Raw genomic sequence first — 57,671 nt, 5'->3', positions numbered from 1 at the left:
CGTTCACCCGGAACGCGGCCCTCGAGTTCGGCGAACGCGGCATCCGCGTGAATTGTGTGATGCCCGGACTGGTCGAGACGCCGCTCACGGCCACGTTCCGAGGCATCCCGGCTGTGCACGACGCGTTCTCGAGGCGGATCGTGCTCGGTCGCCCGGGGCGCCCGGAGGAGATCGTGCAGCCGGCCCTCTTCCTCGCGAGCGACGACGCGTCGTACGTGACCGGGGCTTCCCTCATGGTCGACGGAGGCTGGGATGTCGCGAACTACCCCGACCTGCGCGGGCTCGTCGAGGTGCAGCGAGCCTAGGGTTCGAGAGCCGCTGCGCCGCGCGTGCCGAATTCCTCAGGCCGAGCTCTCGCCTTGCTTCGACGACCGCAGCATGGTCGAGGGTGAGCGGCTGCACGTCCTCGATCGTCACGTCCGGGGACGGCCCAGTCCGTGACTCCGCGCGTTTGCGCGGGGCGGCGACCTTGACTGTTCGCCACCGTTCGATTGGGCGCCTTCTTGAGGCTCGTCATACCTTCTTCCGCCGCCCAACAACTTCGTCGGGTGGACTAGTCGGGTGCGGCGATGACCGAGATCGGGGTCGGCTTCACAGGCGCCTGCGGGGCGAAGCCTGAGCGCTCCGCCACAGTCTCTTCCCGAAGCCGGGCCGAGCGCTCGAGCATGACGGGGCCGCAGTAGCGGCCCTGGCACTTGCCCATCCCAGCCCGGGAGACCCGTTTGACCGCGCCGGGCGTGGTCGCGAGCTCATCGGTCTGGTCAGCGATCTGCGAGAGCGCTACACGTTCACACCGGCACACGATCGTCGAGGGCTCGGCGAGCTGGTCGGTCAACACCGGGGCGGCGTACGCGAAGTTCGCCGCACGCTGGAACCGGAGATTGCGAGCCAGTCGCCGCTCAGCTTTGGAGATGGCGCTGCGCAGCCCCGACGGCGTCGAGCCGGTGAGCTCGGCGACGACCGCGGCACCCGCGAGCACACCGGCGGCCTGAGCGACCCTCGCCCCGCTCACGCGCGCTGAATCGCCGATCACCCGCACGCCCGCGACCGAGGTCTGGCCGGCCTCGTCCGCGTCGACCACGAGGCTCTTCAGCTGCTCGTCCCAGCGGTGCCGGCACCCGAGTAGCCGGGACAGCTCGTTCGACGGCAGGAACCCGTAGCCGAGGCATACGGCGTCGACGGCGAAGTCGCGCTCGGTTCCGGCCACCGCCCGGCCGTCGGCGTCGATCTTGGCGATTCGGACCGAACGCACTCCCGCGGGCCCACCCTCCGCGTGCACGACCGCGGACCCGGTGAGCACCGGGACCTTGGCGCGGAGCAGCGCCATCGTGTATCGCGCCGCGTCGAGGATGAGGCTGGGGGCGCTGACCGCCATCACCGGCCCGCGAAGCACGGATCGGAAGCTGACGGGGTGACCCAGCTCGACCAGCGCGACGACCTCGGCCCCCGCCGAGGCGAGTTCGGCCGCGACCTGCATGTTGAGCGGGCCGTTGCCCGCGACGAGCACGCGCTCGCCGGGGGAGACCTGGTAGGAGCGCGAGAGGGTCTGTGCCGCACCGGTGGTCATCACGCCGGGCAGGGTCCAGCCGGGGAAGGGCACGCCGCGCTCATAGGCGCCGGCCGCGAGCACGAGCCGCTTTGGGAAGATCTCCCAGCGCTCCTCAGCGTTCGCCGCGAACAGTCGATCGGCCGAGGCGGCGCCCCAAAGTCGGGCGCCGTGCAGGACCTGCACGCCCGCCTTCGTGGCGCGCGCGATGAGCGCCCGCCCGGAGCGGTACTGCGTATCGATCTGCGACTCGTCGACGGTGAACGCGGGGGACGGCTGCTTGTAGTACTGACCGCCGAGTTTGCCGCGTTCGTCGAGCACCACGACCGAGAGTCCTTGCTCGGCGGCGGTGGCCGCCGCGGCGAGCCCCGCGGGGCCACCGCCGATGACCAGCAGGTCGGGCGAGAGCGTGATCTCGGGCAGGGTGGCCGAGGGCTCGGCGTCCGCGAGGTTGAGCTTCGGGGCGGCGGGGCTGACGCGCATGCCCGGGACGACCGGCGTCACGCAGGCCAGCCGCTCACCGGCGCCCTCGACCTGCACGGCGCACTCGTGACACACCCCCATGCCGCAGAAGATGCCGCGCGAGTCATCCGGGCCCGCATCTCGGCAGGCCGGCTGGCCTGCGGCGATCAACGCCGAGGCGACGGTGTCGCCGCACTGCGCCTCGACGGGCTCACCGTCCCAGCTGAGCTGGACGGTCTCGGGGCTCTCACCGAAGCCCTTGGAACGAATACGCATGTCAGTCCTTCTGCTGCTTCCGCAGGTACGAGCGCCAGGTCGTGGCCCAGTGCGCGGGATCGTCGAGGCCCGAACCGTCGACCCGCGCGACCGCCTGGTTGTGCGGAGCCGTCCGAACCAGCTCGGGGTTCTCGTAGGCCTCGTCGATGACGTGCGCGAGCACATCTATCCAGGTGTCGATGTCTTCGAGCGACCAGCCTTCGCCGGCCTCCGGCGTGAACGGCTCGGGCACGATCCAGGGTTCGTGACTCATCCAGAACGCGTCGATGCCGAAATCGGTCATCCGGTTCTGGATGTCGGCGACGGTCACGCCGGTCTCGGCGGCGACCGTCTCCAGGCTGAACCGGGTCATCTCGAGGCGACGCATCTCCATCTGCGGGAACGCCTTGGTCACGCCGCGGACCTGCAGAAGTCGATGCTCCATATAGTTGTTCGCGAGGACCGACAGATCGGCGGCCTCACGCATGCCGTCGGCACCCATCGCGGTGATCCAGGCGTGGGCGGCGACGATGATCGGCACATTGCCGAGGTACTCGCGAACCCGGCCGATCCCGCCGTCCGGTTCGACGAGCGTGAAGGCATCGCCCGAGCGCTCGACCCGGGGCCCCGGCAGAAACGGCGCCAGCTCGGCGGAGCATCCGTACGCGCCGACCGCCGGTCCGCCGCCGCCCTTCGCGCCGCCGAACGTCTTGTGCAGCATGAACATGCATGCGTCGAATCCGAGCTCGGCGGCCCGGAGTCGGGTCATCACGCCGTTGAAGTTCGCGTGGTCGTAGAAGCAGAGACCGCCGGCCTCGTGGACGATCTCGACCCACTCCGTGATGTGCGGGTTGTAGATGCCCATGTCGTCGGGGTTGTTGACCATGAGCGCCGCGGTGCGGTCGCTCACGGCCGCGCGGAGCGCGTCGACGGACGGGTAGCCGTCGGCCTCAACCGGCAGGGTGATGATCTCGAACCCGGCCGCGTGCGCGGTCGACGGGCTCGACGGATGCGACTGGGTGGTCGTGATGATCTGCGTGCGCTGCGCGCCCTCGCCGCGAGCCGCGTGATACGCCCGGGTCACGCAGGCGTGGGTGAACGCCGCGGCGGCGCCGCCGCCCGGCTGGAAGGTGAACGCGGCCATTCCCGAGAGCGCGGTGAGCTGCTGCTCGAGTCCGTGGATGACGCCCAGCACGCCCTGCATGGTGGCCGGATCCTGCAGCGGGTGCACGTCCGCGATGTACGGCCGCGACACGAGGCGCTCGACGATGCGCGGGTTGTACTTCATCGTGCACGTGCCGAAGAGGCTGATCCCGATCATGCCGAGCGTCTCCTGCGAGAGCCGCAGGTAGTGGCGCTGTACCTCGGGCTCGGCGAGCTCGGGCAGCTCGGGAGCCGTGCTGCGGCGCAGTGCTGCCGGGACGAGGGCCGAGGCATCCGTGTCAGACCAGCTCGCGGGCGGTACGGTGCCGCGGCGGCCGGGGCCGCCGAGCTCGAATAGCACCGGTTCGTTCCATCGCGCCGCGTGGTAGGGGCGCACGGCTCCGCGGCTCATGCGGACACCGCCGTCCGCAGTGCGCCGACGAGGCGATCGATATCGTCCTCGGTATGCACTTCGGTGACGCAGAAGAGCGCACTCTGTCCGAGATCTGTGAAGTCGTCGCTGAGGTCCAATCCGCCGAAGATCCCTTCATCTCGCAGTCGGACATTGATGTCGGCCACGGTCGTGCCGGTCGCCGTGAAGTCGACGACGAACTCCTTGAAGAATCCGTCCGGGAACCGAACCGAGACGCCGTCGATCTCCGCGATCCGCCGAGCGGCGGCGTGCGCATTGCCGAGAACGGTGTGCCCGAGCTCGGTGAAGCCCTGCGGTCCCATGAGCGCCATGTAGACCGTGTTGCGGATAGCCGACAGATAGACCGAGTTGCCGGTCCAGTCATTGCCGTCCTCGCGCGAGCCGTACGACGACTGTTCGAAGAGTGTGAAGCCGAAGGCGCGCTCACCGGGCGTGGAGGTGCCGGTGAGGCTCACCTGCAGTGTGGGGAACTCGCGGGCGTAGCGCTCTTCGTCGCGGGTCGCGATGAATCCGCCGACGCCGCCGCCCGCGCTGATCGGGACACCCAGGGGCTGGGTCGTGCCCACGACGATGTCGGCGCCGTAGCTCGCGGGCGGGGCGATCACGCCGAGGCTGATCGGGTCCACGCCGACGATGAGCTCGGCGCCGACGCGGTGCGTGAGCTCGGCGATCCGGGGGGCATCGCTCTCGAAGACGCCGAGGTGGTTCGGGCAGTCCAGGTAGACCGCGGCGATGGTGTCCTCGAGGAGGTGCTCGAGCGCGCTGAGGTCGATCCGGCCGGTGGCCCGGTTGAACGGGAGTGTGACCAGTTCGATCGCGCGACCGGTTCCCGGGAGCCCGGCATAGGTCTGCATGACCTGTCGGCGCTCGGGATCGACTGTCTCGGCCACGAGCACGCGGGTTCGTCCGGTCAGACGAGCGGCCATTCGGACGGCGTTGCCGCCCGCCGAGCCCCAGCTGTAGACCGGCAGGCCGACGAAGTCCATCTCGAGGAGGGCGCCGAGCTGCGAGGTGAACTCGAACCAGGCCTGGAGTCGGCCGTGGTCGGACGACGGTGTGCCCCAGACCGAGGTCACGAACTCGTTGCGGCCGGCGATCTCGTCGCAGACGGCCGGGATGTGGTGCTGCCAGAGTCCGCCGCCGAGGAAGCTCAGCGCGGTGCGGGTGCTCTCATTCGCACGGAGCAGGTCGTCGAGCTGCCGCTCGAGCTCGGCCTCCGAACGCACACCGTCGGGCAGGTCGACGGCTGAACGCGCCCGATGTGCGTCGGGGATCTGCTCGAAGAGCTCTTCGACGTCGTCGATGCCGATGGCCGCGCGCATGTGGGCGCGGGCATCGCCCGTCGAGTTGGGCATATAGGGATGGGGATCGTACGTGCTCATACCGGCTCTCCTGTGTGGATGGGCTCGTCCTCGATCCGCAGCATGACGCTGCGGGCCGGGGCGGTGCGGACGGTGCGGTAGCCGCGGAGGGTGGGCGGGCGGGCGGCGGGGCCGAGGTCGACGTGCAGCACCGGGGGCTGCAGGGCGCTAACCTTGTCCGCCGCCGCCACGATGATGAGGTCGTCGGAGTGGATGTGCGCGAGCACCTGCGCGCTGAGCTGCTGATTGCCGCGGCCGAGCAGAAATCCTTGACCGCCGACGACGCCGAGCACGAGCACCGGGCGCGAATGGTGGCGAACGAGGTCGAGCAGCTGGGGCTCGGCCGCGTCGAGCGCGACGATGCGCCCGTCGATGACCGCGTCGACGCCGTTGCGGGTTCCCGCGAGGCCGAGCGCGTCGAGCACCGCTCCGGCCGAGCGGCCCGGGCCGATGAGATACAACCGGTCGGGTTGCATCTCCTCCGCGAGGCGAACGCCGAGTGCGGCGATGCCGGCGTCATCGGATGCGGCCGAGGCTTTGGGGTTCTGGATGCCCGAGATCCTGGGCACGAGGGTGCGCTCGATGGTACGCGGGCTCAGCTCGTCCGTCGGCACGTCGACGACCTCGGCCTCACGCTGCGGCCGCGGTGTCGGGCTCTGCAGGTATGCGGCCGCGATGCGGCCGGCGCGTTCGGGGTCGATCGCGAACACGCCCGAGTGCATCTTGACGCCACTCGGGACGCCAAGCACGACCGTCCGGTCACCGACCACTCGGGCGATGTCCGTCGCAGTGCCGTCGCCGCCGCCGAACAGCAGGAGGTCGACATCGGCTTCCACCGCGTCCAGAGCAGCCCGCCGGGTGTCGTCGGCGGTGGTGGCGTCCGCCGAAGTGGGCGCCGCCAACTCACCGGCGACCTCGAGTCCGGCCGACACGACCGCGTCCGCTCCCATGGAGCCCGGGGCGGTGAGGATCTCGATCGGTCCGGGGTGGCGCCGACCGAGGCTCTCCAACGCGCGGCGCATCCGGAGCTCGGCAGTCGGCTGTGCGCCGAGGGCGACGGCCGCGGTCATGGCCTCGCCGTCGGTGCCGTGCAGCGCGAGCGGTCCGCCCATGCCGGCCACCGGGTTGACGAGGATGCCGAGACGGGCGACCCCGTCTCTAGCCAACTTCGCCGTCTTCGCGGGCGACATCCGCGAGCCCCTGCCGCACGCCGGCGACCATGGCGTCGATCTCCTCCTCCGTCGTCGTGAACGGCGGCGAGAAGGAGACGGTGTCGGCCGCGGGCAGCGCGCGGGTGATCACGCTGTGCGCCAGGCTCCGCTTGGTGATCCGCGCCGCGATCCCGCGCGAGGTGTCGAACGGCGTCGGCGGTTCGGTGGATGCAGCGAACTCGACCGCAGCCATGAGTCCCCGGCCACGGATCTCGGCGACCCACGGGTGGCCCTCGAAGGCTTCGTGCAGGCGCATCTGCAGGTGCTGGCCGAGCGTGCCGGCGCGCGCCACGAGGCCGTCGCGCTCGAGGATGTCGAGGTTCGCGAGCGCGGCCGCCGCGGCGAGTGGGTGGGCCGAGTACGTATAGCCGTGGCCGAAGCCGCCGTACTTGCGCTCGCCGGACTTGATGACGTCCCAGACCTTGGGGCTGACGAGGCAGGCCGAGAGGGGCACATAGGCCGAGGTGATGCCCTTGGCCACGGTGATCAGGTCGGGCCGGATCCCGAGGGCGCCGCTGCCGAAGGGCTCGCCGAGCCGGCCGAACCCGGTGACGACCTCGTCGGCGATCAGCAGGACGTCATGCCGGTCGAGGACCTCCTGGATCGCCTGGAAGTAGCCGTCCGGCGGCACGATGACGCCGCCCGCGGCCTGGACCGGCTCGGCGATGAACGCGGCGACCGTGTCGGGCCCCTCGGCGATGATGAACTCGTCGAGCTCACGTGCAAGGGTGGCGACGAACTCGGCGTCGGTCATGCCGGCCTCGCGCTCCCAGAGCCGGTGCGGCGGGCGCACGTGGCGGATCATGGGCAGTGGCAGGTCGAAGCCGTCGTGCAGGTTCGTGAGGCCGGTGAGGCCGCCGCTCAGGACGGTCACGCCGTGGTAGCCGCGGGTGCGGGCGATGATCTTCTTCTTCTGCGGCAGGCCGCGCACGTTGTTGTAGTACCAGACGAGCTTCGCCTGCGTGTCGTTGGCGTCCGAGCCCGAGTTGCCGAAGAAGACCCGCGCGATCGGCACGGGAGCCATCGCGGCGACGCGCTCGGCGAGTCGGGCGGGAAGCTCGGTACCCATGCCCGAGAACGCGTGGTAATAGGGCAGGGTGCGTGCCTGGCGGTCCAGCGCTTCGGCCATTTCGGGGTGGGAGTAGCCCACGTTGACGCACCAGAGGCCGGCCATCGCGTCGAGGTAGGTCGCGCCGTCGGAGTCGACGAGGGTCGATCCCTTCCCGCTGACGATCGTGACCGCCGGCCCGGTTCGATCGAACGTGTCGAGCGCTGTGAACGGGTGGAACAGGTGCTTGCGGTCGATCTCGGCGATCGTCGGGGAATTGCTCATGTCACGGACACCTCGGTGTTTGCTACTGTCCAGGGGAAAGTGGTGCGTTATGTGAACTTCTGTTCGTTTAATGAACCTATCAAATCTGGTTCGGGAATTCAGCCCGGACCGTTCAGCAGAGGAGCCGTATGCGCCGTTTGGAAGACACCACGATCCTGGTTACGGGAGCGTCGAGGGGGATCGGCGCCGCGACGACCCGGATCCTCAGCGAGCGTGGCGCGTCGGTGATCGCCCAGTACAACTCCACGCCCGCGGGCGCCGAGGCAGCGACGGCGGATGCGCCGGAGCGGTTGCTGGTCCGCGCAGACTTCACCGACCCGGCCGCGCCCGACGCGCTCTGGGACGAAGCGGTCGCCTGGAAGGGGCGGATCGACGCGGTCGTCTGCAATGCGGCCATCCTGCCGTCGGTCGGCTTCGACGCGCCCGCCTCCGAGTGGGATGCCACCTGGGAGCTCGCGCTGCGGGTGAACACGCTCGCGCCGGCCGCGCTGCTGCGTCGAGCGGTTCAACACCATGTCGAACACGGCGGCGGGATCGTCGTGGGGCTGTCCAGCTGGGCCGCCCAGCGCGGATCGGCGAACCCGGCACTCGCGGCCTACTCAGCGTCAAAGGCGGCGTTCGCGGCGGCGCTCAAGACCGCGGCGACGGCGTACGCGGCCCAGGGGCTGCTCGCGTATCTCATCGCGCCGGGCGTGGTGGACACCGAGATGTCCGAGAGTGCGGCCGCGGCCGCGGGCGGCGCCGAGGCCGTCAGCGCCAAGCTCGCGATGCGCGAGTGGGTCCCGCCGCAGGACATCGCCGAGCTCGTCGCCGTGCTGTGCGAGGGCCGCATCCGGCACCTGACCGGCGCGACGCTCGACGTGAACGGCGCCAGTTACATCCGCTGAGCGGAGACCTCCGCTGGGCGGAGAACGCGAACGAGGCGGCGGGCCGGATCGGCCCGCCGCCTCGATCGTCCCGCTCCGCCGTCGGTCAGGCGTCCGCGGGGACGGCCGGCAGTTCGCCGCGCCGCCGCATCACCTCGAGGGCGATGAGTCCGCTCTCGCGCCGCAGCACGTTCTCATCCCAGTCCTCATCGGGAAGGATTCTCTGCATCTCGGCGACGATGTGCGCCACGGTCTCGGGCGACCAGGGGTCGGCCGCACCGCGGTCGCGTCCGATCCGGGCATACACCGAACCGATCGACTCCGCGTGCCGTGCGGTGCCGCCGCGCGTGTTGAGCTCGCTCGTGGCGAACGGTCCGGTGATGGACCAGCGTCGACCGAGCCCCTCCCGCACGATGAGGTCGATCTCGCTCGGGGAGACGACGCCGTCGCGAACGAGGAAGTAGGCCTCGCGCAGCAGAGCGCCCTGCAGCCGGTTGAAGACGAAGCCCTCGAGTTCGGCTCGGACGACGACCGGCTTCATCGCGACCGAGCGCAGGAGCTCGACCGTGGTCTCGATGGCCTCGGGGGTCGTCGCCGCTGACGGGACGACCTCCGCGACGTGCATGAGATAGGGCGGATTCGCCGGGTGCACCACGAGACAGCGTCTGCGGCCCGGCAGCCCCTCGGTGAAGCGCGAACTCGGGATGGTCGAGGTCGAGCTCGCCAGGACGGCGGCCGGCGGTGCGAGTCGGTCGAGCGTCGCGAAGAGGTCTCGCTTGACGTCGATCGACTCCGACACGTTCTCCTGGACGTATCCGACGCCCTCGAGCACGAGTTCGAGCTGATCGTGCAGTTCGGTCCGGGCGATGATCGCCGCGGGCGCCTCGTCGAGGAGACCGGCCTCGTCGAGCTTGCTCAGTCGAGCGCCCATCGCCTCCGGGAACCCGGCGAGCATGGCCGGATCCCGGTCGTACACGCGCACGGTACGCCCGGCACCAGCGAACACGATGGCCCAGCCGACGCCGATGGTGCCGGCCCCGATCAGCGCGATCGGGGCATCATCAGGCTCCGGGGCTGGCTCCGAGGTCTGGGGGATCACAGGCCGAGCTGCTTGGCGAGGGCGGTGACCTCGTCCATGATCGGGACGATTGCCGCCACGCGCTGCTCGCCCTCCTCGCCGAGCTGTGCGAACGACGTCAACGGCGGGCGTACCGTGCCGACCGGGTATCCGGCGCGGGCCGCCAGCTCCTTGGAGTATGCCTGGTGGCCGTACGTCGGGTGGCCCTCGGCGATGATGTGGTCGAGCTTCTCGATGAGTCGCTGGACGAAGCGCGCCTCGTCGATGCGACCCGCCGCCGCCAGCTCGGCGATGCCGGCCGAGGCGCGGGGGATGTAGTTGCCGTACGGGTTGACGTAGCCGATCGCGCCGAGCAGGTAGGAGTCGACGACGCGCTCGCCCGCGTACACGTTCATGAGGCCGTCGCTGGCCTCGATGACGTCGCGCACCCGGGCGATGTCCTGGCTCGACTCCTTGATGTACCGGACGTTGTCGAAGGCCTTGGCCATGCGTGCGACGAGGACCGCACTCATGTCGACGTTCGAGGTCACCGGGTTGTTGTAGAGCATGATCGGGACCTGGACGGCCTCGCTGATCGCCTGGAAGTGCCGGAAGATCTCGTCGTCGGTCGGCGTGTAGTAGAACGGCGGCAGGATCATGAGGCCGTCGGCGCCGAGCTCTTCGGCCTCGACGCTGCGTCGCACGGCTTCCTTGGTGCTCGCGGCCATCGAACCCGCGAGGACGGGGATGCGGCCGTCGATGTGGCGCACCGTGGTCTCGATGATCTCGCGGCGCTCGTCGTCGGAGACCGCCACGAACTCGCCCGTCGTCCCGAGCATGATGACGCCGGGCACGCCCTCGGCGAGCTGCCAGTCGAGGAAGCGCTTCAGCGCCGGGACATCGACCGCCGATCCGTCCGGCGTGAACGGGGTGACGGCCACGGTGTAGCTACCGCGAAACTGGAGCGCCATTTGTTCCTCTCTGCGCACGTTCGTGCGACTAATGAACACAAGTAAATCATATTCCCCGGAATCTGGGGTCGGGCCAGGAGATTGATGGACCCGAGTTTTCCGCGATGCGGACAGATGGGCGGGAGCCTGCGTGTGCTAATTTTCAGCAAACACGTAGAGGGGATGCGCAGTGGGCGACGAACAGGAAGGTCCGGCCGAGGGTAACGGGGGAAACCCGGACTTCGTCCAATCCCTGGAGCGGGGGCTCCGGGTGATCAAGGCCTTCGCCGGACGCCGCGACCGGCTGTCCATGGCCGAGGTCGCGAGAGCGACCAATCAGTCCCGAGCGGCGACGCGGCGATTCCTGCTCACGCTCGAATCGCTCGGCTACCTCGGTGTCGAGGACAAGCGGTACTACCTCCGGCCCCGTGTACTCGAGCTCGGGTACGCGTACCTCACGTCCTCGAGTGCCGTCGAGATCACTCAGGACTACCTCGAGGAGCTGAGCAAAGAACTGCGTGAGTCGTGCTCGGCCGTCGCCTATGACCGCGGCGAGGTCGTGTATGTCGCGCGAGCGGCGGCCGACCGCATCATGACGGTGAACATCCGGATCGGCCGCCGGCTCCCGGCGTTCGCGACCTCCACCGGGCGCGTGCTTCTCTCCGGCATGACCGATGAACAGCTCGACGACTTCTTCAGGACGTACCCGCGCGAACCCTTGACCAGCCGCACTGTGACGGACGAGACCGAGCTGCGCCGCATCATCGACGAGGTGCGCGAACAGGGCTGGGCGAGCATCGACGAAGAGTTCGAGCTCGGCGTGCGGTCTGTGGCCGCCCCCCTCCGCGACGCCGAAGGTCGCATGTGGGCGGCGGCCAACATCTCGGTGCCGGCGTCCCGGGCGAGCATCAAAGATCTCGAAACGCGCTTTCTGCCCCGCCTCCTCGAGACGACGGAGCAGATCGCGCGCGACGTCAACCGCTAAGCGGCGTCGAGTTGGTCGACGGCCGACCGGTCGCCGAGCAGCTCCCAGCGCTGCAGGGAATACGGCACGTTGCCGTTCTCCCAGACGTAGTCGTGGAACGCCCTCAGCGAGAAGTCCTCGCCCTGGCGGACCACCGCGTCGGTCAGGAGCGCGAGCAACTGCATCTTGCCGACGTGGTACGACATGGCGAGCCCGGGCACCGCGAGGTACATCGCTGACTCGTTGGTTGCCGTCTCATCGTCCATTGGCACGAGCCGGGTGAAGTGATCGACCGCCTGTTCGAGCGTGAACGCACCGGTTGCGAGATTCACATCGGCGACGACCCGGAGGCTGCGAAGGCGGTTGAAGTTGTGCACCACGGGCTCGGAGGCCGGGTGGTCCGCGAACAGTCCGGCGAGCAGCATGAGCTCCTCGTTGTAAAACGCGATGCCCTCGTTGGCCACCGAGTCGTAGTACCGGCGACGGATCGGGTTCGGGTTCGCCCAGGACAGCGCGAGCTGCTTGTAGTGCGCACCCTCGTGGATGATTCCGAGCCGCGGGTCCATGGCGTTCGCCACGTAGAAGTACGGCAGGTCCGCCGACGGCTCGGGGCAGTACGAGACGCCGTCCTGGTCCAGTCGGGCGTCCGACGTGAGGTCGTCGGTCACCGCGAGCGTCGCCAGCGGTGCAAGATATGCCGGCATCGGCGCGATGTGGTAGCGCTTGAGCGTCTCCGGCTGGCTGAGAATCCCCTCACGCTCGGAGAACTCACGCACCTGGAGCTCCTGGGCCGCCTGGCCGGCGACCTGTTCCTCGGCGGTCGAGTATGAGATGCTCCGGCCGGCATCGCGCCAGCGATTCGAGCTCACGAGCTCCGACATCACGGCGCGGCGGTAGTCCTGCTCGGCCGCGCGAACGAGCTCCTCGGGGGTCTCGGGAATCAGTGCGACGTTGCGCAGGAACCAGACGAACGCCTCTCGGCCGACGGGCGTGCTCTCCGCCATGAGCGGGATCGCGGCTTCCAAGCGAGCACCGAACGCGGCGAGCGCGGCGGCGGCCTGGGGGGCTGCGGCACGCAGCTCGGTCATGGTCTCTTCGCTCACCACGCCGTCGAGTCCCTCGACCGAGGCGAGGAACCGCGCATCGATGTCGTCGAGGAACCGCACGGCGACTCGTGCGAGCGCGGCGACGCCCGCGCGCTCCAGGTGAGACCACGCGAGGTTGAGGCGCTCAGGGATCGACCGGCACACGATGACGAGGCCGGCCTGGCGCTCCGCGGCGAAGGGCGGTAGCTGGACCAGCAGATCGAACCATGGCCCGAGCACCTGGCCGGTGAGGAAGACGGCGTTCTTCTCCCAGTTTCGGAGCGTGTCGGTCTCCCAGAGCACACGGTTGATGGCCGAGCCGATCAGCCGATGATCGACCTGCGCCGGGACGGGCAGGTCGGCGACGTCGAGCGCCGCCCAGCGACCGCGGAAGTCCTCGACGCGCACGCGCCGGTCCTCGATCGACTCGACGCTAAAGTCGGGCAGCCACTCGGGCGCGTGGTCGAGGCGGGGGATGTCGTCACTCGTCCAGAAGCTCGTCTCGATTCTCCACGTCCAGAATTCGTCGGCCAGGGTCCGCAGGGCGGCATCGGTCATCAGGATCTCTCGCTTTCCGTTAAGCTGAGGGTATCAGTTCGCACAGTTGTGCGTTCAGCGAACATCATCGGCAAACGCGCCCTCCTCGTCCACCGTCAGTGCGATGTACTTCGGCTCGAGGAAGTCCATCAAGGCCTCATGGCCGCCCTCGCGGCCGAGACCCGACGACTTGATCCCGCCGAACGGGGCGGACGGTTCGGCCATGATGCCGCGGTTGACGCCGACCATGCCGAACTCGAGTCGTTCCGCGAGCGTGACCGCGCGGGACATGTCACGCGTGAACACGTACGCAGCGAGCCCGTACGTCGTGTCGTTCGCCACTTCGAGCGCCTCGCGGGCTGAGCCGATACGGTAGATCGCCGCGACCGGTCCGAAGATCTCCTCGTTGCACCACTCGTGGTCGGCGCGGTCGAAGGCGAGCACGGTCGGCTCGAAGAAGTACCCCTCGCCGGCCGCTGCAGCCCCGCCGGTGAGGAGTTCGGCGTATCCCGACTCCTGGAAGTTCTGGACGAGCCCGGCGACCCGGTCGCGCTGCGCCGCCGAGATCATCGGACCGACCGCGTTTGAGGGGTCGAACCCGTCGCCCATCGACAGTGCGCGCGCCCCGGCGACGAACTTCGCGGTGAACTCGTCCGCGACGCCCTCGTGCACGATGATGCGGTTGGCGGCGACGCAGGCCTGGCCGGCATTGCGGAACTTGCACACCAGTGCCTGCTCGACCGCGAGATCGACGTCGGCATCGTCGAGCACGATGAACGGTCCGTCGCCGCCGAGTTCCATCGAGCTGTTGGTGATGTTCGCCGCGGCCTGGGCGAGCAAGATCGACCCGACCTGCGTCGATCCGGTGAAGCTCACCTTGCGCAGGCGCCGGTCGGCGAGGAGCGGGGCCGTCACCGCGGCGGAGTCGTTGCTGTGCACGAGGTTCACGACACCCGGCGGGAAACCCGCGTCCTCGAGCGTCTTCACGAAGAGCGCCGCAGTGAACGGCGTCTCCTTGGCCGACTTCAGCACGACGGTGCACCCGGCCGCGAGCGCGGCGCCGCCCTTCCGCGCGTTCATGAGCATCGGGAAGTTCCACGGCGTGATCAGCAGGGTTGGGCCGACGGGCTGGAGGGTGGTGATCACCCGGAATCCGCCGTTGCCCGCGGGCGCGTAACTCCCGTGCATGTGGGCGATCTGCTCGGCGAACCACTGGAAGAAGCCCAGCGAGAGTGCGAACTCACCCGCCGACTCGCTGCGTGGCTTCCCGCTCTCGAGCGTCATGACGTCGGCGAACGCCTCGGCCCGTTCAGTGAGCAGGCGGTGCGCCGAGTGGAAGAGGTCGGCCCGCGCGCGCGGCGACATGGCCGACCACGACTCACGTGCGGCGACCGCGGCATCGAGTGCGCGCATCGCATCTTCGGGTCGCGCATCGGCGACGGTGCCGAGGCTCGTTCCGGTCGCGGGGTTCACGACGTCGACGGCCGTCGCCGTCGGCTCCCATCGCCCGCCGATATAAAGGCCGGTGGGGATCTCGTGACCGCGCAGCGAGAGCGTCGGTGTGGTCGCAGTGGCGTGGGTCATCGGAAGCTCTGCTTTCTCGTATGGGGAGCCGGTCCCGGCCTCGGTCCATTATCCGCTTGACGCACGAGAGTGCGAGAAGCGAATATTCAGCAGAATAGACTCCCAGCGGGCCTCAGCACTGATCGCGGGTCCGCACGCACCCGCGCGACCTGGTTGGAGAAGCTGTGGCACAGAGGCATGCTGACGTCGTGATCGTCGGAGGCGGCATCACCGGATGTGCCACGGCGTACCATCTCGCCGGAGCAGACGCCGACGTGCTCCTCGTCGCCGCCGGCGACCTCAACATCGACGCATCCGGGCGCAATGCCGGGAGCCTGCACGGGCAGATCCAGCACCCGTCGTTCCGGGAGTTCGGTGAGGGGTGGGCGCGCAACTTCCTGCCGGCGCTCGCCATGCTCGATGAGTCGCTCGCGCTCTGGGACGGACTCTCCGATGAGCTCGGCATCGATCTCGAGGTCAGCCGCAACGGTGGTCTGCTCATCGGGGAGACCGACGAACAGATGGCCGCCATCGCGCGAAAGGTCGCCATCGAGCAGGAGGCCGGATACCCGTCGCGAATCCTCGATCGGGCCGAGCTCGCCGAGATCGCGCCGTGGGTCGCGCCGGACATGGCCGGCGCAGCGTTCATGCCGACCGAGGGCAAAGCCAATCCGCTGCTCGCCGCGCACGCCTTCGCGCGTGCGGCCGCGAAACGCGGCGCCCGATTCGCGCTCGGCACGCCCGTCAGCCGGCTGAGCCGGACCGATGACGGGTATGAGCTCCAGGTCGGGGCGGACGTGATCCGGGCGGGCTCGCTCGTGCTCGCCGCAGGCGACGGACTCCCGGAACTCGGCGCGCAGCTCGGGCTGGACATCCCCGTCACGGCCGAGCCCGTGCAGGTGAGCGTCACGCAGTCGGTGGAGCCCATCGTGAAGCACCTCGTCTACTACGCGGGCGACAAGCTCACGCTCAAGCAGTCGAAATCCGGTTCACTGCTGATCGGCGGCGGCTGGCCCGCACGGCAGAACGCCCAGGGCGAGTGGGTCGTGGACCCCGACTCCCTGCGATCCAATCTCCGCGTCGCGCTGCGCGTTGCGCCGGCCATCGGGTCGGCGCAGATCCTGCGCTCGTGGGCGGGCATCGGCAATGCGACACCTGACCTGGTTCCGCTCCTCGGCGGTTACCCCGGGCACGACCGGATGTTCGTGGGCATGTATCCGCACATGGGGTTCACCGCGGGGCCGCTCATGGGGCGCATCCTCGCCGATCTCGTGCTCGGAACCGCCTCGGACCGTGACCTGCGACCGTTCGACCCGACGCGCTTCGCGCAGCCGGCCTGATCCGGCGTGACGCGGCCGGCGCCGCGCGCCCGCCGAGCCGCAGCGTCAGGCATACGCGCGTCGGTGGGGCGGGGCGCACAACTCGCGGATGAAGGACTCGTCGACCTCGAGTTCGCGCGCGAATCGCAGCGGTGTGTGCGGGTCGCGGAGGAACTCGCGCCCGAGCAGCACGGCGTCGGCCTGGCCGGTCTCGACGATGGCCTGCGCCTGCCTGGCGTCGGTGATCAAGCCGACCGCCGCGGTCGGGATCCCGGTCCGAGCGCGGAGCTCACTGGCGAACTCGACCTGATACCCGGGACCGACGGGAATCGGCGCGAGCACATTGCCGCCGGTGGACACGTCGATGAGGTCGGCACCGGCCGCCCGGACCAAGTCGGCCGCGGCGATCGTCTGCTCGAGGTCCCAGCCCCCCGAGGGCACCCAATCGGTCGCCGAGAACCGGACGAGGACCGGGATCGCGACCCGCTCACGAACGCGCCGCACGACTTCGACCGTGAGGCGGACCCGGTGCTCGAACGATCCGCCCCACCGATCCTCGCGGTGGTTGGAGAGCGGTGAGAGGAACTGATGGAGCAGGTAGCCGTGCGCGGCGTGCACCTCGACCACGTCGAACCCGGCGCGCTCGGCGCGGACCGCGGCGTCGGCGAACTGTTCGATCACCTCGAGGATCTCTGATTCGGTAAGGGCACGGGGTGCCGCGAGGTCGCCGAACGCGATCGGTGAGGGTCCGACGGTCTCCCAGCCGCCGCCGGCGGCCGGGACGGTGCCGCGGCGTTCGGAGCCCCACAGCGGGAAGGTCGAGGCTTTCCGGCCGGCGTGCGCGAGCTGGATGCCCGCGACCGCGCCCTGCGCCCTGATGTGCCGGACGATTCGGGCCCACTCCTGTTCCTGACGGTCGTTCCAGAGACCGGTGTCGCGCGGGCTGATCCGGCCATCGGGCCTGATCGCGGTCGCTTCGGCGATCACGAGGCCTGCGCCGCCGGCGGCCATGCTGCCCAGGTGGGAGAGCTGCCAATCGCCCGGCACCCCGTCCTCGTCGAGCACGGAGTACTGGCACATGGGTGAGACCCAGATGCGGTTCCTCGCCGTGGTCGACCCGATGGTGATGGGGGAGAAGAGCGAGGGCGGCATGCGACACCTTTCGAATGGAGAGCCGGTCAAGTGTTCGCTGGGCGAACGAGTGTAGGGCGTGTCCATTAAGTATCGAGCATCCATCCGCAGAAATTCCTGCTTGCCGGCGGGGGCATGCCGGGCGCGCCCGGCAGAGTAAGGCTAGTATGGGCGCTGTGCGAATGTAAGTTCGTCAAGCGAACGAGGAGTGAGTGGTGATCGACAAGTCGGTGCCCAGTGCCGAAGCGGCGGTCGCCGACGTCGTCGACGGGGCAACGGTCATGGTCGGCGGGTTCGGGCGAGCCGGTCAGCCGATCGAGCTCATCGACGCGCTCGTCGAACGCGGTGCGAGCGGGCTCACGATCGTCAGCAACAACGCCGGCGGGGGCGAAGAAGGCCTGGCGCGCCTGGTCGCCGAGGGGCGCGTCGCCAAGGTGATCTGTTCCTTCCCGCGTCAGCACGACTCCTGGATCTTCGACCGTGCCTACCGGGCGGGTGAGCTCGAACTCGAACTGGTGCCGCAGGGCAATCTCGCCGAGCGGATCCGGGCCGCCGGTGCCGGCATCGGCGCGTTCTACACGCCGACCGGAGTCGGCACGAAGCTCGGCGAGGGGAAAGAGCGACGGACGATCGCCGGCCGCGACTACGTGCTCGAGTTCCCGATCCATGCCGACGTCGCGCTCGTCAGCGGATTCAAGGCGGATCGCTGGGGCAACGTGGTGTACCGGAAGACCGCGCGGAACTTCGGCCCAATCATGGCCACCGCAGCCCGAACCTCGATCGTGCAGGTCGACGAGGTCGTCGAGCTCGGAGGTCTCGACCCCGAGTCCGTCCACACCCCGGGGATCTTCGTGGACCGGATCGTGGCGGTCGGTTCCCGCCTGTGGTTGCACGATGGCGACTTCATCGGCGGAGTGGACGTCACAGGGCAGCCATCGGAGCCCCGTGAAGGAGAGGGTGCATGATGACCGCACGCATCAGCCGCGACGACCTCGCCCGGCGGATCGCCGCCGACATCCCGGAGGGCGCATACGTGAACCTGGGCATCGGAGCTCCGACGCTCGTCGCCGACCATCTCCCTCGCGGGGTCGAGATCGTCATGCACACCGAGAACGGCTTGCTCGGCATGGGTTCCGCTCCCGATCCGTCGGCGATCGACCCCGACCTCATCAATGCGGGCAAACAGCCGGTCACCGAGGTCGCCGGCGCCGCGTACTTCCATCACGCCGACTCCTTCGCGATGATGCGCGGCGGCCACATCGACTTCTGCGTGCTGGGTGCCTACCAGGTCTCGCAGACGGGTGACCTCGCGAACTGGTCGACGGGAGACCCCGATGCGATCCCCGCCGTCGGTGGCGCAATGGATCTCGCGATCGGCGCCAAGCAGGTCTATGTCATGACGGACCTGTTCACGAAGCAGGGTGAGTCGAAGCTCGTCGAGCGCTGCAGCTACCCCCTCACCGGGGTGGGCTGCGTGACCCGCGTGTACACCGACCATGCGGTCTTCGACCTGACATCCGCGGGGTTCCGCGTGCGCGAGTTCTTCGCGGGGAACACCGTCGCCGAGCTCGAGGCGCGGACCGGACTGGTCCTCACCGCACCCGGCGACGCGGCCGTCGCCGCGCCCGACGACGCGGCCGAGACGTCGGAGCCCCCTGCACGATTCGAGGTCGCCAGATGAGCGGAAGCTTCATCTTCGACGCCGTGCGCACGCCGTTCGGCCGGAGCGGCGGCGCGCTCGCCGGCGTACGCCCCGACGACCTGGCGGCAACCGTCATGGCGGCGACGGTCGAACGCAGCGGCGTCGACCCGGCGCGCATCGATGACGTCGTGTTCGGGGACGCCAACCAGGCCGGCGAGGACAACCGGAACGTCGCCAGGTTTGGTGCGCTTCTCGCAGGATTCCCGACGACCGTGACCGGGGTCACCGTGAACCGGCTCTGCGGATCCTCGATCGAAGCCGTGATCCAGGGCTCACGCGCGATCGAGAGCGGCGATGCCGACCTGATCCTCGCCGGCGGCGTGGAATCCATGAGCCGTGCGCCGTATGTCGTGGAGAAATCCGGCAAGCCGTGGCCTTCGGTCGGCAATCAGACGCTGTGGAACACAGCGATCGGCTGGCGGATGACGAATCCGGCGCTTCGCCCCGAGTGGACCATCTCGAACGGTGAATCCGCCGAGCGGCTCGCCGAGATGTACCACATCAGCCGCGAGGACCAGGATCGTTTCGCGTTGCGCAGTCACCGGCTCGCAGCCGAGGCCTGGGCCGCCGGCGTGTACGACCAGGAGATCGTTCAAGTCGACGGGCATCCGCTCGAGCGTGACGAGGGCATCCGCGATGGCACCACGCTGGAGAAGCTCGGCGCTCTCAGAGCGCTCTTCGCGCGCGAGGGCACGGTCACCGCCGGGAACTCCTCGTCCATCAACGACGGCGCATCCGCGGTCCTGCTCGGAACGGAGGGCGCACTCGACGCCGAGCCGCTCGCGCGGATCGCCGGACGCGCTGCATTCGGCAACAATCCGGATGTCTTCGGTGTGGCGCCGGTCGAAGCGGCGAACCGGGCGCTCCGGCAGGCGGGCCGCACCTGGCAGGAGGTCGACCTCGTCGAGCTGAACGAGGCGTTCGCGTCGCAGAGCCTCGCGTGCGTCCGGCTCTGGCCCGATCTCGACCCCGAGCAGATGAACGTGCACGGCGGCGCGATCGCTATCGGGCATCCGCTGGGGGCGTCCGGCGGCCGGATCATCGGCCATGCGGCGCACGAGCTGGTTCGCCGCGGCGGTGGGGTTGCGGTCGTCGCGCTCTGCATCGGCGTCGGACAGGGATTGGCCGTCGTCCTCGAGCGGCGGTGAGTGTGCGACCTTGCTGCCCGCGAGAAGCCGCCGAGATCGCACATTCGGCGCCGATGGACGCTCAGCGGGTGGGAAGCGCGGACACGGCCGCGGAGGTATCGAGCGCCACGACCGTGCGCGCCGGCAGCACGAGCGCCTCGGCCTCGGCGGGCAGCGCGGTCGCGGCGCCGTGCTCGGTCAGCACGCCCGAGTGCAGGAGCACCCGGCCGCGGAGCGCGGTCGCGGCGCCCGCCGGGCCGAGGTTCACCGCGATCGCGATCGCACCCCGGTGCACCACGACCGTGCGCGCCGCCTCGTCCACGTCGACGCGCGTGCCGCCGAGATACGGGTCGGTGAGCTCGGGCCGCGCCTTGCGCAGCGCGATCAGCGATCGGTACCACTCGAGCATGCGCGTGTGCGGCGAGCCGGCTGACGCGTCGCCCGCGTCGACGCCCGGGTACGGCTCGTTCCAGTCGAGCTTCGAACGCCGGAACGTCTCCGGGTCCTGCGGGTCGGGTACGACGGCGGGGTCCCATCCCATGCGCGCGAACTCGGCGATGCGGCCCTCGGCCGTCGCCGTCCCGAGCTCGGGCTCGGGATGCGACGTGAAGAACTGCCACGGCGTCGACGCGGACCACTCCTCGCCCATGAACAGCATGGGCGTGAACGGCGAGAGCAGCGTGAGCGCGGCGGCGATCGCGAGGCCGCCTTCGTCGACGGATGCCCCGAGCCGGTCGCCGATCGCCCGGTTGCCGATCTGGTCGTGGTCCTGGTCGAAGACGACGAGGCGCCAGGCGGGAGTGCGTTCGAGGTCGAGCGGCCGGCCGTGCTCGCGGCCGCGGAACGTCGACGTCGTGCGGGCGTGGAAGAACCCGCGCTCGAACACGGCGCGGAGCGCCGCGAGCGGCGCGAAGTCCTCGTAGTAGCCGGCCGTCTCGCCCGAGACCGCGACGTGCACCGCGTGGTGGAAGTCGTCGCTCCACTGCGCCGTGATGCCGTAGCCGTGCGCGTCGCGCGATCGGATCAGCTTCGGGTCGTTCAGGTCGCTCTCGGCGATGAGCGTGAGCGGGCGGCCGACGTGCGCGGAGAGCGCGTCGACGCGTTCGGCGAGCTCCTCGAGCAGGTGCACCGCGCGGTGGTCGACGAGCGCGTGCACCGCGTCGAGTCGCAGCCCGTCGACGTGGTGGTCGCGCAGCCACATGAGTGCGTTCTCGATGATGTACTCGCGCACCTCGTCCGAGTCCTCGCCGTCGAGGTTCATCGACGACCCCCACGTGTTCGCCCGGCCCTCGTGCAGGTACGGCCCGAACTCGGGCAGGTGATTGCCGCTCGGGCCGAGGTGGTTGTAGACCACGTCCTGGATCACCGCGAGCCCGCGCCCGTGGCATGCGTCGACGAAGCGCTGATACCCGGCCGGGCCGCCGTACGACTCCTGCACGGCGTACCAGAGCACGCCGTCGTAGCCCCAGTTCCACTCGCCGTTGAAGGCGTTCACCGGGAGCACCTCGACGAAGTCGACGCCGAGCTCGACGAGATGATCGAGTCGCTCGATCGCGGCGTCGAACGTTCCCTCGGGCGTGAACGTGCCGATGTGCAGCTCGTAGATCACGCCGCCGGCGAGCTGGCGGCCCGTCCACGCGCCGTCCTGCCAGTCGTAGGCCGCCGGGTCGAACACGCGGGAGAGTCCGTGCACGCCGTTGGGCTGCCATCGCGACCTCGGGTCGGGCCGCGGCGTGTCCGCGTCGTCGATGAGATAGCCGTAGTCGCGGCCCTCGGCGGACGTCGCCCACCAGCCTCCGGGCTCTTCGGCGAGCGGATGCCTCGCGCCGTCGAGCTGCAGCGTCATGCGCGTCGCCCGGGGTGCCCACACGCGGAACTCGGTCATGCCCGGTCTCCCTCTGAGCTCATGCCTTGCCCTCCACCTCGACGAGCAGCGCGACCGGGTACCGGTCGAGCACGTCCGCGAGCCGCAGCTCGCCGCCCTGATGATGCCGGCCCGTGAGCACGTCGATGACGGGCGCGCTGCCCACGTCGACGACGGTGTCGCCCCAGCCGCCGCGTGCGGCGAGCCCGATCGGCAGCCGGGTCGCGAGCGCGATCGCCCCACCGCGGTCGAAGGCCACGAGATGCCCGGCCGCGTCACCGGATGCCGCGAGCGGCATATAGTCGCTGAACAGGTCCGGGCGGTCACGGCGGAGGCGCAGCGCACGGCTCGTCACGAGCAACTTCGCCGCGCCGTCGGCATCGATGGGCGGCAGCGCGCCGGCATCGAGCTCGGCGAGCATGCGGCGCCGCAGCCCGAAGTCGACGGGGCGACGATTGTCGGGGTCGACGAGCGACTGTTCCCACAGCTCGCTGCCCTGGTAGACGTCGGGCACGCCGGGCGCGGTCAGCTGGATGAGCTTGGCCGAGAGCGAGTTCGACCAGCCGGGCCCCTCGAGCAGCGCGACGGCGCGCGCCACGAGCGCGCCGACGCGCTCGTCGTCGAACACCGCATCGACCGCGGCGTGCATGCGTGCCTCGAAGGCCCGGTCGGGCTCGGTCCAGGTCGTCGAGTTCCCGGCCTCGCGCGCCGCCTTCTCGGCGTAGGCGTGCAGGCGTTCGCGGCTCGCGGGCCAGGCGCCGACGACGGCCTGCCAGAGCAGGTGCTCGAAGGGCCCGTCGCCGAGCGGTGCGAGCTCGCGCAGCTCCCCGAGCATCGCCGTCCACTCGGCCGGGACCTCCGCGATGGCGTCGATGCGCGCCCGCACGTCCTCGCCGCGTTTGGTGTCGTGGGTCGACAGCGTGGTCATCGACCGTGGCATCCGCTCGAATCGCTCGCGCTGCCGCGCGTGGAACTCCGCCGTCGGGATCGCGAACTCGGACGGATCGCCGCCCACCTCGGTGAGGCTCGTGAGCCGCGTGTACCGGTAGAACGCGGTGTCCTCCACGCCCTTCGCCATGACCATGCCGCTGGTCTGCTGGAACCGGATCGCGGCCGGATGCGCCGGGTCGGAGAGGATCGGGAGCAGCCGCTCGACCACGGGGGCCAGCTCGGGCCGGTGTGCGATCGTGCGCTCGGCGGCCTCGTGCAGATGCTCGACCCCGAACGGCAGGTACGACCGGTAGACGGGGAACCACGCGAGCAGCTCGGCGACCGCGTCGGCGACCGCCCCGGGCGCGTCGGTGGCGTCGGTGGCGTCGGTGGCGTCGACGAGCATGCGGTCGAGCCGCAGGACCTCGGAGCGCAGGATGCCGTCGGCGATCGCGCGCTTGGTGCCGTGGATCATGGCCGCCCAGTCGGCCGTGCCGCCGCGCAGCTCCGCGTCGAGCTCGGTGAGCCGTCGCTCGCCCGCGGGGTCCACGAGCACGCGGTCGACGTCGGCGAGCGCGTCGTACCCGGTCGTGCCCTCGGTCGCCCATTCTGCGGGCATGCGCTCGTCGCCCTCGAGGATCTTCTCCACGAGCACGTATGCGCCGCGCGTCTCCTCGGCGAGCCGCGCGAGATAGCCGCCGGGGTCGAGCAGCCCGTCGGGGTGGTCGATCCTGAGTCCGTCGACGAGGCCGTCGCGCAGCCAGCGCAGGACTTCGACGTGGCTCTCGTCGAAGACCCACGGCAGCTCGACGCGGATCGCGGCGAGCGTGTTCACGGCGAAGAACCGCCGGTAGTTGAGGTCGTGGTCGGCGCGGCGCCAGTCGATCAGCTCATAGTGCTGGCGGTCGTGCACGGCGGCGGGGTCGTCGCCCGCGTGCGCGGTTCCGGATGCCACGGGGAAGCGGTGATCGAAATACCGCAGCTCGAACTCGCCGCCCCCCGAGCCGTCGGCTCCGGCCGCGTCGGACACCGGGACGAGGCGCAGCTCGGCGACGTCGTCGGCGCTGCCGAGCACGGGCAGCCGAAGCCGGCCCTCGCCGAACTCCCAGTCGATGTCGAACGCCTCGGCGTATCGCGAGGCGCGGCCGTTCGCGAGCACGTCCCACCACCAGGCCATCGCGGCCGGCGTGGCGACCCCGACATGGTTCGGCACGAGGTCGGCGAGCACCCCCATGCCGAGGTCGTGGGCGGCGCGCGAGGCCGCGTCGAGCCCGTCGCGACCGCCGCGAGCGGGGTCGACGCGCGAGTGGTCGACCACGTCGTAGCCGTGGTCGGAGCCGGGCTCGGCCTCGAGCAGCGGCGACAGGTAGAGCCAGTCGGCGCCGAGATCGTGCAGGTAGTCGGCGATCCCGGCGACCGCGTGCAGGTCGAACGACGCCCGCACCTGAATCCGGTACGTCGAGACGGGTGCGGCGCTCATTGGACCGGGTGCGTCGTCGTGCCGGTCGTGGGCTCGGTGTGCGGGGTGCGCTCGGCCAGCGACGCCGCGACCGAGTGGTCGGGCTCGACGTCTGGCTCACGATGCGCGCGAAGCACTATGAGCGAGCGGCCCTCGAGCTCGATCGTCTCGCCGGCGTTCTTCGGCCCGGAGTCGGCGGTGCGGCCGGCCGTGTCGATGATGACGTCCCACATCTGCTGCGTGCGCTTGGGCACGGTGAACGGGGTGGGCTCGGGCTCGGCGTTGAAGAAGAGCAGGAAGTCCACGTCGGTGATGGGCTCCCCGCGACTGTCCCGCTGCCGGATGCCGTCGCCGTTCAGGTAGATGCCGACCGCGCGTCCCAGCGGTGCATCCCAGTCCTTCGCCCGCATGGGGGTTCCGCCCGGCCGCAGCCAGACGATGTCCGGCAGCGGCTCGTCGACGTTCTCGGGGCTCTCGGCACCTTCCTCGACCTCGACCGGCCGACCGTCGAAGAACCGCGTCCGCCGGAAGCTCGGGTGATCGTGGCGGAGCTGAGCGACCGCCGCGGTGAACTCGATGAGCGGGCGGTCGGCGTCGTCCCAGTGCACCCAGCTCAGCTCGCTGTCCTGCGCGTAGGTGTTGTTGTTGCCCCGCTGGGTGCGGCCGAGCTCGTCGCCGTGCAGCAGCATCGGCACCCCCTGCGAGAGCAGCAGCGTCGCGATGAAGTTGCGCTGCTGCCGCGCACGCAGCTGCAGCACCTCGGGGTCGTCGGTCTCGCCCTCGACGCCCGAGTTCCAGGAGCGGTTGTGCGATTCGCCGTCGTGGTTGTCCTCGCCGTTGGCCTCGTTGTGCTTCTCGTTGTACGACACGAGGTCGCGGAGCGTGAAACCATCATGGGCGGTCACGAAGTTGATCGAGGCGACGGGCCAGCGGCCGTCGTTCTCGTAGAGGTCGGCCGAACCGGTGATCCGCGCGGCGAACTCGCCGAGGGTCGACGGCTCACCCCGCCAGAAATCGCGCACCACGTCGCGATACTTGCCGTTCCATTCCGTCCACTGCGGCGGGAAGTTCCCCACCTGGTAGCCGCCCGGGCCGATGTCCCACGGCTCGGCGATGAGCTTGACCTGGGACACCACCGGGTCCTGCTGCACGAGTTCGAAGAAGCTCGACAGCCGGTCGACGTCGTAGAACTCGCGCGCGAGCGTCGCGGCGAGGTCGAACCTGAACCCGTCCACGCGCATCTCGGTGACCCAGTAGCGCAGGCTGTCCATGATGAGCTGCAGCGAGTGCGGGCTGCGCACGTTGAGGGAGTTGCCGGTGCCCGTGTAGTCCGTGTAGTACCGCTTGTCGTTCTCCTCGAGCCGGTAGTACGCCTGATTGTCGATACCGCGGAACGCGATCGTCGGGCCGAGGTGGTTGCCCTCCGCGGTGTGGTTGTAGACGACGTCGAGGATGACCTCGATGCCGGCCTCGTGCATGGCGCGCACCATGCTCTTGAACTCCTGCACCTGCTGGCCGAGCTCACCGGTCGAGGCGTACTCGTTGTGCGGCGCGAAGAAGCCGATGGTGTTGTAGCCCCAGTAGTTGCGCAGGCCCTTCTCGAGCAGGGTCGAGTCCTGCACGAACTGGTGCACGGGCATGAGCTCGATCGCGGTCACGCCGAGCTTCCTGAGGTGGTCGATGATCGCCGGGTGGGCGAGGCCCGCGTAGGTGCCGCGCTGCTCCTCGGGGATGTCGGGGTGCAGCTCGGTGAGGCCCTTCACGTGCGCCTCGTAGATCACCGACGACGAGTACGGCGTGTTCGGGTGCCGGTCGCCCGCCCAGTCGAAGAACGGGTTGATCACCACCGAGTGCATGACGTGCGCGGCCGAGTCGTCGTCGTTGCGCGAGTCAGGATCGCCGAAGTCGTACCCGAACAGCGACTGGTCCCACTCGAAGGCGCCCGCCATCGCCTTGGCGTACGGGTCGAGCAGCACCTTGTTCGGGTTGTGACGCTGCCCCTTCGCCGGGTCGTACAGCCCGTGCACCCGGTAGCCGTACCGCTGCCCCGGCTGCACCTGCGGAAGGTACGCGTGCCACACGAACGCGTCCACATCCTGCAGCTCGACGCACGTCTCGGTGCCGTCCTCGGCGAACAGGCACAGCTCGACGCGCTCGGCCGACTCGCTGAAGATCGCGAAGTTCGTGCCGCTGCCGTCGAAGGTCGCGCCGAGGGGATACGCGGTGCCGGGCCAGGCTTCCATTGGGCTCCTTCAGGAACGCACGTGACGTGTGGGTGATGGAACTCATCATGCGTGGTCGGGATGACACGCCGGAGCGGGTTGCGTGAACTCCGGCGCCATGCCAAGGGCCGCAGGCCCGGCGCGGCTCGGCCAGCCGCGGCTCGGCCCGCCGCGGCTCAGCCGAGCGCGTCGCTGACGATCCGCTGCGCCTCGGCCTGCACCTCGGCGAGATGCTCGGGTCCGCGGAACGACTCGGCGTAGATCTTGTAGACGTCCTCGGTGCCGCTCGGCCGCGCCGCGAACCAGGCGTCCTCGGTCTGCACCTTCACGCCGCCGACGGCGGCGCCGTTGCCGGGCGCGTGCGAGAGCTTCGCGGTGATCGGCTCGCCCGCGAGCTCCGTCGCCGCGATCGCCTCCCCGTCGAGCTTGCCGAGGGTGGCCTTCTGCGCGGGGCTCGCCGGGGCATCCGTGCGCTCGTAGGCCGGGTCGCCGTAGCGCGCGACCAGCTCGCGGTAGAGCTCGGAGGGCGACTTGCCAGTGACCGCGCGGATCTCGGACGCGAGCAGGCACAGCAGGATGCCGTCCTTGTCCGTCGTCCAGACCGTGCCGTCGAACCGCAGGAACGACGCGCCCGCGCTCTCCTCGCCGCCGAAGCCGACCGACCCGTCGACGAGCCCGGGCACGAACCACTTGAACCCGACCGGCACCTCCCAGAGGTGACGGCCGAGGCCCTCGGCGACGCGGTCGATCATCGAGCTCGAGACGAGCGTCTTGCCGATCGCGGCGTCGGGCCGCCAGCCGTCGCGGTGCCCGAAGAGGTACTCGATCGCGACCGCGAGGTAGTGGTTGGGGTTCATCAGCCCGCCGTCGGGCGTGACGATCCCGTGCCGGTCGGCGTCGGCGTCGTTGCCCGTCAGGATGTCGAAGTCGCCCGCGTGCTCGAGCACCGACGCCATCGCGTTGGGGCTCGAGGGGTCCATGCGGATCTTGCCGTCCCAGTCGAGCGTCATGAACGACCAGGTCGGATCGACGCGCTCGTTGACCACGGTGAGGTCGAGACCGTACCGGTCGCGGATCGCGGCCCAGTAGTGCACCGACGCCCCGCCGAGCGGATCGGCCCCGATCTTCACGCCGGCCTCGCGGATGGCGTCGAAGTCGATGACGTTCGCGAGGTCGTCGACGTAGCGGCTGCGGAAGTCGTAGGTCTCCACTCCGCTCGGCTCGGCCTGGTTCACGCCGCGGAGCTCGTCGGCGATGAGCTCGTTGGCCCGGTTCGCGATCCAACCCGTCGCGTCCGAGTCGGCCGGGCCACCGTGCGGCGGGTTGTACTTGAAGCCGCCGTCCTGCGGCGGGTTGTGGCTCGGCGTGATCACGATGCCGTCGGCCTCGCCCTCGGCGCGACGCTCGGGGTCGGTGTTCCAGACCAGGATCGCGTGCGACAGCGCCGGCGTCGGCACGTAGTCGTCGAACTCGTCGACGAGCACGCGCACGCCGTTCGCGACGAGCACGTCGAGTGCCGTGGTCTGCGCGGGCGCCGAGAGCGCGTGCGTGTCGGAACCGATGAAGAGCGGGCCGGTGATGCCCTGCGACGCGCGGTACTCGCAGATCGCCTGCGTGATCGCGAGGATGTGGTGCTCGTTGAAGCTCGTCGTGAGCGACGAGCCGCGATGGCCCGACGTGCCGAACGCGACGCGCTGACCGGGCACCGACGGGTCGGGCTTCAGGTCGTAGTACGCCCGGACGAGCGCCTCCACGTCGATGAGGTCGGACTGGGTCGCCGGGGTTCCCGCTCGCTCGTGCATGAGGCCAGTCTGCCCGCCGTCCCGGCTCGCCTCCACCCCTTGCCATGCTCCGTCGGTCGAGTAGCGCCGACACCCGCCCCGTCGGTCGAGTAGCGCCGACACGAAGTGGCGACGCGTATCGAGACCCCGCCTCACCCGACCAGCGCGTGCAGCCCCGTCGCGACCGAGTAGATCGCGAGCCCCGCGAGCGCGCCGACCACGGTGCCGTTGATCCTGATGAACTGCAGGTCGCGGCCGACCTGGACCTCGATCTTCTCGGTCGCCTCGCGCGGATCCCAGCGCTCGACGGTCTCGCTGATGACGCCCGCGATGTCGTGCCGGTAGGTGCGCACGAGGTAGGCGGCGGCGTCCGTCATCCACGCGTCGGCCTTCGCCTGCAGCGCCGGATCGTCGGCGAGGCGTGCGCCCAGCTCGACGACGGCCTGGCTGAGACCGGTCCGCAGCGCGCTCGCCGGATCGCCGAGCGCGTCGTCGAGCGTCGCCTTCAAGGACGCCCAGGCCTCGGCGGCGAATTCGCGCACGCGCGGGCTCTCGAGCAGGTCGAGCTTGAGCGCCTCGACCCGCTGGATCATGGCCGGGTCGTGCTGCAGGCGGTCGGTCAGCTCGCGCAGGTACTGGTCGAGCGCGAGGCGAACCGGATGCTCCGGGTCGTCGCGCACGGCCCGGACGAAGCCGAGCGCCTCGCGGTGGGCGCGGTCGTCCACGAAACGGTCGACGAACCCCGGAAGCCACTTCGGCAGCCGGCCGGCCACGATGCGGCCGAGTACCTCGGGGTTCGACTCGAGCCACACCTCGGCCTGTTCCACGAACGCGTCGACGGCGTGCCGGTGCTGGCCGGCCGCGACGAGCTCCGACCCGAGCCGGCCGATCGTCGGCCCCCAGTCCGGCGCGAAGAGGTGGCGTCGCGCGAGCCGCTCGATGACCTCCTCGACATCCTCGTCGCCGAGCAGTGTCAGTGCCGCCCGGCCGGCGACGGCGGCCTCGTCGGTGAGCCGGTCGGCGTTCGCCGGCTCGCGCAGCCATTCGCCGAGCCGGCGTGCGACGCCCATCGAGCGCAGCTTGCCGAGCACCACATCGTCGGAGAGGAACTCGAGCTCGACGAACGCGCCGAGCGTCCGCCCGATCTCGTCCTTCCGGGTCGGGATGATGGCGGTGTGGGGGATCTTGAGGCCGAGCGGGTGCCTGAACAGCGCGGTCACGGCGAACCAGTCGGCGATGGCCCCGACCATGGCGCCCTCTGCGGCGGCGCGCACGTAGCCGAGCCACGCGAAGCGGTCCTGGAGCGCGAACGCGACCGCGAACACGACGGCCGCGAGCAGCAGCAGGCCGGTCGCGAGGCGTTTCATCCGCCGGAGCGCCGCGAGCCGCTCGGCGTCGGGAAGCCACGTACCCGCGGTGGGCTGCGTCCTGTCGAGCACGGTCATGCCGGACCTCCTTGCGCTGCTCCACGGTAACTCCGGCGCAGCGGGCGCTACGGTACCTCCACCATCGCTCGCGCTGGCTAGGCTTGCCAGCATGACGGATGCCGTGTCACGCCCCTCGGAGACCTACTCCTACCTCGGGCCGGCCGGCACCTTCACGGAGGCGGCGCTCAAGCAGGTCCCCGAGGCGGCGGGCAAGCCGTGGCGTTCGGTCAACAACGTCGGCGAGGCGCTCGCCGATGTCACGAGCGGGCGCAGCGTGGCCGCGATGATCGCCATCGAGAACTCGATCGAGGGCGGGGTCTCGGCGGCTCAGGATGCGCTCGCCACGGTGCCGGGCCTGCGTATCGTCGGCGAGGTCCTCGTGCCCGTGAACTTCGTACTCGTGGCGCGCCCCGGCACGACCCTCGCCGACGTGCGGGTCGTCAATGCGCACCCGGTCGCCTACGCCCAGTCGCGCGGATGGCTCGAGCGGAACCTGCCCGACCACGGGCACATCCCCGCGGCGAGCAATGTGCAGGCCGCGACCTCGCTCTTCGACGCGGACCGCGCCGCCGACGCGGCCGTCGCGCCGCCGGGCATCGTCGACCAGCTCGACGTCGACGTGCTCGCGACGGACATCGGCGACAACCCGAACGCGGTGACCCGGTTCGTTCTGGTGAGCCGTTCGCGTCGCATCCCCGAGCGCACCGGGGCCGACAAGACGAGCCTCATCGTCGAGCTGCCGGACGACGAGCCGGGCTCGCTGCTGGCCATGCTCGAACAGTTCTCGACGCGCGGCGTCAACATGTCCCTGCTGGAGTCGCGTCCCATCGGGGACGCGCTCGGCCGCTACCGGTTCGTCATCGACCTCGACGGACACGTCGAGGACGAGCGCGTGGCGGATGCCCTCCTCGGCCTTCGGCGGTTCAGCCCGCGCGTCATATTCCTGGGTTCGTATCCGAGCGCCGACCGGCGCGAGGTCGAGTACCACTCGAAGTACGACGACGAGATCTTCATCGAGGCACGCGACTGGCTGCGCGGCATCCTCACCGGCGAGCCCGACGAGACCGGCTCGTGATCGCTCAGAGCGGGGCGCGGACGATGAGCGCGTGCGGCTCGATGTGGAAGTTCGCCGCGACGATCGACCCGAACTCGTCGCCGTCGATCTCGAACTCCTGAGGCTCGCCCTCGATCGAGATCGCGACGCGCCGGCCGCGGCCGTACACCACCTCGCGCCGCCGGTTGCCGCCCGTGAGGTCGATGATCTGCCGGCCCATCGCCGACTTCCGGAGCACCCGGTTGTCGACCATGATCTTGCGCCAGACGAACAGCCAGCCGAGCGCGTTGCGGGGTTGCAGCACGATCACGTCGAGCTGCCCGTCGTCCAGCTCGGCGTCGGGGATGAGCTCGATGTTGCCGGGCAGGTACCCGAGGTTCGCCACGAGCAGGCTGCTCGCCTTCGGGCGGTGCAGCCGGCCGGAGTCGACGCGCCAGGTCGCCCGGAACGGGATCGACGCCGGCAGCGAACGGATCCCGGCATCGACGTAGGCGAGCCAGCCGACCCGCTTCTTCAGGTCGGGGTTGGTGTTCGCGATCATCGTGGCGTCGATGCCGATGCCGGCCATCACGAGCGAGGTGTGCGACTCCTGGCTGCCGTCGGGGCGCCGCACGTCGGCCACGAGCACGTCGACCTCCCGGTCGACGCCCGCGAACGCGAGCACGATCGCGTCGGCCTGGTCGTTCACGGGGATGTCGAGGTTGCGGGCGAACAGGTTGCCGGTGCCGAGCGGCACGAGCCCCATGGGGACGCCCGTGCCCTTGAGCCCCGCGGCGACCGAGCGGATCGTGCCGTCGCCGCCCGCGGCGACGACGAGGTCGACGCCCGCCTCGACCGCCTCGCGCGCCTGGCCGGTGCCCGGGTCTTCGACGGTCGTCTCGAGCCAGAGGCTTGGCGCGTAGTGCTGACGCTCCTCGGCCTGCGCGACCGCGGCGCGCAGCTCGTCGATGCCCTCTTTGCTGGGGTTCGCGATGATCGCCGCGCGCGGCTGATCCGTCACGGCCGGCGTCGCGCCCGTGGCATCCGTCATCTCACCCTCGTGGTCGCTCACGATCGCAACGGTACGGCATCGCGGCCCGCCGATCGCGGCCTTGCGGCCGCGGCTAGACTGACTCGGGTGATCGACCCCGTGCTGCTCCGCGAGAACCCCGACCTGGTCAAGCATTCACAAGAGCTGCGCGGCGAGTCCACCGCGCTCGTCGACGAGGCGGTCGAGGCGGATGCCTCGCGGCGCGCCGCCATCACCGCGTACGAATCGCTCAGGGCCGAGCAGAACGCGTTTGGCAAGCAGGTCGCCAAGGCGCCCAAAGACGAGAAGGCCGCGCTCGTCGCGCAGGCGCAGACGCTCGCCGCATCGGTGAAGGATGCGCATCAGCGCGCGAACGACGCCGAGACCGCGTTCACCGAGGCCGTGCAGCGACTCGGCAACGTCGTCATCGACGGGGTGCCGGCCGGAGGCGAAGACGACTACATAGTGCTGCGCGAGGTCGGTGAGATCCCCGCGTTCGGGTTCGAGCCGCGCGACCACCTCGAGATCGGCGAGCTGCTCGACGCGATCGACATGCAGCGCGGCGCGAAGGTGTCGGGCGCGCGCTTCCACTACCTCAAGGGCGTCGGCGCCCGGCTCGAGCTCGCGCTCATGAACCTCGCGCTCGACCGCGCGCTCGCCGAGGGCTTCACGCCGCTCATCACACCGACGCTCGTGCGGCCCGAGATCATGCAGGGCACCGGATTCCTCGGCGCGCACGCCGAAGAGATCTACTACCTGCCCGACGACGAGCTGTACCTCACCGGAACGAGCGAGGTCGCGCTCGCCGGGTACCACGCCGACGAGATCGTCGACGTGTCCAAGGGCCCGCTCCGCTACGCGGGCTGGTCGACCTGCTACCGCCGCGAGGCCGGCAGCCACGGGAAGGACACGCGCGGCATCATCCGCGTGCACCAGTTCAACAAGCTCGAGATGTTCAGCTACATCGACCCGGCCGACGCCGAGGCCGAGCACGAGCGCATGCTCGGCTGGCAGGAGGGCATGCTGCAGTCCCTCGGTCTCGCCTACCGCGTGATCGACACCGCGGCCGGCGACCTCGGCTCGAGCGCCGCACGCAAGTACGACGTCGAGGCGTGGGTGCCGACGCAGCAGGCCTACCGCGAGCTCACGTCGACGTCGAACTGCACGACGTTCCAGGCACGCCGGCTCGACATCCGGCACCGGGTCGAGGGCGGCAAGACGCAGCCGGTCGCGACGCTGAACGGCACGCTCGCGACGACGCGCTGGATCGTCGCGATCCTCGAGACGCACCAGCGGGAAGACGGATCGGTCGTGGTGCCCGAGGCACTCCGCCCCTACCTCGGCGGCCTCGAGGTGCTCGAGCCGGTCGCATGAGCGGAGGACGCGTGTCGAGACCCGACCCCTGGCTCGTCGCCCTCGACATCGACGGCACGGTCATGCACGAGGACGAGTCCATCGACCGTGCCGTCGTCGACGCCGTGGCATCCGTTCGCGATCGCGGCCATCTCGTGACGCTCGCCACCGGTCGCTCGTGGTCGACGACCGCGCCGGTGCTCGGGCAGTTGGGGCTCGACCCCGAGTTCGTCGTCTGTGCCAACGGCGCCATCACCATGGGGCGCGACGATTCCGAGCCGAGCGGGTACGCGCGCGTGCACGTCGAGACGTTCGACCCGACGCCCGTGCTCGAACGCATCCGCGGGTTCCTGCCGGCCGGCAAGTTCATGGTCGAGCTGCCCGACGGGTATCGCATGTACACCGAGGGCATGAGCGACTGGAACCTCGAGAACGCGCGCGAGGTGGCGTTCGAGGATCTGCTCGACCAGCGCGCGACGCGCGTCGTGGTCACGAGCCTCGAGCACGAGGTCGAGGAGTTCCTCGAGCTCGTGGACCGCATGGGCCTGCACCACGTCAGCTATGCGATCGGCTGGACCGCGTGGATGGACATCGCGCCCGAGGGCGTGAACAAGGCCACCGCGCTCGAGCGCGTGCGCGGCTGGCTCGATCAGCCGGCCGACCGCGTGATCGCCGTGGGCGACGGACGCAACGACATCGAGATGTTCACGTGGGCCGGCGCCACCGGGCGGGCCGTGGCGATGGGTCAGGCGCCAGACGAGGTGAAGGCCGCGGCGACCGAGGTGACCGGGAGCATCGATGAGGGCGGGCTCGCGGAGGTGCTGGGCACGCTGGGGTGATCGGGCGTCGGTTCGAGCACGTGGTCATGTGGCGATCAGGATGGCGATCGCGGTGAAGTCGGTCTGGGACTTCAGGGCGGGCATCATCGAGTTGAATGCCGTCATCTCCTCGTCCGTTCCCTTGAAGGCCGGCACGACCGCCTCTCGCGCGGCAGCGATCGACTTCTCGGCGTACGCGATGAGGCTGCGGTGCGCTTCGAGGAATTCCCGGAGTGCTGGGCCGGTAAGGTCGGTCGCTTTGGCGCCGAGCTGCACGACGGCGAACTCGTAGTCTCTCAGGACGGATTCGAATGCAAGTCCGCTGCCATTCAGATCTTCGTCGAAGGGCAGGTTCGGGTGAAACTTCCGGTAGTCCTCGTACACCGCGGTCCGGCGCCCGAAGTCGGTTGCGGTGGAACGTTTGGCGAGGTACGTCCGTAGCTTGAACGTCTTCAACGCCCGGTCGAGCGGATCCATCGCTTCGTCGGTGATGTCGTTCGTGACCTGCGCGATCGGTTCGGCCGGACGGGCCTTCGCGATGACCTTGGGTGCGGCAGCGGCGACCGCCGTGATGAAGCCGACGCCCATGAGGGCGTATTCGGCGTAGGTGAAGTCCTTTTGGGTGTCTTCGTCGACGAACTCGGTGATGTGGTCGTTGAGGTAGCCGAGCACCGCGAGGGTGTATCCGGCGACGTTGGCGAGCAGACCGACCGTGGCGGCCGACGAGACGAACGAGATCATCGCCGGCGCGAGACCCGTCAGGGAGACACCCCAGCCGGTGGCGAGCGTGAAGAGCACGCTCGCGCCGATGACGAGGCCGTTGATGAGGTCGGGCATGGCGTAGTGGCCCGAGGGGTCGATATGGGTGATGGGGTTGGCGTTGGCGAAGCCGTAGCGGTTCTGCAGGGGGAGGGTGTCGCGGGTGGTGAACTGCATGCTCGCGGGGGCGAAGGTGCGGGCGGCGAGGTGCTGCGTGCCGGTGGGGTTGGTGTATTCGCCGGCGTAGAGGAATGGGTAGCGGGATGCCTCGGGGGTGGTGGGTTCGGTATCGGAGGCGCTGATCGTGGTGGTGGTGCCGTAGTCGGTGTAGGTATAGCTGGTGGTCTGGGTGCCGGTTTCGGTGGTGAGTTCGGTGGTGTTGCCGTGACGGTCGTGGGTGGCGTAGGTGGTGGTGGGTCTCGATACGCGTGCTCCTTCGTCGCTCGCTACTCGACCAACGGAGCGGGACTCGCGGGTGAGGGCGGTGAGGTAGCTCGCAGACTGCGTCACACCGTCGGTGGTGTGGGTGTCGTTGAGGAGGGTGCCGTCGTCCCAGTAGAACCCGGTCGTGCGGGTGTCGGTCGTGAGGGTGGCACGGTCGCCGGTGGCCCAGTACCCGGTGGTGAGCACGTCCCCTTCCGGGGTGATCTCCTGCACGGGCTCGTTCAGGGCGTTGTACGCGTACCGGGTGCCGTCGGCGGCCAGGGTCACTCGCCCGTAGGTGTCGAACACGAACCCCTCAGCCACCGTCCTGGTCTGCCCGGCGTCGTTGGTGAACGTCAGCTCGATCCCGGTCGGCCGATCCATCCGACCCGGCGCGGCACCGTCCCGGTCGGGATACGTGAATGCCTGCCGCTGCAGCACCCGCTCACCCGAGGACGTGACCACCGACGTCTCCCGGCCCGTCATCAGCTGCGCCCCGTCGTACACCGACACCACCCGGGTCACCCCGTCAGTGACCACCGTCTCAAACCCCGTACCGGCACCACCCTGCGCGGATGCCCCGGCATCCGACACCGCGGGCCAGCCGGACGCCAGCCCAGCGGTCGCTTCCCACCGCCGCTCCAGGACCTGCTCACCGGTCACCGGGTCGGTCACCACGATACGGTCCACCGCCGCCGTCCCGTCCGCCTGGTGCTGCCACGTCAGGTTCGTCACCGCACCACTGGCCGCACCGACATTCCCCGCCAACCCCGACGGGGCATACCCGACCGTGGTGCGTGCCCCCGTGGCATCCGTCACCGCGGCCACCCGACCGCCCGACAACTCGACCGCCCCGACCGACCGCGGCTCGCCATCGCCGGCGCGGCCCGACACCACGACCCGGTCCGGATCCGACCACCCCAACTCCGTGACCACACCCGTCTCGGTCACCACCCGGGAAAGCCGGTGCCCGGGCTCCCACACCCAGTCCACCCGGCCGCCATGCGCGTCCAGCTTCGCGACCGCGTCACCGGACGCGTCGAAATACGACACCAGGCCGCCCAGCTCCCGCAACACGAACGCATACGCCCGCTCACCCAGCACCCCATCAGCCCGGGCCGGCAACACCCCCGCCGTCTGCGAGAACCGCACCTCATCACCCTCATACCCCGCCAACCCCGACGGCACCGAATCCGACACCTCGAACGCCCCCTGCACCCCACGAGCCGGCACCACCCGCACCCCACCCTCGGTGTCGACGAACCCGACCCCGGACACCGACTAGCGCGGACCGAACCCGAATCGGCCCGCCCCCGAACCGTGCGAATCCCAGCCCAATGTGACGCCGCCCAACGGCACCTCGAACGACCACGCCCCCGAACGCTCATCTACGGTGCCCTGCACCCCGGCACCCATCCCGAACGCCCCCACCACCGGCGAACCCGCCCCGGCACCCTCGGATGCACCCGCCCACGACGGCGACACCCCACCCACCACCAGCCCGGCACACACCACACCACCCAGCACCGCGGCGCACCACGAGCGCCGTATAGCTCCACTCACGCCCGACATCGCACGCTCCCTGCATAGTAAACCGCCGACTAGAATATCAGAACACTCGGGCCCGAGTTCCGAATATGACGCTGTCGATCTGATCGCCGTCGGTGGCGGGTCACGTCGCGAAGAGTCGGGCGACCTCAGGGAAGCCGGCGTGCTTGAGACCTGGAGATCTCTCGTTGAGCCGTCGCACCATGCTTCCGGCGGCTCCGGGCGAAGCGATCGCGAGCTTCTTCAGCCCGCCGATGATCTCAGACCGTGCCGAGCTGATCGCATGCTCGATGCCCAAGATCGTGTCCCGGTGTTCCGTGAGAAAGCTCGCGACCTCCTGATCCGACATGATCTGTGCTTCACGGCCGGAGACGCGCTGCGTATAGCTCGTCATGAGCGATCTGAGTCCGGCTTTCGCCTTGCCCACGGTCGATACGACGTTCGAGTCCGGGTTCAGCTTCCTGTGCGTCTTGTAGGCAGCCGTGCTGCGCATCTCGCGGAGGGCGCCCGACCGGCCGCCCATATAGGAGCGGACCAGATCTGACTTGACCAACTGGGGTGCGACGACCGGGAGCCCCGCTTCGCGGGCGGCCCAATTGGGGCCGGCTGGGTCGGAGGTGACTGAGACGACCTCTCCTCCTCGAACGTGACCCGTCGGAACCGAGGTATCGAGAGCAGTCGGCTGAGTGACGTGCTCGGCTGACGAGACTACGGGGCTGGGCTCCTGCTTCGTCGGCGGGCGGACTGAGGTCGAATTCGCCATGGACTTGCCGAACATCTTCGGTGCGGCGGCGCCGAGGGAGCCGAGCAGGCCGATGGCCATGAACGCGTACTCGGCGTGGGTCATGCGCTCGTCGTCGGCGGGTTCGAGGAACTTCTCTCCGTGATCGTTGACGAGCCGCATGACGGCGATCGTGGTCCCGCCGATGTTCGCACCCATTCCGACGAGTGCGGACCCCGCGGCGAACAGGCCCCAGCCGGTGAGCGGTGCGGCCATGCCCCAGGTTCCGGCCACGGTGATCGCCGTGAAGGCGACGGCCAGGCCGATGGTCAGGCCGTTGATGAAGTCGTGGATGGCGAATCGCCCTGAGGGGTCGACATTGGTGATCGGGTTGGCGTTGGCATACCCGTACCGGTTCTGCAGGAATTCGAGGTCGGGGCTCGTGAAGCTCATGGTGCCCGGGTTGTAGGTGCGCACCGCCAGATGCTGGGTGCCGGTGGGGTTGGTGTACTCGCCGGCGTAGAGGAACGGGTAGCGGGATGTCTCGGTGGGGGCGGGTTCGGTGTCGGAGGTGCTGAACGTGGTGGTGGTGCCGTAGTCGGTGTAGGTGTAGCGGGTCGACTGGATGCCGGTTTCGGTGGTGAGTTCGGTGGTGTTGCCGTGGCGGTCGTGGGTGGCGTAGGTCGTGGTGGGTCTCGCTACGGGTGCTCCTTCGTCGCTCGTGATCTCGATACGCTTCGCTACTCGATCAACGGGTTCGGTGAGGGTTCGGGATTCGCGGGTGAGGGCGGTGAGGTAGCTTGCGGTCTGGGTGGTGTCGGCGGTGGTGTGGGTGTCGTTGAGGAGGGTGCCGTCGTCCCAGTAGTACCCGGTGGTGTGGGTGGCGGTGGTGAGGGTGGCGCGGTCGCCGCTGGGCCAGTACCCGGTACGGAACACGTCTCCGGTAGGGGTGGTTTCCTGCACGGGCTGGTTCGCGGCGTTGTAGGCGTACCTGGTGCCGTCGGCGGCGAGGGTGAGGCGGCCGAGGTCATCGAACACGTAGCGCTCGGACAGCGTCCTGGCGGCGCCGGCCCGGTTGGCGAGCGTGAGGTCCATTCCGGTGGGCCGGTCGGCACGCACCGGCGCTCCGCCGTCGCGGTCCGGATAGCTGAATGCCTGGCGCTGTACGACGTGGTCACCCGACGGGGTGCCCAGAATCGTCTCCCGAGCGGTCATCCCTCGCGAGGGGTCATACGTGGACACCACGCGATTGGTGCCGTCGGCGACCGACGTACGGTACTCGCCGCCGGACGACGCGGGCCATCCTGAGGCGAGACCCTCGATCGGCTCCCAGCGGCGCTCGGTGACCGGTTCGCCGGTCGCCTGGTCGGTGACGACCACCCCGGCGGCGGCCGGGGTGCCGTCGGCCAGGGTCTGCCAGGACACGGCGGTGCCCGCGCCCGTGGCCGTGAGGACTCGGGACGCCAGCCCCGAGTCGGTGTAGCCGACCGAGGTGCGCGCGCCCGAGGCATCCGTGACCGCTGCGACCCGGCCCCCGTCCAACTCGACCGCGCTCGACGGCCGGACCGGCCCGTCGGGGCCGATGCGGGTCTCGATCGCGACGCGGCCAGCGTCAGACCAGTCCAGAGCCGTGACGACGCCGGTCCCGCTGACGATGCGGTCGAGCCGGTGCCCGTCGTGCCACGTCCAGTCCGTTCGGGTCCCGTTCGCGTCGAGCTTCGCGATCGGATCGCCCGCGGCGTCGAAGTACGACACCAGCCCGCCGAGCTCTCGCAGCACGAAGGCGTACGCCTGTTCGCCGACGAGACCATCGGCCCGGGCCGGCAACGTCCCCGGTGTCTGGGAGAACCGGATGTCGTGACCTTCGTAGCCCGCCAACCCGGATGGCACGGAGGCGCTCGCCTCGAAGCCGCCCAGGGTGCCACGTGACGGAACCACGCGCACGCCGCCCTGTCTCTCCACGAAGCCGACGCCGGCGATCGACCACCCGAACCCGAGCCCGAGCCGGTCGGTGCCAGCGCGGCGCGAGTCCCACTCCAACAGGACCTGGCCGGCGGACACCTGGAACGAGAACCCGCCGGATCGCTCGTCGACCACGCCGTGCACCCCTGCGCCCATCGGCAGGCTGCCGAGCGCCGGAGTGCCCGCGCCCGAGCTCTCACCGGCTGACGACGGCGACACCCCGCCGATCACGAGCCCCGCGCACAGCATCGCGCCCACGGTTCCCGTCCGCCACGAAGGCCCACCCGCTCCGAACATCCTCGCGCTCCATTCCTACGTGGCCGTACCGCGAGATCTCCCAGAAGAGGAGAAGTAGGTATACTAGAACATATAACGATCATTCGCTATGGAACCGGGTTCCAGGTTGATGGCCAGCGACTCGGCCGCTTCAGGGCACTCTCAGGCGTGCCTGCGAGGCTGGCGAGGATGTGCGTCCGCTAGAATCGGCCCATCTCCGCGCGATGACGTGCGTCGTGCCCCTGCGCGGCGCCCGGTTGCGCGGTGGGGAGGGCTGTCCGAGCGGCCGATGGAGCTGGTCTTGAAAACCAGTGGGCAGCAATGCCTCGTGGGTTCGAATCCCACGCCCTCCGCACTACAGAGCTTGTCCCGTCCCGTCGACCGTCCGAGAGGAGCCCGGTGAACCCCCAGGTCCCGCGTCCCACCTCCCGCCGCGCCGCAAAGACCCCGTCCGTGGCGCGCCACGGGCGCCTCCGCGCGCACAACGTCTGGAAGTCCATCGCGAAGGTCGTGGCATCCACCGTCGCCGTCGTGCTCGTCTCGGGCACCGCGGTCGCCGCGTATGCGGCGTGGGACCTCGCGAACACCGTGCAGCCGACCGTCAAGCTCGACAGCGAGAAGGTGCTCGAGGGCGTGCCCGACGTCGGCGCCATCGAGGGTGGCGTGAACCTGCTGATCATCGGCAGCGACAGCCGCGCCGGCCAGGGCACCGGCTTCGGCGACCCCGACGAAGAGACCGCCGTCCTGAACGACGTGACGATGCTCATGCACATCGCCGAAGACCACTCGCACGCCGAGGTCATCAGCTTCCCGCGCGACATGCTCGTCGACATCCCCGCGTGCAACGACCCCGACAACCCGGGCGAGATGCTGTACGAGCAGTACGACCAGAAGATCAACACGGTGCTGTCGTACGGCGGCATGGACTGCGTCGCGAAGACCGTCGAGAACCTCACCGGGGTCACGATCCCGTTCGCGGGCATCGTGCAGTTCCTCGGCGTCGCCGGGCTCTCCGAGGCCGTCGGCGGCGTCGACGTGTGCGTCGCCGAGCCCATCGAAGACGAGTACACGGGCATCTTCCTCGACCCGGGAACGCACACGCTCGCGGGCATCGACGCGCTCCAGTTCCTGCGCACCCGCCATGGCGTCGGTGACGGCTCCGACCTCGGGCGCATCTCGAACCAGCAGGTGTTCCTGTCGTCGCTCGCACGCAAGCTGCAGTCCGACGGCACGCTCGGCGACCCGGTCAAGCTGTACTCGATCGCGAAGGCCGCGCTGGCGAACATGCAGCTGTCGAGCAGCCTCGTCGATCCGACGAAGATGATCTCGATCGCCAAGGCGCTGAAAGACACCGACCTCGACAAGATCGCGTTCATCCAGTACCCCACCGCGTACACGGACGGCGGTGGCGCGGTCGTGCCGACCGCGGCGGCCGATCTCGTCAACGCGGCACTGCAGCAGGACCTCCCCGTCACGTTCGACCCCAACGCGCAGAACAACGACTTCGGCTCAGCGGCCGACCCGAACGCGGCCCCGCCCGAGACGCCCGTCGAAGAGGCGCCCGTCGAGGAAGCGCCCGTCGAAGAGGCACCCGTCGAGGGTGAGGCTCCGGCCGACCCCGCGGCGCCGGCACCGACGACCGAGGCGCTGCCCGGCAACGTCGCGGGTCAGACCGCGGCCGAGACCCGATGCTCCTCCGGCCGGACCCTCGCCGACCAGTAGCCGAATCGTCAATCCCGGCACCTCCGGGTTATGATGGCAGTCGCGTGCGCCAGCGCACGCAAGGAGACGTCGCATAGTCCGGTCGAGTGCACCACCCTGCTAAGGTGGAGTCCCCGTAAGGGGACCGCGGGTTCAAATCCCGCCGTCTCCGCGCTGTGATGTGTCGGGACATCGACGACAGATGTCTCGGGACATGCACGACAGAAAGCCCCTCCTTCGGGAGGGGCTTTCGTGGTTCTTGGGGCTGGGAGTCGCGGTCTGGGTTGATGGACGGCCACCCGTTCATCGGGATACGCGGGCGCCTCGTCGAATTGTCTCGATTCGGCCGGAGGATTACAGCGACTCGGGCCGGTACGAGATCGGCCCGGCACGAGGATGGGCTCCGGCCGCTGCGCCGTCGATGCTCTCCGATAGCACGGCCGTTTCGGGCCGAATCCCTCGTCGGCGTGGTCACGGACCTTGAGTCCGCGTTCGTCCGCAGGTCAATGATCGAGTAATCAGTACGACTGATTGATTATGCGTATTTTATTGACTGATGATGCAAAGTAGTGCATTCTTTCAAGTGTGAACGTCAGTCAGGAGCGCGAGTGAGCCACGTCAGTTCGGAGATCGAAAGTCAGCCCGAGAGCTGGGCGCGCGCGGCCGCTGCGGGTCGGTTCTCTCGGGAGCTCCCTCAGCGGGGCGAGCGCGTCGCCGTCATCGGCTGCGGCACATCCTGGTTCGTCGCTCAGTCCTACGCGTGGCTCCGTGAGCATGCCGGACACGGCGTGACGGATGCCTTCGCGGCGAGCGAGCACAGCATCGGGCTGCGCGACTACGACTCGATCCTGCTGATCAGTCGCTCAGGCGAGACCACGGAGATCACCGATCTGCTCGACCAGATCCGGCCGGGGACACGAGTGTGCGCACTGACGGCCGACCCGAACGCGTCACTCGCCCGCCGACTCGGGGACGCGCTCGTGCTGGACTGGGCCGATGAGAAGTCGGTCGTGCAGACCCGTTTCGCCACCTCCGCCCTCGTCGCGCTGCGCGCATCTCTGGGTGAAGACCTCGGTCCGGTGATCGACGCGGCGAAGGGAGCGATCACCGAGCCGCTCTCGTCGGCGCGGAGCGCGCGCCAGTTCACATTTTTGGGCCGTGGCTGGGCTGTGGGGATCGCGCACGAAGCGGCGCTCAAACTCCGCGAGGCGGCCCAGGTATGGACTGAGTCCTACCCGGCGTTCGAGTATCGCCACGGACCGATCAGCATCGCGCAGCCGGAGCGCGTGGTCTGGTCGTTCGGATCGACCCCTTCCGGGCTCCGTGACGATGTCGTCCACACGGGTGCGCTCTTCGTGGAGACGCTCAGCGACCCGCTGGTGGATCTGATCCGTGCCCAGCAGCTCGCCGTGGCGATCGCCTCCGATGAGGGCTTGGACCCGGATCATCCTCGGAACCTCAGCCGTGCGGTCACGCTGACCCAGCGTTGACGCAAGCGAAGGTGACACGGGCGTGACGACGCATGTGCTGGCAGGCGCGCGAATGGTGCTTCCGGATTCGGTCGTCGACGAAGGCTGGGTTGTCGTGGACGGCGGCCGGATCTCCGACATCGGATCGGGGACGCCTCCCCTCCCCGCGACGAATCTGGGTGGCGCTTGGTTGCTGCCCGGCTTCGTCGATCTCCATGCCCACGGCGGTGGCGGCGGCAGTTTCGCCGGCGGGGAGGACAGTGCGCGCGTCGCCGCAGACTTCCACCTGAGACACGGCACGACCAGCCTGCTCGCCAGCATCGGCACTGACGACGCGGCGCAGATGGCTGCGAGCTGTCGTGCGCTCGTCCCCCTCTGCGGCGATGGCACGATCCGCGGAATCCACCTCGAGGGCCCGTTCCTGTCGGTCGCGCGTCGCGGCGCGCATCGCACCGACCTTCTGCGGCTTCCCGACCTGACCGTGCTCGAGGAGCTTCTGACCGCGGGCGCGGGGAGTGTTCGCTCCGTGACCATCGCGCCCGAGCTCCCGGGTGCGCGTGACGCGATGGCGAGGCTGGACGCCGCCGGCGTCGTCGTTGCCTTCGGGCACACGGATGCGGACGCCGAAACCATGGTGTCCGCGCTGTCAGGCCGACGCGGCTACATCACCCATCTGTTCAACGGGATGACGCCGATGCATCACCGTGAGTCGGCGGGTGCCATCGCGGCGCTGCTCGATCCCGACTGCATGCTCGAGCTCGTGAACGACGGAGTGCATGTCCACCCCCAGGTCGTGAACCTGGTGTTCGCCGTGGCGACCGGACGGGTCGCACTCGTCACGGATGCGATCTCAGCCGCCGGAATGCCAGACGGCAGGTACGGTGGCGACGGGCACGAGGTCGACGTGAAGGACGGACAGGCGTGGACGACGGACGGCCGCTCGCTCGCGGGAAGCACGCTCACGATGTCCGCCGCGCTGCGCAACACCGTGCAGGGCGGGGTGTCGATCATCAATGCCTCGGAGGCGGCGTCGGGGACTCCCGCGCGCGCACTCGGACTCGACTCGGAGATCGGCTCGATATCCATCGGCCATCGCGCCGACCTCGTCGTGCTCGATGACACGTTCGCGCCCCGACAGGTCTTTGTCGCGGGTCTCGCGCGTCAGGCGACCGCGTGCTGACCCTGACGCTGAACGCCGCGCTGGATGTCACCTATCGGGTCGACGAGCTCATCGTCGGGCAGAGCCACCGAGTCGAAGCTGTCAGCAGTCGAGCGGGCGGCAAAGGCGTCAACGTCGCCCGCGTCCTCCGCCAGCTCGGCAGGAAGGTCGTCGTATCCGGGCTCGTGGCGGGTGAGGTGGGAGAGGGCATCCGCGCCGATGTCGTCGGCGCCGGGATGACCGAGGCGTTCGTCTCCGCCGAGGGCGAGTCTCGGCGCACCGTGACCATCGTGGACGCGCGTGGTGCGACCGCCTTCAACGAGTCCGGTGCGGCGATGACACTTCCCGACTGGACGTCGGCGGAGCGGAAGATGCGAAGCCTCATGAAGGGCAGCAACGTGATCGTGGCGTCGGGGTCGCTGCCCCCGTGCGCCCCGGAGGACGCCTACGCGAATCTGACCGAAGCGGCGCATTCACACGGCGGCCGGATCATCGTCGACGCCTCTGGACCTGCATTGCTTCATGCCGCGAGAGCCGGCGCCGACGTCCTCAAGCCCAACGCCGGAGAGCTGCTCGAGTCCACAGGGTGCACGAGCGTCGACGACGGCGTCGACGCACTGCTCGACCTGGGCGCGGGCGCCGTTGCCGCATCCCTGGGAGCGGAAGGGCTCATCGTGCGCAGCCGCAGCGGTTCGGTACGCGCGCGGCCGATCCGTGGCGTGAGTGGAAACGCGACGGGCGCCGGCGATGCCGTCGTCGCGGCGCTCGCGATCGCCCTGGATTCGGGATGGACACTCGCGGAATCGGCCCTGTTCGCGGTGTCGCTCTCCGCGGCGGCCGTGGCGCACCCGCTGGCGGGAAGCTTCGACGCCGACGTCTTCGGGGAACGTCTCGCCGAACTGGATGACGACGGCATGCACACCACACAGCTCCTCGCGGTCGCCGCGGGTGACGAGCAGGGAGAGCGACGATGACACTGACGACGACGGCCGAGCTGATGTCCGAAGCGCAGCGCGCAGGACGCGGAGTCATGGCGTTCAACGTCATCACCCTCGAACAGGCGGAAGGGGTGCTCGCCGCCGCGGAACTCGCCCAGTCCGACGTCATCCTGCAGGTCAGCGAGAACGCCGTGGAATTCCACGGCGGGCGATCGGCGCCATTGATCGGCGCGGCTGCCGCACTCATCCAGCCGCTGGCGATCCGTGCTTCGGTCCACCTCGATCATGCGACGTCCATCGACCTGTGTCGGCGGGCCGCGGACGAGGGGGCGTCCTCCGTGATGTTCGACGGCTCTCGTCTCGACTTCGTCGAGAACGTGCGCGCCACGCGAGCGGCAGCAGAATGGGCTCAGAGTGCGGACGTCTTCCTGGAGGCCGAGCTCGGCGAGATCGGCGGGAAGGGCGGCGCCCACGCGCCGAACGTCCGCACCGACCCGGAGGAGGCGCGGCAGTTCGTCGCGGAGACGAACGTGAATGCGCTCGCCGTCGCCGTCGGCAGTGTGCACGCGCAGCGGGACCGCACCGCCAAGCTCGAGCAGGACCTCATCGCCAGACTCCGTGACGTTGTTTCCGTCCCGCTGGTCTTGCATGGATCATCCGGCGTGCCCGACGAAGAGATTCGTGAGGCGATCGCGAACGGCATCGTCAAGGTGAACGTGGGCACCGCGCTGAACTCGGCATACACGCAACGACTGCGGGAGCACCTCTCGGTGAACCTCGACGGCTCCGACCCCCGCCCGGGCCTTCGCGAGGCCCGCGACGCCGTCAGCCTCATCACGCGCCAGCTCCTCGACGTCGCACGGCACTGAGGTCGACTGCCGACGTCACGCGAGCGGGTCAGGCGACCTGACCCGTCATCGACCGCGACACCAGATCGCGGGCGATGAGCGCGGCGCCGACGAGCCCCGCATCCTGTCCGATCGCCGCCTGCATCAGGAGCGGGCGTCGCTGCGTGCCGATCCGGCGGTCGAGCTCGGCTTGCAGGGGGATGAAGAGGTCGTCGCCCGCTTGGGAGAGGCCGCCGCCGATGATGACCGCCTCCGGTCCGAGCACGTCCACGACGTGCGACAGTCCGATCCCCAGCGCTTCGATCGCGGTGTTCCAGACGTCTTGCGCCACGACGTCGCCGGCTCGCGCACGAGTGAGCACGACCTGCGCGCCCGGCACCGAGGAGCCTGTCGCCGCCGCATATCTGCGCGCGATCGCTCCCGCCGACGCGATCGCCTCGAGGCATCCCCGTCTCCCGCACGCGCAGAGGGGACCGGCGGGGTCGATCACGAGATGTCCGATCTCGCCCGCGTATCCGTCCGCCGAGTAGAGCTGTCCGCCAGCGAAGACGGCCGCGGCGATTCCTGTGCCGATGACCACGACGATGCAGTCCCGATAGGCCGCGGCAGCGCCGAGCCTCTGCTCGGCGAGCCCCGCTGCCCTCACGTCGTGACCGAATGCCACGGGAATGGGCACCCGGTGCGCGATCTGATCGCGCAGGGGGACATCGTTCCAGCGGAGGTTCTCGGCCGACACGCACACGCCGGCGTGCTCGTTCACCGTACCCGGTGAGACGACGCCCAACGATGCGACGGCGACCTCCGGGTGCGCCTTGGCGAGTCGGCTCCAGATCGTGGCGATCTGGTCGACGACCTCCGGGACCCCATCGCGTGGGTCCGGCAGTGTCGGCTCACGCACGATGCCGAGCATCTCGCCCAGCTCGTCGAACAGCGCAGCCTTGAGGTCGGTGCCGCCGATGTCGAATGCCGCGACGGCTGATCCTGCGCCGAGAAGCGTCCGCGCCATTCCTACTCCGTTCTCGCCGGCGAGCGAGCCGGCATGATTGTTTGTGATCTTATAGGATAGGTAACAATCAAACAGTCGCAGTGTCGCCGTCTGGAGGCCTGCCGACCGGCGGACTGAAGGGTCGAAGTCATGATGGAACGCGAGAGCGAGATGGCGGCCGAAGACACGGCTGCGAGTTGGACGTTCCGCACCGTGAACTCGCTCACCAAGGTGTATCCGGACTCTGAGCCGAGCGAACAGGACGCGCACAGCGATCCGATCGTGTTCCTCGGCGAGACCGTCTCGTTCCAGATCGCGATGCGCCCACCGGCCGTGACCGGAGCCCCGCGTCCCGTGCGTGTCTCGGTCGGGCGCGCAAGCGCTGACGTCGTCACGCTCTCGATGGTCGATCTCGTCCCGTGCGATCTTCCCGCCTTCCCGGGGCACGACGACGGATACGACCGGGATGCTCCGGGTCTGTACCCCGATCTGCTGACCCCGTTGAACGGAGACTCCCTCTGGCTGGAGGAGGGCGTGTGGAGTTCGATCTGGGTGGACGTACGCGTGACCGACCCCGCTCGCGGGCCCCGCATCCCGATCGTGATCGCACTCCGCGACGACGCAGACGTGCTCCTCTTCGAACATCGCTCATCGGTCCTCGTCGTGCCGCGCGAGCTGCCACCGCTCTCGCTGATCAACTCGCACTACATCCACTGCGACTCCCTCGCGCAGTACTACGGCGTCGAGATGTTCTCCGAAGCGCATTGGCAGATCCTCGAGCGATTCATGGCGTCCGCCGGGGCGATGGGCGTCAACGCGACCATGGCGCCGATCTGGACGCCGTCACTGGACACGGAGAAGGGCGGTCGTCGGCTGAAGACCCAGCTTCTCGACATCTCGCTCGCCGACGGCAGGTACTCCTTCGGTTTCGATCGACTCGGGCGATGGCTCGACGTATGCCGACGGGCGGGCATCGACTACCTCGAGATGGCGCACTTCTTCACGCAATGGGGTGCCATCGCCACTCCATCGATCTATGTCGACGTCGACGGAGTCGAGGTCGAGCAGTTCGGCTGGCACGTCGAGGCACAAGACCCGTCCTACCGCGCGTTCCTCGAGCAGCTCATGCCTGAGCTCATCGCGTATCTCGACACCGAGTGGGACCTCACGCGGATCGCATTCCACATCTCAGACGAGCCGAGCGGTGAGGAGGGGCTCCGCAACTACATCGCGGCGAAGTCAGTGGTCGCCGACCTCGTCGGACCGTGCGTGATCATGGAGTCGCTCAGCGACGTCGCCTATTACGACAACGGCGTCGTGCCGCAGCCGGTCGTCGCCACCGACGCGGTGCAGCCCTTTCTTGCGCGAGCCGTGCCCGACCTGTGGGTGTATTACTGCGTGGCGCAGAATCGAGACGTCGCAAACCGGTTCTTCGCGCTGCCTTCGAGCAGAAGCCGGGTCATCGGCCATCAGCTGTTCGCGTTCGACTGTGCCGGGTTCGTGCACTGGGGGTTCAACTTCTACAACTCCCAGCTCTCGCGGAGACCGATCGACCCCTTCCTCGACACGACCGCGTCCGGTGCATTCCCCGGGGGCGACACGTTCATCGTGTATCCCGGCGACGAGGGACGACCGCTCGAGTCGATTCGCTACCGAGTCTTCGCCGACGCCATGAACGACCTGCGCGCCATGGCGTGGCTCGCCGAACTTGCGGGCACGAGCGAGGTGCTGACGCTGATCGACACCGACGGACGCGGAGGGCGCTTAGGCTTCGACGCCTTCAGCTACGACCCGCTCCACTACCTGGAGGTGCGGCACGCGATCAATCAACGCCTCGCCGGGCTTCTCGCCGAAGGTGAGCCGGCGATCCGGTCGGCGTGACCCTGCCGCCGACGAGGGGGCAGACTAGATTGTCTCGAAACTGAACGCGGATGGTGGTGCACGCGATGAATCGCGCAGAACGGCTCAACACATTGCTCGACATGTTGGCCGAGACCGGGCGGCTTGAAGTGGATGACCTGGTGGCCAAGCTCGGAGTCTCGGCGGCGACGGCTCGTCGCGACCTCGACACTCTGGCCGCCCAGCAACTGCTCAGTCGCACCCACGGCGGAGCCGTCGCACAGTCCGTCGCCTACGACCTGCCGCTGCGGTACAAGCAGGAGCGACAGGCCTCGGAGAAGAACGAGATCGCGCAGGTCGCGAGCTCGCTCGTCCCGACCGGCGCCGTCGTCGGCCTCTGCGGAGGAACCACCAGCACCGCGATCGCGAACGCCCTCGCCGCACGCGCCGACCTCCTCGAGCCGTCGCCTCACCCGAACCTCACCGTCGTGACCAACGCGATCAACATCGCCGCGCAGCTCGCCATGCGCCCGCAGATCAAAGTCGTCGTCACGGGCGGCGTCGTGCACTCGCGCTCGTACGAGCTGGTCGGCCCGTACAGCGACATGGTCCTCGAGCGCATCACCCTCGACATCGCCTTCATCGGCGTCAATGGCATCGACCCCGTCATGGGGGCCACAGTCCACGACGAGGGCGAGGCCAGCATCAACTCACTCATGGCGCGCCGGGCGGCTCGCGCCGTCGTCGTCGCAGACTCCAGCAAGATCGGGCGCAAGGCCTTCGCGACGATGGGAGGCGCGCACCTGTTCGGCACGCTGATCACCGATCGCGGCATCACGGACAAGCAGAAGGCCGCCTTCACGGAGCTGGGGATCGAAGTCCTGGTCGCCGAAGCCTGACCCGGCTCGAGCACGTCCTGAGCGCGGAGTGCAAGTTTGTGATTGATTTTGCTTGCACTCAGTCACAAAACTGCTAATATCTTCAACGCCGGGACATCTTGGAGGCGACGATCGCCAGCCCCTGCATCCATCCAATGAGGGAGTTTGCACCGTGATCAGAAGGCCCCTTCTCGCCATCGGCACCATCGCCGTCGCAGCGCTCACCCTCGCCGGTTGCTCCGGCGGCGGTGATGGTGCGTCCGATGCCAGCCCGTCGACGCTCGAGCTCTGGATGCCGCCCCTCGCGGTGGACGGATCCTCCGACAAGGAGCAGTGGGATGAGATCCTGATCCCGTTCGAAGAGGAGCACGGCGTCGACGTCAACGTGACGATCGTCGACTGGGGCGCCTACGAGGCGAAGTTCCTGACCGGCATCTCCGGAGGAGCCGGGCCAGACGTCGGCTACATGTACAACGAGATGGTCGGCGATTACGTGAACCGCGACCAGCTCATCCCGTTCGATGACTACCTGACCGAAGAGCAGAAGTCGAGCTTCCTCTATCTCGACAACGGCAAGATCGACGGCGTCCAGTACCTGATGCCGTTCAACGTCGGCGGCGCTCGGGTGCTCTACTACAACAAGGACATCTTGGACGCCGCGGGTGTTGAGCCACCCGTCACGTGGGACGACTTCGTCGACGCCTCCCTCACGGTTGCCGAGGCCGGCTTCACGCCGTACGTCGCACCGTGGGGCGACCCCGCGCGCGGCATGATGAACGCAGCCTTCTTCCCCTTCCTGTGGCAGGCCGGCGGTGACATCTTCACGGAGGATGCCTCAGCCACCGCCTTCAACAGCGAGGAGGGCATCGCGGCTGCGACCTTCGTGAACTCCCTGCTCGAGGAGGGCGTGATGCCCGATTCGGTGACGGGCATGGCCGGCAGCGAGTCGGATACGGCATTCGCCTCCGGAAACGTCGCGTTCTACATGAGCAGCGACGACACGTACAACGTGTTCGCGGACGCCGGCGTCAACCTCGGCGTCATCGACTCGCTCGAGGACGAAGCCCAGGGCACGTTCTTCAACGTCGACTCGCTGGTGATGCTCAAGCAGTGCGAGTCGCCCGAACTGTGCGCCGATCTCGTCTCCTTCATGCTGTCCAACGACGTTCAAGCCGAAGTGCGCACGTTCGTCCCCCAGCAGCCGATCTCGGCAGGCGAGCCCTCCGAGAGCCCGCAGGTCTTCCAGGATCTGTACCAGCAGAAGCCCGAGATCCTGCACGCGCTCCCGATCGCTGCGAACAGTGTGGCGGTCTACAACGCGCTCTACACGAACCTCCAGCAGATGCTGCTCGGCCAGAAGACGCCGGAACAGGCGATGGAGGATGCGGCGGAGGCCGGAGATCTCGCGCTGAAAGGCGAGTGAAGATGGCGCGTCGGCCGGGGATGAGCACCCTCATGCTCGACCGGCCCAGCCTGTTCTCCAGGATGCGTCAGCCGGCCGCGCGGCCGACCGGGCAGGTCGGCGTCTCGGGCATCAGAAGGTTCAGCGGGGCCCTCTACCTGCTTCCCAGCCTGTCGTTGCTCGTGGCGTTCGTCCTCGTTCCGATCGTGATGTCGTTCTGGCTCAGCTTCACGACCTACAGTGTGCTCGAAGACGGCGAGTGGGTCGGCGCGGCGAACTACCTGAGGCTGCTCGAAGACCCCGCGTTTCATGCCGCACTGTGGCACACGGTCGTGTACACCGCGATCGCTGTGCCGCTGCAGACGCTGCTCTCCCTCGCGCTGGCCGCCATCCTCGCAGCGAGATTCCGCAACAGGTTCGGAGGGCTGGTCCGCTCAGTCCTGTTCGTCCCTGTGCTGTCGTCGCTGGTGGTCATCGGCGTCGTCTGGCGGATCCTGCTCGGAACCGATGAAGGCGCGATCAATCGGTTCATCGGGTTCTTCGGTCTTCCACCCGTGAACTGGCTGGGCAGCCCCGAGCTCGCGCTCGTGGTGATCGCGCTCGTGGCCGTCTGGCAGAACGTCGGCTACTTCCTCGTGATCTACTACGCCGGGATCCTCGCGATCCCGTCCGATCTGTACGAGGCGGCATCCATCGACGGGGCCCGAGGCCGGCAGCAGTTCCTCTACATCACGATTCCCTCGCTCAAGCCGGTGACGCTGCTCGTGGTGATCCTCGGCACGATCTGGTCCTTCCAGGTCTTCGACCTCATCTACGTCATGACCGGCGGCGGACCGGGAGGCGCGACCACCACGATCGTCATGGGCATCTATCGCGCGGGGTTCCAGAACTTCCAGATGGGCTATGCGAGCGCGATGGCGATGGTGCTGTTCGCGATCGTGCTCGTCATCTCGTTCATCCAATGGCGGCTGCGAGGTGAGGAGAAGTGACCACCGCGCGGAAGTCGCTGATCAACGTGGTCGGAGGCGGCGTTCTCCTGTTGATGCTGGTCATCGCCCTGCTCCCGTTCCTCGTCATGGCGATCACCTCGATCCAGGACACGAACTTCGTGGGCCTTGCCTTCGACCCGGCGCTGCTGGACTTCTCCAACTATGTGCGACTGTTCACGACCTACGGTTTCGGCTCTGCGATCGTGACGAGCGCGATCGTCGTGGTCCTGGCGTGCACGCTCAACCTGTTCTGCTCGTCGCTCGCGGCGTTCGCGTTCGCGAAGAAGCCCTTCCCGGGATCGAACATCGTCTTCGTGCTCTATCTCGCAACGATGATGGTGCCCGGTCAGGTCACACTCATCCCGATGTTCACGATCATGCGCGAACTCGGACTGCTGAACACCTACATCTCCCTCGCGCTGCCTGCGGTGGGCGCGTTCGGGGTCTTCCTCATCCGGCAGTTCATGATCACCCTGCCCGACGAGATGCTCGAAGCGGCTCGGATCGACGGGGCATCCGATCTTCGCGTCTTCTTCTCGATCGTCCTGCCGCTGATCAGGCCCGTGCTGGTCGCCTTGACGGTGTTCACCTTCATCTCCGTGTGGAACGACTTCCTCTGGCCACTGGTGTCGATCTCCAACGACAGCATGCAGACGATCACGCTCGCGGCGGCGAAGCTCTCGGGCAGAGTGGCGCAGGAATACGGGCTCATCATGGCGGGCGCTTCCGTCGCATTCGCCGTGCCGCTGATCATGTACCTGTTCTTGCAGAGGCAGTTCGTCGAGGGAATCGCCGCAACAGGGCTCAAGGGATGAGACGAGCGACGCTCGGGAAGACGATGATGACTGATTCCGGACGTTTCAGGGTGGGGCTCGTCGGCGCGGGCAACATCTCCGCCCTCCATATGCGGGCTTGGCAGGAGTACGGAGCGGACGTCACCGTCTTCTCGCTCCAGGGTGCAGAAGAGCTCGCGCGACGATTCGGTGCGTCGACCGCGCCCGATCTCGAGTCACTGCTGGACGCGGTAGACCTCGTCGACATCGTCACCCCGAGCGGGACACATGAAGAGATCGCGCTGGCGGCCATCGCCGCGGGCAGGCACGTCATCTGCGAGAAGCCTCTTGCTTCGACGCCAGAGGGCGCCGAGAGGATCGTGCTGGCCGCGCGCGCCGCGGGAGTCCGCGTGTTCCCCGCGCACGTGTGCCGGTACTTCCCCGAGTACGTCGAGATGAAGCGTCAGCTGGACGCCGGGCGGATCGGGAGGCCGGCGGTGGTTCGTCTGAGCAGGGTCGCCGCGGCGCCGCCGCCCGGGTCCTGGTTCTTCGACGAGGACGCAGGCGGCGGGGTGATCCGCGACCTGCTGATCCACGATCTCGACCTCGCGCGGTGGTTGGCGGGAGAGGTCACCTCGGTCTACGCCGTGCAGAGCCCGGCGTCGAGGGGGGCGGCGATGCATTCCTGCGTCGTGGCGCAGGTCGTCCTCACGCACGAGGACGGTGCCATCTGCGTGGTACACGGATCGTGGGGTCCGGCGGGGATGCCGTTCCGCACGACCGTGGACGTCGCGGGCAGCGCCGGCACCCTGCACTACTCGTCGCGCGGGGAGGACGCCGTCGTCTTCGAGGGCTCGTCGCGCGCAGACGGCGACTCCTACCTGCCGGCCATCGTCGGCGCGAGCCCCTACTCGCAGGAGATCCGCGAGTTCGCCGAAGCGATCCGCGAGGGCGGCGACGCGCGCGTCTCGGATGCGGACGGCATCGCCGCGGTGCGGATCGCGGATGCCGCGTACCTTTCGATCCGGTCAGGGGAGCCCGTCCGGATCACGGCCGAGGAGGACCCGACCCGATGACCGATCGCCGTCCACGCGCCGGACGCGGGCAAGCGCGCATCCGAGTTGCGATCCTCTCCTTCGCGCATCCCCACGCCGAGTCCTACGCGAGGATTCTCCGGGACCGAGACGACGTCGACGTCGTCGGTGTCGACTGCCCGCCGTACGGCGCGGATCGCGGCAGGCTGCGGGGAGAGGCGCTGTCCGCGACCCTCGGTGTGCCCTTCCTCGACGACTACTCCGCCGCGCTCGAATGGGGGCCTGACGCGGTGATCGTCACCTCCGAGACCGTCCATCATGCCGCCTTGGTGAAGGCGGCGGCCGAAGCGGGCGCCGACGTGCTCTGCGAGAAGCCATTGGCGACGACCCTCGAGGATGCCGAGTCGATGCAGCGGGCCGTCGATGAGGCCGCCGTCATGCTCATGACGGCGTACCCCGTGCGCTTCTCGCCGGCGTTCCGAGCGCTCCAGGAGAGCGTCAGGTCGGGCGTGCTCGGCGAGGTGATCGCTGTGCTCGGCACGAACAACGGCAAGGTTCCGGCACTCGATACCTCCTGGTTCGGCGACCGGGAGCTGGCCGGCGGGGGAGCGCTGTCCGACCACGTCGTGCACTGCGCCGATCTCATCGACGAGCTGCTGTCTCGGCCGCCGGTCTCGGTGCATGCAGTCACGAACTCGCTTCTCGCCCCCCGACTCGCCGTCGAGTCCGCCGGACTCGTGACCGTCGTCTACGAGGGCGGCGTGATCGCGACCATCGACTGCTCGTGGAGCTCCCCTCCGACATCGCCTTCGTGGGGTGGGCTCACACTCGAAGTCGTGGGAACCCGGGGGACGATGACCATCGACCCGTTCTCGCAGCGAGTGTCGGGTCATGATCCCGACGGTGCGGTGTGGGCGCCCATCGGCGCGGATCTCGACGCGCTGATGCTGGACGAGTTCCTGTCGGCGATCTCCGAACGCCGCCAACCGCAACCTGACGGCGGATCCGGAGTGCGCACCCTCGCCATCGTCGCGGCCGCTCAGCGTTCCGTTGACACGCGCGGCAGCGTCCAGTTCTCCTGACCGACCCGGCGCTCAGACTCCCCGTTCGACCCGCACCATAACGAGCGGCGACCCCTCTCACGCGTGCGCACATTCGCGGCAAAACTTGTCGCTATTCCTAGCCGTCAATGCAGTTTTATGGTTATATGATCCCGAAACACGCAGAAGCAAGCATAGATAGAAGCGAGATCTCAATGACAGACACCGTCGCACCACCTGCCGGAGTCGACGCGGGCGCACTCCGACTTGGCGTCATCGGCTTCGGGGAGCGGGGCGAGCGGCTCGCGCAACTCGTCGTCGACCTGGAGGAGCACGTCGCGATCACCTGCGTCATCGATACGTCGGAGCGCGGGCGACTGGCCGCGACCGCGGCGTACCCCGAGGCGCTCGTGCACGGCGATCGGTCCGAGCTGGATGCCGCATCCATCGATGCCGCCATCGTGGCGACTCCTGACGACAGCCACGCGACGATTGCGATCGAGCTTCTCGAGCGAGGCATCCCGCTCTATCTCGAGAAGCCGATCGCGACCACGATCGCCGATGCAGACGCGATCCTCGACGCCGCAGCCCGAACGGGAACGCGCATCTACGTCGGCCACAACATGCGTCACACGGCCATGGCTCGCCTGATGAAGGAGATCGTGGATCGCGGAGAGATCGGCGAGGTCACGGGAATCTGGTGCCGCCACTTCGTCGGGCACGGCGGCGACTTCTACTTCAAGGACTGGCATGCCGACCGGTCGCGGTCCACGGGCCTCCTGCTTCAGAAGGCCGCACACGACATCGACTTCATGCATTGGCTCGCGGACAGCCACAGCACCCGTGTCGTCGGGATGGGCGATCTCCTCGTCTACGGGCGCATCGCCGACCGACGCGATCGCAGCGGCGAACGAATGAGCGAGTGGCTCTCGGTCGACAACTGGCCGCCCCTTGCACAGACCGGCCTGAACCCGGTCGTCGACGTCGAAGACCTCTCCATGGTCATGATGCAGTTCGAGTCAGGTGCGCTGGGAAGCTACCAGCAGTGCCACTACACGCCGGACTACTGGCGCAACTTCACCGTGATCGGCACGGAAGGTCGCCTCGAGAACTTCGGCGACAACGGCGATGGCGTCATCCGCGTGTGGAACCGGCGCACGGTCTACAACGCCGCCGGCGACGCAGAGTATGCCTTCCAGGGCGACGACGCGCGGCATGACACTGCGGATCGTGCGTGCCTGGAGGAGTTCGTGCGTTTCGTCCGCAGCGGAGCGGCACCCGTGACTTCGGTGCTCGGCGGGCGTTACGCGGTCGCCGCCGGCGTCGCGGCCACCTCGTCGATGCGAGCCGGCTCGATCCCGCAGGACATCCGACCGGTCGACGCCGCGGTCGCGCGGTACTTCGACGACAACCAGGTGCGGTCCGGCATCGCCTGATCGCGCGTCTTCTTCCACCCCGCAGCACCCGATCCGATGCACCCCCGCAGCACCCGACCCGATGAAGGAGTTTGGCAATGAGACGTAGGACGATCACAGCGACCCTTGCGACGGCGGCATTCGCCGTCGCACTGACCGGGTGCGCGAGTGGTGGAACGGCCGAGGCGGACGGCGACCTGAGCGGCGATCTGCTCTACGCGATCTGGGACGAGAACCAGGCGCCGGCGCTCGAGCAGATGGCCGCCGACTTCACGGCGCAGCATCCGGAGGTCTCCATCACCGTCGAGGTCACGCCGTTCGCGCAGTACTGGACCAAGCTGCAGACTCAGGCCACGGCGAAGACGCTTCCGGACGTCTTCTGGATGAACGGACCCAACGCCAAGGTCTATGCCCCGGGCGGCGTCCTGGAACCCATCACCGGTCTCATCGAGAGCGGCGACGTCGACCCCGCCAACTACCCTGATTCGCTGAACGAGCTCTACACGCTGGACGGTGTCCAGTACGGCGTCCCGAAGGATTTCGACACGATCGGCGTCTGGTACAACGCCGACATCCTCGAGCGTGCCGGCGTGGCCATCCCCACGGCCGACTGGACCTGGGCGGACTTCCAGGAGGCCGCTCAGACCGTGAGTGAGCAGCTGTCCGGCGAAGGCGTCTACGGAGCCGTCGCAGAGCTCGCATCCGGCGGCCAGCAGGGCTACTACAACACGATCTTCCAGGCCGGCGGATCGGTCATCTCGGACGACATGACCACCTCGGGATACGACGATCCCAAGTCGATCGAAGGCCTGCAGTTCTGGGCGGACCTCATCGCCTCCGGTGCGAGTCCCACGATTCAGCAGCTCTCGGACACGACGCCCAACCAGTGGTTCACCTCGGGCAAGGCCGCCATGTACTGGGCCGGCAGCTGGATGGTGAGTGAGATCGCCGCCTCCGAGGTCGCGGACGCGGTGGGAACGGTGCAGATGCCGGCCGGAGAGCGCAGCGCGACCGTGATCCACGGGGTCGCCAACGTCGTCGCCGCTGACGGTGAGAACACCGAGGCCGCACTCGCCTTCGCCGCCTATCTGGGCTCGGAAGAGGCCGCCCTCACGCTCGCCGAGTTCGGCGCTGCCATTCCGGCGTTCAACGGAACCCAGGACGCGTGGGTCGCGTCCGCCCCGACCTTCGGTCTGCAGATGTTCCTGGATGCCGCCGCAGACTACGCCGTCCCCGACCCCGAGTCGTACAACACCGGCGCCTGGCGCGAGGTGGAGCGCGAGCTCCTGCCTCAGGCGTTCTCAGGTGAGCGGCCCGTCGCCGAGGTCGCGCAGGAGCTTGCAGATCGGATGAACGAACTCCTCGCCGAAGAGCAATGACGCAGTTCCCCCTCACCCGGCCGGGTCGACGCTCTGCGTCGCCCGGCCGGGCCCTGCGCCGAGACTCGTGGTGGCCGTGGGCGTTCATCGCCCCGGCTGTGGCCGGTCTCGTGGTCTTCTACGTGTGGCCGATCATCCAGACGGCCTACTTCAGCTTCACCGAGTGGGGAG

44 protein-coding genes and 2 tRNA genes (2 of these 46 running past the window's edge) are annotated in these 57,671 nt (G+C 69.0%); 27 read left to right on the top strand and 19 right to left on the bottom strand.

Annotation, left to right across the window (positions count from 1 at the left end):
• Positions 1-305: the 3' end of an SDR family NAD(P)-dependent oxidoreductase gene (locus RH864_RS11775; RefSeq protein ID WP_310517750.1), read on the top strand. It extends 535 nt beyond the left edge of the window; the window shows 305 of its 840 coding nt (coding positions 536-840); its start codon lies beyond the left edge, outside the window; its stop codon occupies positions 303-305.
• Positions 306-553: 248 nt separating this feature from the next.
• Here the strand turns inward: RH864_RS11775 and RH864_RS11770 are convergent, their stop codons facing one another.
• Genes RH864_RS11770 through RH864_RS11750 form a run of 5 tightly spaced genes read right to left on the bottom strand, consistent with a single transcriptional unit; the run spans position 554 to position 7,744 of the window.
• Positions 554-2,284: an FAD-dependent oxidoreductase gene (locus RH864_RS11770; RefSeq protein ID WP_310517749.1), complete on the bottom strand. Its 1,731-nt coding sequence runs from the start codon at positions 2,282-2,284 to the stop codon at positions 554-556.
• Position 2,285: 1 nt separating this feature from the next.
• The gene (gene gcvPB, locus RH864_RS11765) at positions 2,286-3,818 is read right to left on the bottom strand and encodes an aminomethyl-transferring glycine dehydrogenase subunit GcvPB (RefSeq protein ID WP_310517748.1); all 1,533 of its coding nucleotides are present in this window, start codon (positions 3,816-3,818) and stop codon (positions 2,286-2,288) included.
• On the bottom strand, positions 3,815-5,221 hold the full coding sequence (gene gcvPA, locus RH864_RS11760) for an aminomethyl-transferring glycine dehydrogenase subunit GcvPA (RefSeq protein ID WP_310517747.1): 1,407 nt from the start codon (positions 5,219-5,221) through the stop codon (positions 3,815-3,817). The genes gcvPB and gcvPA overlap by 4 nt, the downstream gene beginning before the upstream one ends.
• Positions 5,218-6,390 (bottom strand): ATP-NAD kinase family protein, encoded by a 1,173-nt coding sequence (locus tag RH864_RS11755; protein ID WP_310517746.1) that lies wholly within the window; start codon positions 6,388-6,390, stop codon positions 5,218-5,220. The genes gcvPA and RH864_RS11755 overlap by 4 nt, the downstream gene beginning before the upstream one ends.
• On the bottom strand, positions 6,359-7,744 hold the full coding sequence (locus tag RH864_RS11750) for an aminotransferase (protein ID WP_310517745.1): 1,386 nt from the start codon (positions 7,742-7,744) through the stop codon (positions 6,359-6,361). The genes RH864_RS11755 and RH864_RS11750 overlap by 32 nt, the downstream gene beginning before the upstream one ends.
• 128 nt (positions 7,745-7,872) lie before the next feature.
• Here RH864_RS11750 and RH864_RS11745 point away from each other — a divergent pair, with 128 nt between their 5' ends.
• The gene (locus RH864_RS11745) at positions 7,873-8,631 is read left to right on the top strand and encodes an SDR family NAD(P)-dependent oxidoreductase (protein WP_310517744.1); all 759 of its coding nucleotides are present in this window, start codon (positions 7,873-7,875) and stop codon (positions 8,629-8,631) included.
• A gap of 85 nt (positions 8,632-8,716) precedes the next feature.
• On the opposite strand, the gene RH864_RS11740 is transcribed toward RH864_RS11745, so the two are convergent.
• Both RH864_RS11740 and RH864_RS11735 read right to left on the bottom strand, forming a co-directional pair.
• Positions 8,717-9,709: a 3-hydroxyacyl-CoA dehydrogenase gene (locus RH864_RS11740; protein ID WP_310517743.1), complete on the bottom strand. Its 993-nt coding sequence runs from the start codon at positions 9,707-9,709 to the stop codon at positions 8,717-8,719.
• Positions 9,706-10,638, bottom strand: coding sequence for a dihydrodipicolinate synthase family protein (locus RH864_RS11735; protein ID WP_310517742.1), 933 nt, complete (start codon positions 10,636-10,638; stop codon positions 9,706-9,708). Before RH864_RS11735 ends, RH864_RS11740 begins: the two co-directional genes overlap by 4 nt.
• Before the next feature lie 169 nt (positions 10,639-10,807).
• On the opposite strand from RH864_RS11735, the gene RH864_RS11730 reads away from it, so the two are divergent.
• Positions 10,808-11,602: an IclR family transcriptional regulator domain-containing protein gene (locus RH864_RS11730; RefSeq protein WP_310517741.1), complete on the top strand. Its 795-nt coding sequence runs from the start codon at positions 10,808-10,810 to the stop codon at positions 11,600-11,602.
• On the opposite strand, the gene RH864_RS11725 is transcribed toward RH864_RS11730, so the two are convergent.
• Positions 11,599-13,224, bottom strand: coding sequence for a DUF885 family protein (locus tag RH864_RS11725; protein WP_310517740.1), 1,626 nt, complete (start codon positions 13,222-13,224; stop codon positions 11,599-11,601). The two genes, RH864_RS11730 and RH864_RS11725, sit on opposite strands and share 4 nt — an antisense overlap.
• 54 nt (positions 13,225-13,278) lie before the next feature.
• Complete coding sequence (locus RH864_RS11720; RefSeq protein ID WP_310517739.1) at positions 13,279-14,787, bottom strand: NAD-dependent succinate-semialdehyde dehydrogenase; 1,509 nt, start codon at positions 14,785-14,787, stop codon at positions 13,279-13,281.
• 164 nt (positions 14,788-14,951) lie between these two features.
• On the opposite strand from RH864_RS11720, the gene RH864_RS11715 reads away from it, so the two are divergent.
• Positions 14,952-16,106: an NAD(P)/FAD-dependent oxidoreductase gene (locus RH864_RS11715; protein WP_310517738.1), complete on the top strand. Its 1,155-nt coding sequence runs from the start codon at positions 14,952-14,954 to the stop codon at positions 16,104-16,106.
• A gap of 45 nt (positions 16,107-16,151) precedes the next feature.
• Here RH864_RS11715 and RH864_RS11710 read toward each other — a convergent pair whose 3' ends face one another.
• The gene (locus tag RH864_RS11710; RefSeq protein WP_310517737.1) at positions 16,152-17,237 is read right to left on the bottom strand and encodes an NADH:flavin oxidoreductase/NADH oxidase; all 1,086 of its coding nucleotides are present in this window, start codon (positions 17,235-17,237) and stop codon (positions 16,152-16,154) included.
• A gap of 194 nt (positions 17,238-17,431) precedes the next feature.
• Here RH864_RS11710 and RH864_RS11705 point away from each other — a divergent pair, with 194 nt between their 5' ends.
• The 3 genes from RH864_RS11705 to RH864_RS11695 are packed head-to-tail and all read left to right on the top strand — an operon-like array spanning position 17,432 to position 20,066.
• Positions 17,432-18,181, top strand: a complete 750-nt coding sequence (locus RH864_RS11705) for a 3-oxoacid CoA-transferase subunit A (RefSeq protein WP_310517736.1) — start codon at positions 17,432-17,434, stop codon at positions 18,179-18,181.
• Positions 18,181-18,897: a 3-oxoacid CoA-transferase subunit B gene (locus RH864_RS11700; RefSeq protein WP_310517811.1), complete on the top strand. Its 717-nt coding sequence runs from the start codon at positions 18,181-18,183 to the stop codon at positions 18,895-18,897. The genes RH864_RS11705 and RH864_RS11700 overlap by 1 nt, the downstream gene beginning before the upstream one ends.
• Positions 18,894-20,066: a thiolase family protein gene (locus RH864_RS11695; protein WP_310517735.1), complete on the top strand. Its 1,173-nt coding sequence runs from the start codon at positions 18,894-18,896 to the stop codon at positions 20,064-20,066. The genes RH864_RS11700 and RH864_RS11695 overlap by 4 nt, the downstream gene beginning before the upstream one ends.
• 61 nt (positions 20,067-20,127) lie before the next feature.
• Here RH864_RS11695 and treZ read toward each other — a convergent pair whose 3' ends face one another.
• The 5 genes from treZ to RH864_RS11670 form a co-directional block, all read right to left on the bottom strand.
• Positions 20,128-21,930, bottom strand: coding sequence for a malto-oligosyltrehalose trehalohydrolase (gene treZ / locus RH864_RS11690; protein WP_310517734.1), 1,803 nt, complete (start codon positions 21,928-21,930; stop codon positions 20,128-20,130).
• A gap of 19 nt (positions 21,931-21,949) precedes the next feature.
• Positions 21,950-24,319 carry a malto-oligosyltrehalose synthase gene (gene treY / locus RH864_RS11685; RefSeq protein ID WP_310517733.1) on the bottom strand — a complete coding sequence of 790 codons (2,370 nt, stop codon included), beginning with the start codon at positions 24,317-24,319 and terminating at the stop codon, positions 21,950-21,952.
• The gene (gene glgX, locus RH864_RS11680; RefSeq protein ID WP_310517732.1) at positions 24,316-26,541 is read right to left on the bottom strand and encodes a glycogen debranching protein GlgX; all 2,226 of its coding nucleotides are present in this window, start codon (positions 26,539-26,541) and stop codon (positions 24,316-24,318) included. Before glgX ends, treY begins: the two co-directional genes overlap by 4 nt.
• Before the next feature lie 155 nt (positions 26,542-26,696).
• The gene (gene pgm, locus RH864_RS11675; protein ID WP_310517731.1) at positions 26,697-28,322 is read right to left on the bottom strand and encodes a phosphoglucomutase (alpha-D-glucose-1,6-bisphosphate-dependent); all 1,626 of its coding nucleotides are present in this window, start codon (positions 28,320-28,322) and stop codon (positions 26,697-26,699) included.
• Between the two features lie 131 nt (positions 28,323-28,453).
• Positions 28,454-29,746 (bottom strand): DUF445 domain-containing protein, encoded by a 1,293-nt coding sequence (locus RH864_RS11670; RefSeq protein WP_310517730.1) that lies wholly within the window; start codon positions 29,744-29,746, stop codon positions 28,454-28,456.
• A 91-nt stretch (positions 29,747-29,837) separates the two neighbouring features.
• Between RH864_RS11670 and pheA the strand changes: the two genes are divergently transcribed.
• Positions 29,838-30,803, top strand: a complete 966-nt coding sequence (gene pheA / locus RH864_RS11665; protein ID WP_310517729.1) for a prephenate dehydratase — start codon at positions 29,838-29,840, stop codon at positions 30,801-30,803.
• A gap of 4 nt (positions 30,804-30,807) precedes the next feature.
• Here the strand turns inward: pheA and RH864_RS11660 are convergent, their stop codons facing one another.
• Positions 30,808-31,833, bottom strand: coding sequence for a diacylglycerol/lipid kinase family protein (locus RH864_RS11660; RefSeq protein ID WP_310517728.1), 1,026 nt, complete (start codon positions 31,831-31,833; stop codon positions 30,808-30,810).
• Positions 31,834-31,899: 66 nt separating this feature from the next.
• Between RH864_RS11660 and serS the strand changes: the two genes are divergently transcribed.
• On the top strand, positions 31,900-33,165 hold the full coding sequence (serS, locus tag RH864_RS11655) for a serine--tRNA ligase (RefSeq protein ID WP_310517727.1): 1,266 nt from the start codon (positions 31,900-31,902) through the stop codon (positions 33,163-33,165).
• An 11-nt stretch (positions 33,166-33,176) separates the two neighbouring features.
• Positions 33,177-33,983 (top strand): HAD family hydrolase, encoded by an 807-nt coding sequence (locus tag RH864_RS11650; protein WP_310517726.1) that lies wholly within the window; start codon positions 33,177-33,179, stop codon positions 33,981-33,983.
• A 24-nt stretch (positions 33,984-34,007) separates the two neighbouring features.
• On the opposite strand, the gene RH864_RS11645 is transcribed toward RH864_RS11650, so the two are convergent.
• Both RH864_RS11645 and RH864_RS11640 read right to left on the bottom strand, forming a co-directional pair.
• A complete protein-coding gene (locus RH864_RS11645) occupies positions 34,008-36,296 on the bottom strand; it encodes an RHS repeat-associated core domain-containing protein (RefSeq protein WP_310517725.1) in 2,289 nt (762 codons plus the stop codon).
• 520 nt (positions 36,297-36,816) lie between these two features.
• Complete coding sequence (locus tag RH864_RS11640) at positions 36,817-39,672, bottom strand: RHS repeat-associated core domain-containing protein (RefSeq protein ID WP_310517724.1); 2,856 nt, start codon at positions 39,670-39,672, stop codon at positions 36,817-36,819.
• 247 nt (positions 39,673-39,919) lie between these two features.
• On the opposite strand from RH864_RS11640, the gene RH864_RS11635 reads away from it, so the two are divergent.
• The 7 genes from RH864_RS11635 (at position 39,920) to RH864_RS11605 (ending at position 45,787) form a co-directional block, all read left to right on the top strand.
• A tRNA-Ser gene (locus RH864_RS11635) sits at positions 39,920-40,004 on the top strand.
• Positions 40,005-40,104: 100 nt separating this feature from the next.
• Positions 40,105-41,373: an LCP family protein gene (locus tag RH864_RS11630; RefSeq protein ID WP_310517723.1), complete on the top strand. Its 1,269-nt coding sequence runs from the start codon at positions 40,105-40,107 to the stop codon at positions 41,371-41,373.
• Positions 41,374-41,435: 62 nt separating this feature from the next.
• Positions 41,436-41,524: transfer RNA gene (locus tag RH864_RS11625), tRNA-Ser, on the top strand.
• A 436-nt stretch (positions 41,525-41,960) separates the two neighbouring features.
• On the top strand, positions 41,961-42,842 hold the full coding sequence (locus tag RH864_RS11620; RefSeq protein WP_310517722.1) for an SIS domain-containing protein: 882 nt from the start codon (positions 41,961-41,963) through the stop codon (positions 42,840-42,842).
• A 52-nt stretch (positions 42,843-42,894) separates the two neighbouring features.
• Positions 42,895-44,001 (top strand): N-acetylglucosamine-6-phosphate deacetylase, encoded by a 1,107-nt coding sequence (gene nagA, locus RH864_RS11615; RefSeq protein ID WP_310517721.1) that lies wholly within the window; start codon positions 42,895-42,897, stop codon positions 43,999-44,001.
• Positions 43,995-44,954 (top strand): 1-phosphofructokinase family hexose kinase, encoded by a 960-nt coding sequence (locus tag RH864_RS11610; RefSeq protein ID WP_310517720.1) that lies wholly within the window; start codon positions 43,995-43,997, stop codon positions 44,952-44,954. The genes nagA and RH864_RS11610 overlap by 7 nt, the downstream gene beginning before the upstream one ends.
• A complete protein-coding gene (locus RH864_RS11605; protein ID WP_310517719.1) occupies positions 44,951-45,787 on the top strand; it encodes a class II fructose-bisphosphate aldolase in 837 nt (278 codons plus the stop codon). The genes RH864_RS11610 and RH864_RS11605 overlap by 4 nt, the downstream gene beginning before the upstream one ends.
• Before the next feature lie 28 nt (positions 45,788-45,815).
• Here RH864_RS11605 and RH864_RS11600 read toward each other — a convergent pair whose 3' ends face one another.
• Positions 45,816-46,772 (bottom strand): ROK family protein, encoded by a 957-nt coding sequence (locus tag RH864_RS11600; RefSeq protein ID WP_310517718.1) that lies wholly within the window; start codon positions 46,770-46,772, stop codon positions 45,816-45,818.
• A 129-nt stretch (positions 46,773-46,901) separates the two neighbouring features.
• On the opposite strand from RH864_RS11600, the gene RH864_RS11595 reads away from it, so the two are divergent.
• From RH864_RS11595 to RH864_RS11550, 10 genes are all read left to right on the top strand, one after another.
• Positions 46,902-48,632, top strand: a complete 1,731-nt coding sequence (locus RH864_RS11595; protein ID WP_310517717.1) for a DUF4091 domain-containing protein — start codon at positions 46,902-46,904, stop codon at positions 48,630-48,632.
• Between the two features lie 65 nt (positions 48,633-48,697).
• Positions 48,698-49,489: a DeoR/GlpR family DNA-binding transcription regulator gene (locus tag RH864_RS11590; protein WP_310517716.1), complete on the top strand. Its 792-nt coding sequence runs from the start codon at positions 48,698-48,700 to the stop codon at positions 49,487-49,489.
• 151 nt (positions 49,490-49,640) lie between these two features.
• Positions 49,641-50,891, top strand: coding sequence for an ABC transporter substrate-binding protein (locus tag RH864_RS11585; RefSeq protein WP_310517715.1), 1,251 nt, complete (start codon positions 49,641-49,643; stop codon positions 50,889-50,891).
• A gap of 2 nt (positions 50,892-50,893) precedes the next feature.
• Positions 50,894-51,859, top strand: a complete 966-nt coding sequence (locus RH864_RS11580) for a carbohydrate ABC transporter permease (RefSeq protein ID WP_310517714.1) — start codon at positions 50,894-50,896, stop codon at positions 51,857-51,859.
• Entirely contained in the window at positions 51,856-52,674 is an 819-nt protein-coding gene (locus RH864_RS11575; RefSeq protein WP_310517713.1) for a carbohydrate ABC transporter permease, read from the top strand. Before RH864_RS11580 ends, RH864_RS11575 begins: the two co-directional genes overlap by 4 nt.
• A gap of 26 nt (positions 52,675-52,700) precedes the next feature.
• Positions 52,701-53,708: a Gfo/Idh/MocA family protein gene (locus RH864_RS11570; protein ID WP_310517712.1), complete on the top strand. Its 1,008-nt coding sequence runs from the start codon at positions 52,701-52,703 to the stop codon at positions 53,706-53,708.
• Positions 53,705-54,748: a Gfo/Idh/MocA family protein gene (locus RH864_RS11565; protein WP_310517711.1), complete on the top strand. Its 1,044-nt coding sequence runs from the start codon at positions 53,705-53,707 to the stop codon at positions 54,746-54,748. Before RH864_RS11570 ends, RH864_RS11565 begins: the two co-directional genes overlap by 4 nt.
• Positions 54,749-54,921: 173 nt before the next feature.
• Positions 54,922-56,142 (top strand): Gfo/Idh/MocA family protein, encoded by a 1,221-nt coding sequence (locus RH864_RS11560; RefSeq protein WP_310517710.1) that lies wholly within the window; start codon positions 54,922-54,924, stop codon positions 56,140-56,142.
• 77 nt (positions 56,143-56,219) lie between these two features.
• Complete coding sequence (locus RH864_RS11555) at positions 56,220-57,500, top strand: ABC transporter substrate-binding protein (RefSeq protein ID WP_310517709.1); 1,281 nt, start codon at positions 56,220-56,222, stop codon at positions 57,498-57,500.
• A protein-coding gene (locus RH864_RS11550; protein WP_310517708.1) for a carbohydrate ABC transporter permease crosses the window boundary here: on the top strand, positions 57,497-57,671 show its beginning. It continues 755 nt past the right edge of the window; 175 of the gene's 930 nt are visible here — the first part of the coding sequence; the start codon lies at positions 57,497-57,499; its stop codon lies beyond the right edge, outside the window. Before RH864_RS11555 ends, RH864_RS11550 begins: the two co-directional genes overlap by 4 nt.

Origin of the sequence: Agromyces aerolatus (assembly GCF_031432255.1) — a bacterium.
Classification (GTDB): Bacteria; Actinomycetota; Actinomycetes; order Actinomycetales; family Microbacteriaceae; genus Agromyces.
The sequence above is the reverse complement of the archived record's forward strand: the minus strand, read 5'-3'. Positions and strand labels throughout refer to the sequence as shown.

Excerpts from the sequence above, each read along its gene's own strand:
- RH864_RS11770 (WP_310517749.1), bottom strand. The coding sequence starts at position 2,284 with ATGCGTATTCGTTCCAAGGGCTTCGGTGAGAGCCCCGAGACCGTCCAG.
- gcvPB (WP_310517748.1), bottom strand. The coding sequence starts at position 3,818 with ATGAGCCGCGGAGCCGTGCGCCCCTACCACGCGGCGCGATGGAACGAA.
- gcvPA (WP_310517747.1), bottom strand. The coding sequence starts at position 5,221 with ATGAGCACGTACGATCCCCATCCCTATATGCCCAACTCGACGGGCGAT.
- RH864_RS11755 (WP_310517746.1), bottom strand. The coding sequence starts at position 6,390 with ATGTCGCCCGCGAAGACGGCGAAGTTGGCTAGAGACGGGGTCGCCCGT.
- RH864_RS11750 (WP_310517745.1), bottom strand. The coding sequence starts at position 7,744 with ATGAGCAATTCCCCGACGATCGCCGAGATCGACCGCAAGCACCTGTTC.
- RH864_RS11745 (WP_310517744.1), top strand. The coding sequence starts at position 7,873 with ATGCGCCGTTTGGAAGACACCACGATCCTGGTTACGGGAGCGTCGAGG.
- RH864_RS11735 (WP_310517742.1), bottom strand. The coding sequence starts at position 10,638 with ATGGCGCTCCAGTTTCGCGGTAGCTACACCGTGGCCGTCACCCCGTTC.
- RH864_RS11725 (WP_310517740.1), bottom strand. The coding sequence starts at position 13,224 with ATGACCGATGCCGCCCTGCGGACCCTGGCCGACGAATTCTGGACGTGG.
- RH864_RS11720 (WP_310517739.1), bottom strand. The coding sequence starts at position 14,787 with ATGACCCACGCCACTGCGACCACACCGACGCTCTCGCTGCGCGGTCAC.
- RH864_RS11710 (WP_310517737.1), bottom strand. The coding sequence starts at position 17,237 with ATGCCGCCCTCGCTCTTCTCCCCCATCACCATCGGGTCGACCACGGCG.
- RH864_RS11700 (WP_310517811.1), top strand. The coding sequence starts at position 18,181 with ATGACCGCACGCATCAGCCGCGACGACCTCGCCCGGCGGATCGCCGCC.
- RH864_RS11695 (WP_310517735.1), top strand. The coding sequence starts at position 18,894 with ATGAGCGGAAGCTTCATCTTCGACGCCGTGCGCACGCCGTTCGGCCGG.
- treZ (WP_310517734.1), bottom strand. The coding sequence starts at position 21,930 with ATGACCGAGTTCCGCGTGTGGGCACCCCGGGCGACGCGCATGACGCTG.
- treY (WP_310517733.1), bottom strand. The coding sequence starts at position 24,319 with ATGAGCGCCGCACCCGTCTCGACGTACCGGATTCAGGTGCGGGCGTCG.
- glgX (WP_310517732.1), bottom strand. The coding sequence starts at position 26,541 with ATGGAAGCCTGGCCCGGCACCGCGTATCCCCTCGGCGCGACCTTCGAC.
- pgm (WP_310517731.1), bottom strand. The coding sequence starts at position 28,322 with ATGCACGAGCGAGCGGGAACCCCGGCGACCCAGTCCGACCTCATCGAC.
- RH864_RS11670 (WP_310517730.1), bottom strand. The coding sequence starts at position 29,746 with ATGACCGTGCTCGACAGGACGCAGCCCACCGCGGGTACGTGGCTTCCC.
- pheA (WP_310517729.1), top strand. The coding sequence starts at position 29,838 with ATGACGGATGCCGTGTCACGCCCCTCGGAGACCTACTCCTACCTCGGG.
- RH864_RS11640 (WP_310517724.1), bottom strand. The coding sequence starts at position 39,672 with ATGTTCGGAGCGGGTGGGCCTTCGTGGCGGACGGGAACCGTGGGCGCG.
- nagA (WP_310517721.1), top strand. The coding sequence starts at position 42,895 with ATGGTGCTTCCGGATTCGGTCGTCGACGAAGGCTGGGTTGTCGTGGAC.
- RH864_RS11605 (WP_310517719.1), top strand. The coding sequence starts at position 44,951 with ATGACACTGACGACGACGGCCGAGCTGATGTCCGAAGCGCAGCGCGCA.
- RH864_RS11600 (WP_310517718.1), bottom strand. The coding sequence starts at position 46,772 with ATGGCGCGGACGCTTCTCGGCGCAGGATCAGCCGTCGCGGCATTCGAC.
- RH864_RS11595 (WP_310517717.1), top strand. The coding sequence starts at position 46,902 with ATGATGGAACGCGAGAGCGAGATGGCGGCCGAAGACACGGCTGCGAGT.
- RH864_RS11590 (WP_310517716.1), top strand. The coding sequence starts at position 48,698 with ATGAATCGCGCAGAACGGCTCAACACATTGCTCGACATGTTGGCCGAG.
- RH864_RS11580 (WP_310517714.1), top strand. The coding sequence starts at position 50,894 with ATGGCGCGTCGGCCGGGGATGAGCACCCTCATGCTCGACCGGCCCAGC.
- RH864_RS11570 (WP_310517712.1), top strand. The coding sequence starts at position 52,701 with ATGACTGATTCCGGACGTTTCAGGGTGGGGCTCGTCGGCGCGGGCAAC.
- RH864_RS11565 (WP_310517711.1), top strand. The coding sequence starts at position 53,705 with ATGACCGATCGCCGTCCACGCGCCGGACGCGGGCAAGCGCGCATCCGA.
- RH864_RS11560 (WP_310517710.1), top strand. The coding sequence starts at position 54,922 with ATGACAGACACCGTCGCACCACCTGCCGGAGTCGACGCGGGCGCACTC.
- RH864_RS11555 (WP_310517709.1), top strand. The coding sequence starts at position 56,220 with ATGAGACGTAGGACGATCACAGCGACCCTTGCGACGGCGGCATTCGCC.